The sequence below is a fragment of the Halomonas sp. AOP30-A1-24 genome (genome assembly GCF_052378165.1).
Taxonomy (GTDB): Bacteria; Pseudomonadota; Gammaproteobacteria; order Pseudomonadales; family Halomonadaceae; genus Vreelandella; species Vreelandella citrativorans.
Genome location: NZ_JBQSXL010000023.1, coordinates 1 through 56,165 on the forward strand (window position 1 = coordinate 1; position 56,165 = coordinate 56,165).

The following is a 56,165-nucleotide window of genomic DNA, read 5'->3' on the forward strand; positions in this document are numbered from 1 at the left end:
TAGGAAGCAGCTAAAAAAGAAGTAGCCAAATAGGAAGGAGCAGGAGCGCTTTAGCTATAGTTGACTTTTTGCAATATAAAACTGCGTAACGAAGATGACAAGTATCAGCTATAGAGAGGAGGTAATTGAGCCAGAGGGAGCGTTATCCATGCCTGAAAAGGCGTACAGAGGTCTATTGACAGATATCTAGATTGCTCCTATAAACACCTATACTCACCACCTCAGGTTCTCATGTTCCTTCTCATCACGATTGCCACGCTTTCCATCGCACTGTCTTTTTTGTGTTCTATTCTTGAAGCGGCTTTACTCTCTATTACGCCCAGCTATATTGCCAGGCTAAAAGAAGAGAAACCCAAGCTGCATGCCTCGCTTAATCAGCTTAAGACCAGCATTGACCGGCCCTTGGCGGCGATACTGACGCTTAATACAATTGCGCATACCGTTGGTGCAACGGCAGTGGGCGCGCAAGCGGCAGTGGTATTCGGCGAAGCCTCCATTGCCATTGTGTCTGCTGTCATGACAATGCTGATTCTGGTGCTGTCTGAAATTATTCCCAAGACGATTGGCGCCACTTATTGGCGCGGGCTGGCACCACTTTTGCCGCGTTTACTAAAGCCGATGATAGTGGGGTTACTGCCCTTTATCTGGATGTCGGAGCAGATTACGCGTCGGCTGGGCACGTCAGAGCATGATGTTGATCTACGTGATGAGATCAAAGTGCTGGCGCGCGTAGGGCTTGAGGAAAAGGTGTTGGATGCCGACGAGTCGCACCATCATCAATATGCTTAACTTGCATGATATTGCCGTAAGCCAGGCCATGACGCCAAGAACGGTATGCGTGACAGTGCCCCCTAACATGGACGTCAAAACATTTGATCAGCAGTACGGTAAGACATCCTTTACGCGCTTTCCCGTTATGGATAACGGTGAAATGGCCTTTGGCTATGTGCATAAATCCGATACATATCACGCCGATGACGCCAAAACCATGCGCGAGCTTATGCACCCCATTGGGAGTGTCGATATTGCGCACAATGTAGAGCAGGTTTTTGCTTCAATGCTCAAGGACCATCTGCATATGCGCGTTGTGTATGACGAGCATGGCACCTTTGTAGGCCTTATTACGCTTGAAGATATTATTGAAACCATCCTGGGTCAGGACATCATTGATGAGACTGACAGCGTGGCTAATTTAAGGCATCACGCCAAGCAGCGCTGGCTGACACGTGTAAAGCATAAAGACCCCAATGCTAGCGCTTAGGCTAGTCGTGCGAAGGGGGCTTCAAAAGTGACGGGAGCTGTCCTTTGAACGTCAGCCAATAGCACGGGCGAATATTCGCTTTCTTAGCACTAAATGTTCTATAGTGGATTGCTTAAAGGTGGTTTAAGGTATTAAAAGCAGTAATCACCCGCGAAGGAGGCACAATGTCATTACGTATTAATGCGGTCGTTCCCGATTTTGAAGCACAAACTAGCCAAGGGCCTATCCAGTTCCACGAGTGGATTGGTGATAGCTGGGCTATTTTATTTTCACACCCCAAGGACTTTACGCCGGTTTGCACCACGGAGTTTGGTGCTGTAGCCACGCTAAGCGCCGAGTGGAGAAAGCGCGGCACTAAGGTGATTGGTGTGTCGGTTGATGGCGTTGAGGATCACAAACGCTGGGCCGACGATATCACCCGGTATAGCGGCAGCGACGTTGATTTTCCGATCATCGCCGATGAAGGCCTTAAGGTTTCCAAACTGTTTGATATGTTGCCCGAAGATGCCTATCTGCCGGATGGCCGTACGCCAGCCGACAGCGCCACGGTACGCTCGGTGTTTATCATTGGGCCGGATAAGCAGCTAAAGCTATCCATGACCTATCCCATGACGGTAGGGCGTAATTTCGCTGAAATTCTACGTGCTCTGGATGCCCTGCAGGCAACCGTTAAGCACGGTGTGGCAACGCCCGCTGATTGGACAGTTGGCCAGGATGTTATTATTCCGCCAAGCGTTTCAGATGACGATGCCAAGCAAAAATTTGGTGAGTTTGACGCGGTGCTGCCTTACCTGCGTAAAACATCGCTAAAATAAGCGCGCAGTCATAGCGTTCTTACTAAAGCCCCAGGGTTATTAACGCCTTGGGGCTTTTTTGATGGCGCCTGATAACCCATTACGATGTTGCTAACACACGTTGTTTAAGCGTCGTTGATACGCTTGGTCTGTTAGTTTAAGACTTTGGTTAGCCGCTGAGCTTCCGCGATGGTTTGCTAGCAGTGAGCAAGCAGGGCTCGTAACCAAAAGCGCCCTTGATGAAAGGGCGCAGATAGCTATTAAAGAAACGTATTCAAGCTGAATAGTTAGGCGTGGATGTACTCAACCAGCGCTTGCGCAAAGGTATCGGTGTTGCCCGTGCCGCCCATATCGGGTGTGACCATGTCACGGCGGGTCTCTAACACCGAGTGAATGCCGTGACGGATAGTTTCGCCTTTGTCTGCCATGCCCAGGTGATCAAGCAGCTGTGCGGCAGCCAACAATAGAGCGCAGGGATTGGCGAGCTTTTTACCCGCAATGTCAGGGGCTGAGCCGTGTACCGCTTCAAAAATCGCCGCTCTTTCACCAATATTAGCGCCAGGTGCCAAGCCCAGCCCGCCCACCAGGCCTGCACACAGGTCTGAGAGAATATCGCCAAACAGGTTCGTGGTAACCACCACATCAAACTGATGCGGGTTCATCACTAACTGCATACAGGCGTTATCGACAATCATCTCTTGAAACTCAATGTCGGGATATTCGCTTGCGATCTCACGCGCTACATCCAAAAACAGCCCTGAGCTGGTCTTGATAATATTGGCTTTATGCACTGCAGTGACCTTTTTCCGGCCACTGCTTTTGGCCAGCTCAAACGCATAACGCACAATACGCTCGGAGCCTTTACGGGTTACCTTGATCACCGAAATGCCGGTGTTACCGTCGTCGATCATCTCCTGGCCGTCAGACAAATACGCACCTTCGGTATTTTCGCGTACGGTGATCATGTCGATGTCTTCAAAGCGCGAGCGAGTGCCAGGAAAACTGATTGCCGGGCGTACGTTGGCATAAAGGTCAAAGTGACGGCGTAGCTGTACGTTAATGGAGGAGAAGCCCTTGCCAATGGGCGTGGTCAGCGGGCCTTTCAATGCAATGCCGTGTTTCTCTATAGCATCAAGCGATGCCTGGGGGATCAACGTTCCATGATTTTCCAGCGCTGACAGGCCTGCATCCACAAACTCGTATTCAAAGCCGCACTCCAGCGCATCGAGCACGCGCAGGGTGGCATCCATAATTTCAGGCCCAATGCCATCGCCTTTAATCACCGCAATTGAATGGCTCATGTGCTACTCCTCTGGAAGATGGGAACGCGTTGGTCGAAATGTTGACCAGGTTCAATGATGGCGCCTTATGCGCTTGATGCCCATGGTAGCGATGGTGACGCCGAAGCGCATCCTGCGCTGACTATTTAAGTATACAGCCAGACCTCAAGTGCGCCGGGGTGCAGAAGAGGTAGGTTGCTGGTAAACTCTGCGCCGGTTCTGCCGCTTAACCTTCAGTGGCAGGGTAACTTCGTAAAATATCTCGGCAAGGCATCTGCGCAGTGAAACGTTCATTGGCAACATCTGTAGTACTTACCACTGGGTTGATGACTCCACCCTAGGTATTCCCTCTTTCGAAAACGCCATGGCGCGAAAGCGCTTCCACGGCGTTACGGCATTCTATTGCCGTTATTTGGCTACTGACGCTCCTGGCGTCTTCATCCTGCAGCCTGACTCATACAATCTGGTTTTGAATGACGTGACATCTGGCCCTGTGGGGCGGAGTTAGCGCGTCTTGTTTAATCAATAACGATGGACTCCCTGAATGGCACTTTTCAGCAAGCATGAGTGGTTTTCCAATATTAAAGGCGACACTCTTTCGGGCCTGGTCGTCGCGCTGGCGCTGATTCCCGAAGCGATCGCGTTCTCGATTATCGCAGGCGTCGACCCGAAAGTAGGTCTTTATGCCTCGTTCTGTATTGCGGTGATTATCGCCTTTACCGGTGGGCGGCCGGGGATGATCTCTGCGGCCACTGGCGCCATGGCGCTATTGATGGTCACGCTGGTGCGCGAGCATGGCCTTGAGTACTTGCTGGCGGCAACACTTCTAACCGGGGTGTTTCAGATTATTGCCGGGTATTTAAAACTCGCTGAGCTAATGCGCTTTGTGTCGCGCTCGGTCGTTACTGGCTTTGTGAATGCGTTGGCCATTTTGATCTTTATGGCCCAGTTACCTGAGCTAACCAATGTCACTTGGCATGTGTATGTCATGACCCTGGCCGGTTTAGGCATTATCTATTTATTCCCTTATCTGCCGGTGATCGGTAAAACGCTACCCTCGCCACTGGTGTGCATCGTGGTGTTAACCATTGTGTATATGGTGAGCGGTATGGATATTCGCACGGTGGGTGATATGGGCGAACTTCCCGATACGCTGCCGATTTTCCTGTGGCCGAATGTCCCGCTTAACCTTGAAACCTTGATGATTATTCTGCCTTACGCCTTGATGCTGTGTGTGGTGGGTCTGCTGGAATCGATGATGACAGCGACCATTGTGGACGATCTAACTGACACCTCGAGTGATAAAAACCGCGAGTGCAAAGGCCAGGGTGTTGCCAATATTGGTGCCGGGTTGCTGGGTGGTATGGCAGGTTGTGCCATGATTGGTCAGTCGGTGATCAATATTAAATCCGGTGGCCGTACGCGGCTATCCACATTGATTGCGGGCGTTGTACTGCTGCTGTTGGTCGTGTTTCTCGCCGACTGGGTCTCACAAATCCCCATGGCCGCGCTGGTAGCTGTCATGATCATGGTGTCGATAGGCACCTTTAGCTGGGCGTCGATTCGGGATATTAAAAAGCATCCTCTCAGTACCAATATTGTCATGTTGGCGACGGTCGCTGTGACCGTAAGTACCCATAACCTGGCGATCGGGGTCTTTGTTGGCGTGCTGCTGGCGGCGCTGTTTTTTGCCAATAAAGTTGGCAATATCATGTACATCGGCTCTACTGAGATAGAGGCGGGCCGGGAGCGTGAGTATCAGGTCGTTGGGCAGGTCTTCTTCGCCTCTTCCGAGCGCTTTATGGCGGCGTTTGATTTCAAGGAGAGCCTGGACAAGGTAACGATCAATGTATCCAACGCGCACTTCTGGGATGTTACCGCTGTACAGGCACTTGATCGGGTCGTTATCAAGTTCCGCCGTGAAGGCACTGACGTCGTGTTGGTTGGGATGAGCGAAGCCAGCGCCACGGTGGTTGACCGCTACGCGATGCACAACGATCAAAAGGCGGTCGAAAAACTGATGGATGGCCACTAAGCATCTAATAAAGGAGAGCAGCATGCCGGAACATGTAGTTGCCGCAATTGATGGTTCCCGGTTTTCGCAAGGCGTTTGCGATTACGCTTCTTGGGCAAGCCTTGCGCTGGGCGCGCCGCTAACCTTTGTGCATGTGGCCGATAACCATTCAGAAGTGCCAGGCGAGCCGGATCTTTCGGGCCAGCTGTTTTTTGGCGCCCGCGAGCGCTTGCTGGAGGAGTTGATGGGCCTTGATGAGAAGCGTGCCAAGGTCAACCGCGAACAGGGCAGGTTGATGCTGGAAGCAGCCCAAGCGCGCGCCGTTGAAGAGGGCGTTAGCAACGCCGTTACTCGCCAACTGAACGGTACTTTGGTGGAAACACTGGTCGGGCTTGAAAATGAAATGCGCCTGCTGGTGATGGGTAAGCGCGGCGAGACGGCTCATCAAGCCAGCGAGCATCTTGGCTCCAACCTTGAGCGGGTGGTGCGTGAAATGCATCGCCCTATTTTGATGGTGCCCGCCACGTTCAAGCAGCCTGAAAAAGTATTGATTGCGTATGATGGCAGCAAAACGGCTCGCAAAGGTGTGGAAATGCTAGCCCGTTCGCCACTGTTTTCAGGCAGCGAATGCCATGTACTACTGGTGGATACGGACAATGCAGAGAATCGCCTGGAGCTTGGTTGGGCGCTAGGCACCCTACGTGAAGCAGGCCACAAGGCAGAAGGCGCTATCCGCAACGGCAATGTAGATGATGTGCTGCAAACCTACGAACAAGAGCACGCCATTGACCTCTTGGTCATGGGCGCTTATGGGCACTCGCGCATCCGCCACTTGTTGGTTGGCAGCACGACGACAGCGATGCTGCGTAGCAGCCGTATCCCCGTTCTTATTTTGCGCTAAGTCTCTTTTGTGTTCCTACGGTAAGTCGCTTTGCTACGGGTTAGTAGAGCGACTTTTTAACAATGAAAAAGGGAAAAATTAAAATCTGCAAATGCTGAAATGAGCTTCTATGTTTATTTAAGAGTGTCTTGAACTATTCATCTCTTGAGTAGCGTAAGGAGCCTGACGTGAATCTACCCACGCTTGAACGAACATCACAGCCGTTTAATCCCACCTCTTCCTCTCATCGCTTTGCAGCCAGCCTAATGGCCCAGGCTGATATACAGTTCAACGGCGATCGCCCTTGGGATATGCAGCTTAAAGCGCCTGGTGTGATCGAAAATGCACTAGCGCGTGGCAATCTGGGCTTAGGTGAAAGCTATATGCAGGGGGACTGGGACTGCGATCGGTTGGACGTATTTTTTACCCGCTTGCTGCGCGCGCAATTGCATCAACGTATTAAGCCCACGCAATTGATTTATCACGCGTTGCGTACTCGGTTGTTAAACCGACAAAGCGTTAAGCGGGCTTGGGAAGTGGGCGAGAAGCACTACGATCTTGGCAATGAGTTTTATGCGGCCATGCTTGACCAGCGTATGACGTATACCTGCGGTTATTGGAAAGACGCGTGCACGCTAGATGAAGCACAAGAGGCGAAGCTGGACTTAATTTGCCGAAAGCTGCAGTTAGCACCGGGTATGCGCGTACTTGATATCGGCTGTGGGTGGGGGAGCTTTATGGCTTATGCGGCCGAGCATTATGGCGTTGAGTGTGTCGGCCTGACCATCTCCAAAGAGCAGGCGGATTTTGGTAAACGATTGATCAAAAAAGGCTTGCCGGTAGAGTTCCGTTTACAGGATTACCGCGATGAAACTGAAAGATTTGATCGTATTGTTAGTATTGGCATGTTCGAACATGTGGGCCGTAAAAACTATCGCGCCTATATGGAAGTGGTCAGTCGCTGCCTAAAGGATGAAGGCCTTTTCTTGCTTCATACGATTGGCAAAAACCTTGGTACGACGATGTCCGACCCCTGGATCGATAAATACATTTTTCCGAATGGCGAGTTGCCTACCTTAAGCCATATTACCGATGCGGCTGAAACGCTTTTTGTGGTGGAAGATATACATAACTTTGGAGCTGACTACGATAAAACGCTGATGGCCTGGTATCACAATAGCGAAGCCAATTGGCCCCAGTTTAAAGGTCAGTTTAATCCAACGTTTTATCGTATGTGGCGCTACTACCTGTTGAGTTGTGCGGGAGCCTTTAGAGCACGTGAGATTCAGCTGTGGCAACTGGTGTTCAGCAAACAGGGTGTAGCGGGAGGATACGCGCGGGTTAGCTAGCTGCCTCGCTCACGGTCAGGCAGCAATTTACCGGGTACCCAGCGTAGATAGAAGATCATTCCAAAAAGCTCTACCAGTGACTGAAAAATAATCACTACGACTGCGGGTTGCCATGCGCCAGGCAGAGCCAAGGCGATGGGCAGCATGACAAACGAGTTGCGTGTGCCAAAGCTAAAAGCCAGCGTGCGGGCACTGGCGGTTGGCAAACGGAACAGCCTGCCCAGCGCACGACCCAGCCAGCCCGCAAACACTAAAAAAACCATGAAGATCAACATGACCTGAGTCATCACATGATACAGCCCGCCCAGATGGTTGACCTGTGACGCTGCAATAATAAAGACCACAAAGGCAAGCAGTGGCACGGGCAGTATGCCCAGGTGATAGATGGCGCGCTTGGTGCGCCTATGCCGAGTAGCAGCAAATTCCGTTAGCCCGGCAAGCGCCAAGGGAAGCAGGATAAGGCCCGCAAAGGCAACAATTAGTGAGGTGGAGAGTGCCAGATGAAACCACTCTGATCCCAGAAAGAGCCAGAGATAGACAGGGAGAGCCACCATTTGCACCAATAACAGCAGCGGAGCGGCCGCGACAGCGCGGGGCGTATCTCCCTTGCCTAGGTGAGTAAAGCTGATAAACCAATCAGTGCAGGGCACCAGCAGTACCAGCAATACGCCGGCCAATACCGCAGGTGAGAGCGGCAGCCAAGCGACCACCAGCCCCAGAAAGGCCGGAATGGCGATAAAGTTGCCCACTAGCAGCGCCGTCATAAAGCGGCCGTCGGTAAGGCCGCGCGCCACGCTAAGCAAAGGAATCTGGCTAAAGGTGGCGTACATCAGAAGGCCTAACAGTGGCCACAGTAACTGCTCCAGCACATCAGCCAGCGCCGGTGACACAACGCCCAAGGCCAGCCCTAGGCCAATGCAGACCAGGTAAATCCAGCACTGGTGTTTTTCCATCTGCTCGCGCATTGGTTTTCCCTGAGTGATTTTTCTTGAGTATTTATTGGCGGCGAAGTGCCAAGCGCTCGCCTGCCATGGCGGCCAATAGCCATAGCGGCAGGCTCACCAGCACGTACGAAAGCCCCCACCAGCCTTGGCCATGGTTAAGGAAATGCAGCGTTTCCAGGCTAAACAGTGAAAAGGTCGTAAAGCCGCCGCAAAAACCTGCCACGAGCAGCGGGTGCCAGTAGGTCAGTTTGCTATGGGGTGCACGTAGCGCGGTGGCGGCTATCCAGCCGATCAAACCCGACCCCAGTACGTTGACGATCAGCGTGCCCCACGGGAAATAGCTACCCAAGGCCGCTTGGGAGACAAGCGATACGGCGTAGCGCAGTGCGCTGCCCAGGCCGCTACCAACCCCGACGGCAAGGTAGCATTTCCAAGTCCTCATACGCGGCACCCTGCCAGCACCCAGCCCAACGCTGCCATACCAATGCCCAGCACCAGTGTGCCGCCCATGTTGAGTGCCGCACGGCCCGATTGACCGCCTTGCCAAAGTTCAAGAGTTTGCAGGCTAAACGATGAGACCGTGGTATAGCCGCCGAGTAGGCCAGTTACGCTAAACAGCCAGAACGCCGTTGGTGTGTCAGGCAGGCCTTGGCGGCCCAATAGCCAGCCTGCGGCCAGCGCGCCGGTCGCGTTAACAACGAGCGTGCCCCAGGGAAACGCCTTGCCCAGCCAGCGCGCTAACAGGTTGGAAAGAGCAAACCTGGCCATTCCCCCGAGTGCGCCGCCCAGTGCGATAAGCAGTACGCTTGCGATGCCTGGACCCATGTTTTCTCCACTGACTAACAAAAGGGGTCTTCGATAAGCGGCCAATTCTAACATGCGTTTTCAAGGCGCAGAAAAATGCCTTGCGTGGGTAGCCGCGCAAGGCATTAGTGTATTACTTATAGATCGTTAGGCTGGCAGGACGCTGCCCTGATGGCTTGGCGCTGCCTCCGCGTTTGTAGTGGCGACGCGGTTGATGCCCGAGATCAGGGCTTTCAAAGAAGCGCTAACCGTGTCGCTATCTTCGGCAACGGCGCAAATGCGCTGGCCATCAATGCTCAACTGTACAAAGGCGATTGCGTTGGCTTCGCTACCACCGCCCAACGAGTGCTCACTGTAGTCGATAATCGTCACGTTAACACCGGAGTGCTTCTGCCAGGCATCGGTAAAGGCCGACATGGCACCGTTGCCGGAACCAGACAGGCGCAGGGTTTCGCTACCTTGCCACAAGGTCACTTCAAGCCCTTCGTGCTGGCCCTTGGAAAGCTGGTAGTCTGCCAGCGACAGTGGCGTTTCCTGGGTGAAGTTATCGAACATCACTTGGCGAATCATCTCGCTTGAGAGTTCGCTGGCGCGCTCTTCGCTCTCTTTTTGTACATAGGGGGCCAAGGCCAGCATCATCCAGCGTGGCAGGTTGATGCCGTAGTCGCGCTCAAGCAAAAAGGCCATGCCGCCCTTGCCGGACTGGCTGTTGACTCGAATCACGGCCTGGTAGTCGCGGCCAATGTCGTGGGGATCAATCGGCAGGTAAGCCACTTGCCACGGTTCGTCGGGCTTCTGGTGCTTGAGGGATTTACGAATCGCATCCTGATGGCTACCAGAGAAGGCGGTATACACCATTTCACCTACCCAAGGGTGGCGTGGGTGCATGGTAATGCCGGTGCACTCGTGAACGACCTGAATGATCTCATCCGGGTTGGAAAGATCAAGTTTAGGATCAATCCCTTGGCTGTAAAGGTTCATGGCCAGCGTGATGATGTCCATGTTGCCGGTACGCTCGCCATTACCCAGCAGCGTGCCTTCCACACGGTCGGCACCGGCAAGCAAGGCAAGTTCGGCTGAGGCTACTGCACCGCCTCGGTCGTTGTGGGTATGCACCGAGATAATCACGCTATCGCGACGACTGATGTGCTGGCAGAAGTATTCGATCTGGTCGGCATGGTGGTGAGGGCCAGCCACTTCGACGGTCGTCGGCAGGTTGAGGATACACTTGTTCTCAGGCGTTGGCTGCCAAACGTCCATCACCGCTTCACAAATCGCCAGCGAGAAGTCGATTTCGGTGCTGGAGAAGCTCTCCGGTGAATACTGAAAACGCCAGGCAACGTCTGGATAGCGCTCGGCATACTGTTTAACCCAGGTAGCGCCCTGAACGGCAATATCGGTAATACCGTCGCGGTCCATCTCAAACACGCGTTCGCGCTGAATGGTCGAGGTCGAGTTATACAGGTGGATAATAGCGCGCTTGGCACCCACTAAAGCTTCAAAGGTTTTTTCAATCAAATGCTCGCGACACTGCACCAGCACCGCGATAGTGACATCCTCAGGAATCTGATCTTCTTCAATTAACCAGCGCACAAAATCAAAGTCGGGTTGGCTGGCGGAAGGGAACCCCACCATGACTTCTTTAATGCCCACCTTAACGATCTGGTGCCAGAAGCGCTTTTTCTGCTCAACGGTCATCGGCTCTAGCAGCGCCTGGTTACCATCACGCAGGTCTTCACTTACCCAGATCGGCGCACGATCAAGGTCACGGTCAGGCCATTGGCGGTTAAACGCAGGAACGCGCGGTGCTGGGCGATATTTACGATGATCGAAAGCAGACATGATGAGATTCCTAAGGGGGTTAATGACTTGGAAAACTGGCCGCTTGTGGGTAGGCCTTTGTTCATCGGTGCAGACTCATGATGCAGAGTATGGCACACAACCGTTAACTGCTTTTGGCAGTGTGAATAGTGTAACGGGTTTATAGCGCTAGGTTGTTGCTAAAAATGAATAAAAATGGCATTAATTGGCAGTATGTTTTAATAATTTATAATTTCTTAGCAGAGGCTGCTGTTTATGTCGGTGACGCCATTGACGCTTGACCGTTTTGACCGCCAAATTTTGACGATTCTGCAACAAGAAGGGCGGATCAGTAACCAGGAATTGGCTGATCGAATTGGCCTTTCGGCATCGCCCTGTTTACGCCGGGTGCGTGCGCTGGAAGAGCACGGCTTGATTATGCAGTATCGCGCCGAGGTAGATGCTCGCCAGTTGGGCTACCAACTGATGGTACTGCTGCATATTGCCATGGACCAGCATACCTCCGAGCGGTTTGAGAACTTTGAACGCCACATCCGAAAAATTCCCAACGTGATCGAATGTCTGATCATTACCGGGCAGGCTGCCGACTTTCAGCTAAAGATTTTAGTCCAGGATATGGATGATTATCAGCATTTACTGCTGCACGTTATTAACCGTATTGAAGGTGTCACAGGGGCGCATACCAGCTTTGTGTTACGCCGGGTTTTTGAACATCGGCCGGTACCCACACAGCGCTGAACAGGAAAGCGTGGTCAGTCACTGAGTCGCCGTTTACACTGTTTTTTTCCCATTTTTTAGGAGAGTGCTCTATGACGATCGAACGTCACGATACCAAGGCCCGCATGAGTCGCGCCGTTATCCACCAAGGGGTTGCTTATTTGTGTGGTCAGGTCGCGGGGCCTGAGGCGCGTCATGGCGATATTAAGGCGCAGACAGAAAGCATGCTGGCGCGTGTCGATGCGCTGTTAAAAGAGATCGGTTCAAGCCGTGAGCAGCTATTAAGCGCCACGATTTATCTCAAGGATGGCAGCGATGTCGTCGCCATGAATGAGGTGTGGGATGCCTGGGTGCCCGAAGGCTACGCGCCAGCGCGTACCTGCGTATGTGCCCCGATGCCCGCCGACGAGTTAAAAGTAGAAATAACCGTGACCACCGCCGTATAGAACGAAAGCCTTTCTAGCTGGCTGGGCTATTCCAGCGGAAAGCGGGTATCGCGCAGGCTGTCCTTGATTTTTTTCAAGTGCGGTAAGAAGTCTTCGCCACGTCGTAGTGTGACGCCGGTGGCCAGGGCGTCAATCAAGGTAAGCTGAATCACCCTTGACGTCATGGGCATGTAGTGGTCGGTGTCTTCAGGGGTTGCCACGTTAAGCGTGGCGCTACACTCGTTGGCAAGCGGTGACGCGGGGGCTGTAATGCCCAGCACAACGGCGCCAGATTCGCGGGCTACACGGGCGATATCTACCAGCTCACGGGTTCGTCCGGTGTAGGAAATAATCACCACCACATCGCCCGTATGGCAGGACGCCGCTACCATGCGCTGCATCAATACATCGGCGTAGGCCATGACGGGTAGATTGAACCGAAAAAACTTATGTTGAGCATCCTGAGCGACGGCACCTGATGCGCCTAACCCAAAAAAGTGAATCTGCTTTGCCTGAGTCAGGTAGTCGACCATTCGTTCAATGGCCGTCATATCAATATCACGCTGGGCTTCATCCAGCGCGGCAATGGTGGCGCCAAAAATTTTCTGAGTGTATTGGGTCGCCGTATCGCCGGGCTCAACGGCTCGGGTCACGTAGGGTGTCCCACCCGCCAGGCTTTGGGCGAGTTTGATTTTAAAGTCGGGATATCCCTTGGCGCCAAAGTTGCGGCAGAACCGGTTAACGGTCGGCTCGCTGACACTGGCGGCTTGGGCCAGGCTTGCGATGCTTAAGCTGGTAGCGGCTGTCGGATCGTCTAGAATCACGTTAGCAACTTTACGCTCGGAGCGGTTTAATTCTTCTAAGCGTTCGCGTAAGCGGTCAAGCAAGTCATGCGCCATTAAGCAGGCTCCAAAGCAGTGTGGGGCGGAAGTTGTGATGTCCAATCTTTATACCAGGCAACAAACACATTGGCTGGCAGTGGTCGAGCATAATAGTCCCCTTGCGCTGCTTCGCAACCGATAGAGTGTAAATCGGCGGCGTGTTCGGCGATTCCAATCCCTTCTGCCACAATATCACAACCCACCGCGTAGGCTAATTGGGTCATCATAACGGCAAGTTGGCGATCAACGGCGTTTTTATTAGGGGCTGCATAGCACCACTGTTATAGTCTTTATCAGCCACTAGCGCCGCGCCAGAAGGTAACTCGGCAATCAGTGCCGGAACCTCTACTCTGCGGGTTTGCTCTTATCTTGCCAATATCTCTGCAATGAAACGCCAACAGCCCCTAATGGATAAGCTTTAACGTAAACGAAGCAGTTTCATAAGCCAGCGCCGGTAGGGCGGCTGCAAAATTCTGCTGGTAGCGTGTTTTGTTTGATAAAACACACCACGTAAATGGCTAAAGCGCTCAAAACCGTGGCGCCCATGATAAGCCCCCATGCCACTTTCACCGATGCCGCCAAACGGTAAGGTGGGGACCGCGTGATGGAGCAGTGTTTCATTAAAGACAAGCGCACCGGAACGAGTCTGTTGCAGTAACCGCGTTTGAAGCGTTTTATCATTAGTAAACGCATATACCACTAGAGCGTGCGGACGTGCATTCACAAACCCAATCGCCGCCTCCATATTTTTAACACCGATAACGGGGAGCGCGCGGCCAAAAATCTCTTCGTGCATCATAGAAAGTGTTTGGGTGGGGTCGATAACCAGCGCAGGGGCATGGTTGCCGTGATCAATGACTCGGCAGCCGTGGTCACGGGCTTCTGTCAGCAGGCCCTCTACGCGTGCGCGATGGGCATCATTGATCGGGCTGGTTGCTTCTCTGCTATCAGGGCGCTGCTGGACAATAGCACGGCTTAGTGCGCTAACCAGGGACTCAAGATGACGGCTTTCTACAAGAACGTAGTCGGGTGCCAAACACGTTTGCCCACCGTTAAGTCCCTTGCCGAATATAATGGCCGTGGCCGCTTTGTCTATATCGGCATCACCTGCCACCAGCGCGGGGGATTTACCGCCTAGCTCCAGGGTCACTGGCGTAAGGTTGGCTGCCGCAGCACTAGCCACGTGACGTCCAATGCTGGTCGAACCGGTAAACACCAGGTGATCAAAGGGAAGCTTGCTAAATGCCTGAGCGGTCGATGCATCTCCTTGAATGACGACGAGTTCATCTTGGGTAAAATATTGGCAAGCCAAGCGAGCGAGCAAGGTGCTGGTGTGAGGTGTTAGCTCACTGGGCTTTAGCATGACAACATTACCGGCGGCAAAGGCGTCAATAACGGGCAGTAGCGCAAGACTCCACGGGTAATTCCAGGGGGAAATAACCCCAACGATGCCCAATGGCTGCGGGGCTATGCGTGCTTGTGCCGGTAACAGGCGCCAAGGCACACCGACGCGCCAGGGGCGCATCCAGCGCCAGAGGTGACGGCGCGCATAGCTTATGGCCTGTAGCACGGCACTAATTTCCGCCAAGTGGATTTCTGTGTCGCTACGCTGGCCAAAGTCCGTTTGAATAGCCCGCACAATCTCATGCTGATGGCGCTTGGTCATTTGCGCTAAACGTGCCAATCGTGCGCGACGAACACTTAGCGTTGGAAAAGGCGTTTGATCAACAGCGTGTCGTTGGGCATTAAAGATACCTGTTAAATCGTGCTGCATAACCGCTCCTTATCTTCCGTACCTGGATGTCTTGGGGCGCAATAGTGGCTTGTAAGCGCTACGTTAATGCTCGTGTCGTAAGGCTAAGACGGTAGTTAAGGTGATAGTTAAGGTGATAGTTAAGACGATAGCTAAGTCGATAGTAAGGGTAACGCTGCGTTAATGATAAAGTAAGACAGGATAACAGGGCGCCAACGCTTTGCTCTTGGGAGATATCATGTCTGCGTGCTCGTTAGAACTCTCTACTCTATCTGCCATGGAAGATATTGAGGCAAGCCAGTGGGATGCCTTGGTCGGCCACGATCAGCCTTTTCTGCGCCATGCATTTTTGCATGCGCTGGAGGCGAGTGGCTCGGTGAGGCGTGAGACAGGATGGGAGCCCTGCCATGCCTGCGTTTGGCGAGCAGGCCAATTAGTAGGCGCACTGCCCATGTACCGTAAACATCACTCTTACGGTGAGTATGTGTTTGATTGGGGGTGGGCGGAAGCGTTCGAAAGAGCCGGTGGCACCTATTATCCTAAAGCGCTCAGCGCTATCCCGTTTACTCCCGTTCCGGGGGTACGCACGCTACTTGCTAGCCATCTAAATGCTGAGGCTATCCGTGCTCTGCTAGCGTCAGCCTGGCAGACGCTTTGTCACCAGGAGGCGCTCTCCAGCTGGCATTTATTGTTTGCCGATGAGCATGACGTGACGGCCTGGCAGGCGCAGTTTCCCCAATTAACCGTCCGCGAAGGGCTTCAATTCCAGTGGCAGGACGCAGGTTTTGGCGACTTTGATGGTTTCCTGGCAAGCCTGACATCCAAACGGCGAAAAATGATCAAGCGTGAACGGCGCTTGGTGGCTGAACAGGGGCTAAATGTGGTGCGCCTGGAGGGCCAGGAGATCACCCAGGAAACAATGACGCACTTCTATCGCTGTTATTCAATGACGTATCTGGAGCGCGGTCGTTCGCCCTATTTAAATCATGCCTTTTTTGAACGGTTACGCCAGACCATGCCCGAAACACTGATGCTGGTGCAAGCGCAGTTGAATGGCCAACCGGTTGCATCAGCGCTCTATTTTCGTGGTGAGCGCACGCTGTATGGCCGCTACTGGGGAAGTGAAGTGGAGGCCGATTGTCTGCATTTTGAAGCCTGCTATTACCAAGGCATTGAGTACTGTTTGCAGAATGGGCTGACGCGCTTTGACCCAGGCACCCAAGGGGAACATAAGTTAATACGCGGTTTCGCCCCTCAACGTGTTCGTTCGCTGCACTATATGAGCCATTCTGGCTTGGCGGCGGGTGTTGCCCAATTTTGCCAGGCGGAGGGCGCCCAAGTGAGCGCGTATCGTGAGGCGGCTTTTCAAGCGCTGCCTTTTAAAGTGCCTGCGGCTCGCTGATGGTTCTGCATAGTGGCATAATGCGCGCCGTTACTGCCTTGGGAGATCGGTGATGCACAAATGGGTTGTGGTAGCGTTACTTGTCGTACTGGGTTTGCTCCAGTACACGCTTTGGTTAGGTAATGGCGGCTGGCGAGACCTGCAAATAGTCGAGCAGCGCGTTGCTGCACAGGAAGAGGCCAACTTGCCCATGCGCGAGCGAAACGCACGCTTAGCGGCCGAGGTCACCGATCTTAAAACCGGGCTGGACGCTATTGAAGAGCGGGCCCGAAGTGATATGGGCATGGTGCGTAGCGATGAACAATTTTTCTGGGTACCGGGTGTCGCCATAACGACCGAATTGATAGGTATTAACGCAGGCTTGGTGGTCCAACCACGACTAGACCGTGAGCAATCGGCACAGTGAGTAAACGAACAGTGAATCTGTCAGGAAAGCGGCTGTGAAAAAAACGCTTTGGCTGATCGTGCCTGCCGCCGGGCAAGGGCGTCGCATGGGAGCCGATAAGCCCAAACAGTACCTGATGTTAGGTGAGCGCCCAATACTGGTGCACACTCTGGCGCGACTTTACGAGGCGTTTCCCAAGGCGTCGTTAGTGCTCTGCCTGGACAGCGATGATCAGTGGTTTCAGGCTGAATGGGTTCCTTTTGCGGCCTGGCAGCGCGTAACGGGCGGCATTGAACGCATGGATAGCGTACTCAATGCGCTACATGCCATACCCGCACAGGATGACGATATTGTAATGGTGCACGATGTGGCTCGCCCGTGTATTACCACGGACGACCTGCATGCCCTGTATCAGGCGGTGACTCATCACACCGGCGGGGCGCTATTAGCGATGCCGGTGGCAGATACCATGAAGCGGGCCAACGCCGAACAACAAAGTACCTGTACAGAACCCCGGGAAGGGCTTTGGCATGCGCTGACACCCCAGGGGTTTCATTACGGGCTATTGCGCCAGGCACTTGAGAGTGCCCGGCATCAAAAACGCATGGTGACCGATGAGGCGTCAGCGGTCGAGGCGCTGGGTAGGCAGCCACAACTGGTTAGCGGGCGGCGCGATAATTTAAAAGTGACGCATCCGAATGACCTTGCCCTCGCCGCCGCCATTTTGTCAGCACAATCAGATACGTTTACTCAGGAGGCTTAATGCGAATTGGTCATGGCTTTGATGTTCATCGGTTCGGCCCCGGCGACCACTTAATGATTGGTGGCGTTAAGTTGCCGTTTTCACAGGGCTTTGTCGCACACTCCGATGGCGATGTGCTGCTTCATGCGGTCAGCGATGCGCTGTTAGGCGCCTGCGCGCTGGGTGATATTGGTCATCACTTTCCCGATACCGACCCCGAATGGAAAGGCGCTGATAGCCGTATGCTGCTGCGCCATGTGATGAGCCTGGTTCGGGCGGAAGGTTATGAAGTTGTAAACCTGGACGCGACCCTGATGGCTCAAGCGCCCAAAATGGCGCCGCATATTGTGACAATGCGTCAAACCATTGCTGACACCTTGAGTGTTTCCTTGGGCCAGGTAAACGTTAAGGCCACCACGACGGAACGGCTAGGGTTTACCGGGCGCGGTGAAGGCATTGCTGCTGAAACGGTGGTTTTACTCGGCCGGCCTGAGGCGTTGAATGAGTAAGCTGCCTCAGTGGGCACGCTCTTTGGATGCTGCGTTTGGGCCGCCCAAGCCGGGGCATTATCGGGCCCAACCTGAGGATTTTTTGGTTGACGAGCAGCTGGACTTCACGCCCGAATCGCATGGTGAGCATCTTTGGCTGCGGATTGAAAAACGCAATCAGACCACGCTGGATGTGGTGAAGAGTGTCAGCCGATTATGCGGTGTGACCCCGCGAGATATTGGCTATTCAGGCATGAAGGACCGAATAGCCGTGACGCGCCAATGGTTAAGCATTCACTTGCCAGGGCGTGACGCGCCTGCTGACTTGATATCAGCACTGGGTGGATTGGGCATCACGGTGCTTGAAAGCGTGCGTCATCCACGCAAACTAAAACGTGGCGTTCATCGCACCAACGCGTTTACGTTACGATTGAGTGGCGACGCGATCACAGCGGATGATTTCGTTCATCGCTGGCAGGCGCTTTGCCAGCTCGGGGCACCCAACTATTTTGGCCCTCAGCGGTTCGGCCCTGAGGCGCGTAATTTACAGCGTGCCGAGGCACTACTCGCACGGGGGTGGCGCAAACGTGACGACCGCCAAGGAATGCTGCTCTCTACTGCGCGAAGCTTTCTATTTAATGAGCTGCTAAGCGCTCGCTTGGCGGACGGCAACTGGCATCAGCCTATCCCAGGCGATACCGTGATGCTTGACGGCACCCAAAGCGTATTCGGCGTCGACGCGGTGGACGAGTCGTTGATAACGCGTGCCGCTGAGCTGGACGTGCATCCAACCGCGGCGCTTTGGGGCATTGGTGAAAACTCCGTTGATGACGCAGGGCGCTACGAGGCGCAGCTAGCCCGTCAGCATCCTGAGTTGTGTAAAGGTTTGGAAGCCAGCGGTGTGAAACGCTCCCATAGAGCACTGCGTATGCGATTAACGGCGCCCCAGCTCACTTGGGAATCTGATGCCGTGCTACTCTCGTTTGCACTACCCCGAGGCAGTTTTGCTACCGCCGTTATCGGTGAGCTCATTCATCACCCGGATATGGCGTAAGCCGCCAGATTACGTTGATCAACAAGGAGGCATCAATGCGGCGACTGCTGCTCTCTAACGACGACGGTGTTTACGCCCCAGGGCTGAAAGCGTTACATGATGCGCTGGAAGCTCATGCCAAGCTGCGTGTCGTTGCCCCGGACCGTGACCGTAGCGGGGCAAGTAACTCGCTGACATTATCGCGCCCGCTCTCATTAACCGCGCTGGAAAATGGTTTCTATAGCGTGGATGGTACGCCCGCTGACTGCGTTTACTTAGGCGTCAATGGCGTGTGGGATGAGCGGCCTGATTTGGTTATTTCAGGGATTAACCACGGTGGCAATTTAGGCGATGACGTGCTCTATTCAGGCACGGTGGCCGCGGCCATGGAAGGGCGCAACCTGGGCATGATCGCGATTGCCATGTCGCTATGCGGTGATCGTTATTTTGACACCGCGGCGAAAGTGGCATCCAGCCTGATTGGTGCCGCTGATCAACTCTCCTTGCCGCCCAGAACGCTGCTCAACGTTAACGTTCCAGATGTGCCGTGGGAAGCCATCAAAGGCGTTAAGGTAACCCGGCTTGGATATCGTGGCCCGGCTGAAAAACCGCTTGCGATCGAAGACCCGCGTGGGCGGACGCGCTATTGGATTGCGCCGGTTGCTGCCAATGCGGATGACGGTGAAGATACCGATTTTGCAGCGATCGAGGCAGGGTATGTATCGATTACGCCGCTGCAAACCGACTTGACGCGCCACCCTGCGTGCTGTGACGTACAGGATTGGTTGGATGCCTTTGCCTGATATTTCGCCCATTGAGCGGCGCGGGCGGGGAATGACCTCTCAGCGTACCCGGGATCGCATGATTGATCGGTTGATCGAACAGGGGATTCGACACCCGGATGTGCTTGATGTGATGGCTGGCGAGCCCAGGCATCTGTTTGTTGACGAGGCTTTGGCGCATCGTGCCTATGAAGATACGGCGCTGCCTATCGGCTTTGGGCAGACGTTATCACAGCCGCTTACCGTGGCGCGGATGACAGAACTGGTTGTGAAAGCCGAGCCACGCCGTGTATTGGAAGTGGGGACCGGCTCTGGGTATCAAACGCTGATTTTGTCGCGCTTAGTGAAGGAGCTTTATTCCATTGAGCGTATTTACGCCTTGCATGAGCGAGCGAGTGATCGCCTTTGGCGCCTGGGCGCAGAGGTAACGCTAACCGTTGCCGATGGCGGCGAGGGTTGGTCAACGGCAGCACCGTTCGATGTTATTTTATTGACGGCTTGTGCGCAGACACTGCCTGAAATATTGCTTGAGCAACTAAGTCGCGATGGGGTGTTGATTGCGCCGTTGGAAGCGCCTGATGGCAGCCAATGGCTTACCCAGATAAAGCGCATTGGGAATGCTTTTGAGAAGCGGCGGCTTGAGCCCGTGCGTTTTGTACCTTTATTGCAAGGAGTAGTGGATTGAAGCGTAAATCCTTGGGGATTTTTTTTAAAGGTGCCGGGATGGGGGCCGCAGATGCCATACCCGGAGTTTCGGGGGGCACGATTGCCTTTGTTACCGGCATTTATGAAGAGCTGATCAATACCATTAAGCAGTTTGGTCCTGGCGCGTTGGTGGTTTGGCAGCGTGATGGGTGGCGTGCCCTCGTTAAGCACTTGAACCTGGCCTTTTTGATTCCTTTGCTGGCCGGTGTCGGCATCAGCCTGGTCAGCGTGGCGCACTTGGCGCTATGGCTGATGGAAGAGCACCCTCTGCTGCTTGATGGCTTCTTTTTCGGGCTGGTTGCCGCCTCTGGAATGGTGGTCGCTCAAGCGGGAGACCGCTGGAAATTTTGGTATTTATTTCCGTTGTTGGCCGGTTTACTGTTAGCCAGAATGTTACCGAGCTTAATGCCCTTGGTGCTATTGCTCGGTAATGAAGCCACGATTGTGATGGTGGCGGGGTGTATTGCGATTAGCGCCATGTTGTTGCCAGGCGTGTCGGGCAGTTTTTTGTTGCTCACGATGGGGCTCTACGGCACGATAATGGGGGCTATTCGCAGTTTCGACATCACTATTATTATGCTGTTTGGTATGGGATGTGTGATAGGCCTTGCGCTGTTTTCGCGGCTATTATCCTGGCTGTTAAGACGTCATCATGGCTTTACGATGCAATTGCTTTTAGGGTTTATTATTGGCTCGTTGCCGGTTCTGTGGCCATGGCGCGAGCTGTTGCGTTATCAGGTTGGCCCAAGCGGGCAAATGATACCCCTGGAGTATCGTTATTTGCTGCCCAGTGATTATGCGGCGTTGACCGGCGCTTCCGCGCAGATTATCGGCGTGGTGCTGCTGATGGTCGTTGGTATATTGCTGGTCATGCTATTGAACCGTCGGGCAGGGAAGTCGACCACGTTAGATTCAACTAATACGGCTCAGCGCTGAAAAGGAGTAGGGTTTGCATGCGTAAAGTCTTCATGATGTCAGCCTTGGTGTTGGCAATTAGCGGGTGTGCCAATCAGCAGCACAATACCCCGCAAGTACGTGACTTGAGTGAAGCGAGTCGCGTGGTGGAAAACTCGCCTCAATACACTGTCAAACCAGGCGACACCCTGTATGGCATCGCTTGGCAGCATAATCTGGATTACCGCCAGCTAGCCACTATCAACAATATTGACGCGCCCTACCAAATTCACCCCGGACAGATGATTGCATTACGTGAAGGGGCAGGGGCTGGCAATAATTCCCAGCCCGCAAATCAGGCGCAAAGCACGCCGAGAGAATCGCGCGGCGTTGTCGCAACCGGGCTCAACCCGCAGGCGACAGCAGTAGCAAGTAACGACCAGGAACTTGATTGGCTACTGCCTGATGAATCGGCGATTGAACGCGGGCAGCGTTTAAATGCTGAACGCCCTGAACAACAAGCGGTTGAAAGTGCTCAGCAGGTAGCGTCAACTAGCAGTGCGCCGCAAGAATCTCCCTCTCAACCCGAGGTGGCTGCTACCGAGCCAAGGCCTGAACCTGAGCCTGAGCCAGAAGCGGTCCCAGCACCGGAGCCTGAGGAACAGGTGGTTACTCAATCCGAAACACCTGCGGCTGCTCCAGTGGAACGTTCGGACCGCTCATCGCGTACGTTCACGCCCGCAGAGACGATCAACTGGCAATGGCCGACAGATGGGCAAGTCACGGGTAACTTCGGCGAAGGTGATTCGATTACCGCCGGGATTGATATCGCCGGACAAAAGGGGCAACCTGTCAAAGCCGCAGGCCCTGGTATTGTCGTTTATGCGGGTAGTGGTGTACGTGGGTACGGTAATCTTATTCTTCTTAAACACAACGATCAGTTCCTAAGTGCCTATGCGCATAACGACAGCTTAAACGTTAGTGAAAATGACGTGGTTGAAGCAGGCGAAGTGATCGCCACCATGGGAAACAGTGATGCAGAAAGCGTTAGGCTGCACTTTGAGGTGCGCCGTGATGGTCAGCCTCAGGATCCTATGGAGTTTTTACCTGCACGCTAATCAGTGGAGTACCCGATAAGCGAGTAGCGGCAAGGTTTTGTTGAGCCAGCCCCTTACGAGCTGGCCCACATAAAAATAATAACACCAGTAACGCACACGTAAGCGTGGTTACCTTTAAATATTAAAAGGCGGGCAGGCGATACTACGGGGGTAAGGCCATGAGTATGCTGGAGAAGGACCTACAGGAGGTTGACCTGGATGCTGCCGAAGAAGCGTTGGAAAACGCTGACGATGATGTCGCAGCGGAAGAGGAAGCTTTTGAGAAAGCACTAGGACGTGAGGACCGGCAATCGACTCAAAGCCTGGATGCGACGCAAATTTACCTCAATGAAATAGGATTTTCGCCGCTCTTAACGCCAGAAGAAGAGGTCTATTATGGCCGCCTGGCGCGAAAGGGGGATCCGCTTGGTCGTTCTCGAATGATCGAGTCTAACCTGCGGTTGGTGGTTAAAATTGCCCGGCGCTATCTAAACCGTGGGCTGACGCTGCTGGATCTCATTGAAGAGGGTAATTTAGGGCTTATTCGTGCCGTTGAAAAGTTTGACCCTGAGCGTGGGTTTCGCTTTTCAACCTATGCAACATGGTGGATTCGACAGACCATTGAACGCGCGCTAATGAACCAAACGCGCACCATTCGTCTGCCGATACATGTGGTGAAAGAGCTTAATATTTATCTGCGTGCCGCGCGTGAGCTGACACAAAAACTTGACCATGAAGCGACCGCTGAAGAGATTGCTGAGCATCTCGACAAACCGGTTGATACGGTCAAGAAAATGCTTGGCCTCAATGAGCGTGTCTCCTCGGTAGACTACCCCATGGGTGGAGAGAGTGATAAACCGCTGATTGATACCTTGGCCGATGATGATGTTCAAGGCCCAGAAGGTTGCCTGGTAGATGGTGATGTGCGTGAACACGTGGATCTTTGGCTTGATGAGCTAAGTGATAAACAGCGTGAAGTGGTCGTGCGTCGTTTTGGTTTGCGCGGTCATGAGGCGGCCACCCTGGAAGAGGTCGGCGCTGAAATTGGCCTGACACGCGAGCGTGTACGACAGATTCAAGTCGAGGCATTAAAGAAGCTACGCCGTACGCTTGAAAAGCAAGGCCTGTCGCTAGAGGCGATTTTCGAAAGCTAGCCAAGACAGCGTGGCTACGTAGGCACGGCCTCAACGCACCGAGTTTATACTCGGTGCGTTGTTGTTAGAGGGGCTATTTTTGATGACTTATTATGTATAAGCGAGATACGCAATGCGCCCGCTAGCGGCCCATATCGATTTGGATGCTCTGCGTCACAACTATCAGTTGGCGTGCCGCTGCGCGCCACAAAGCCGCTCGGTGGCGGTTATCAAAGCGGATGCCTATGGTCACGGCGCTGTAGCGTGTGCTCACGCGCTGGAAAGCCACGTCCCGGCGTTTGCGGTGGCGTGTATCGAAGAAGCGATTGCGCTACGTAACAGCGGCATCAGCAAACCTATTGTGTTGTTAGAAGGTATCTTTAGCGCCGATGAGTTACCGCTGGTGGAGCGCTACGCACTGTGGACCGCCATTCATAGCGCATGGCAGGTAGACGCGCTGCTGGCATTTTCGCCAAGCCAACCCATTCCCGTTTGGTTAAAAGTCGATTCGGGTATGCATCGGCTGGGGTTTGGCCTCGCGGAGGCGGAAGCGGTCTGGCAGCGCCTGGCCAATGCACCACAGGTCACGGCGCTGCATTTAATGAGCCATTTTGCGACCGCTGATGCCAGCGACGGCCACTATTTTAATCAGCAGCTGTTGAGTTTAAAGGCCTTGGCCAAGGCGCTTGATGCGCCTTTGTGTTTAGCTAATTCACCGGCGACGCTTGCCTGGCCTGACGCCCATGGTGACTGGAACCGACCAGGCATCATGCTCTATGGCAGTGACCCATTGGAAGTGGCCACCCCAACCACGCAGCAATTACGTCCGGTCATGAGTCTGCGTTCGGAAATTATCGGTTTGCGAGAGATTAACGAAGGTGAACCCGTCGGCTACGGAGGGCGCTGGCGCGCCCCGCGCCGGTCACGTATTGCGGTGGTGGCCGCAGGTTACGGCGATGGTTATGACCGCCATGCGATGGATGGTACGCCGGTACTGGTCAATGGGCAGCGGTGTGCTATTGCCGGCAAAGTGTCGATGGATATGTTGACCGTTGATGTGACCGATATACAAGATGCTGCCATTGGCAGCGAGGTGGTGCTCTGGGGAACGGCCAGCAATGGGGCAGTGTTAGCCGTCGATGAGGTTGCACGCTACTGCGATACGATCAGCTATACCCTGCTTACCGGGGTGTTGCCACGCGTACCCAGACGTTATCAAGAGTCTTCAGTTTAGGTGGTACGTATGTCGAAAAAAGAGTATCCAGCGTCGTTTGCTCACCCACGCTACTGGGGAACCTGGCTTGCCATCGGTGCGATGTATATCGCGGCTTGGTTACCTTGGAGTATTAAGCTTTGGGTAGGCAAGGTCATTGGGCTATTGGCATGGTGCTTTGCCAAACGGCGGCGGGTCATTACGGCCACCAACCTGGCGCTTTGCTTCCCGGAAAAGAGTGCCGATGAACAACGAAAGTTGGTGAGAGATACCTTTATTGCTAACGGTATTGGCTTAGTGGAAACCGCGACTGGCTGGTGTCGGGAGGCAGAAGGATTTCGTCATCGAGTGGCGTACCATGGTCAGGAGCACTTGGCGCATGCCAAAGCCCAAGGCAAGGGGGTGTTGGTCGTCGGGATCCACTTCTCAACGCTTGATTTGGGGGGCGCGCTGCATTCGCTGTTCTTTCCGGCGGATGTCGTATATCGCCCGCATAATAACCCGCTTTTCGAGCGCTTTATGACGCGTGCTCGTTCACGTATTTTCGGCCAGGCGATAGATCGACACGATCTGCGCGGCGTGGTGCGACGTATCAAGGCAGGGCATATTGTCTGGTATTCACCCGACCAGGACTTTGGGCCGGATGTCAGTGTATTTGCCCCCTTGTTTGGTCAGCAGGCGGCCACCATTCGGCTAACGTCTAAAATCGCCCGTATGACAGGCGCGCCGGTGGTGCCGCTGATGTTTCATCGCAACCCGGATAACCGCACCTATACGATTGAGTGCCTACCTGCGTTTGAAAACTTTCCCAGTAACGATGAAGTTAACGACGCAACGCGGGTTAATCAGTTTATTGAGCGTGCCATTCGCAAGCACCCCGAGCAGTACCTGTGGCTGCATCGGCGCTTTAAAACGCGCCCTGAAGGGGATGAAGGTTTCTATTAGATACGGTTTTTTAGATACAAAGAAGCCGGCGCGATGCCGGCTTCTTTGTGGCTGTTGTTAGCTACTCAGGCGTTACTCCAGGTTACGTGAGTAGAAGATTTCCAGCATCTCTTTGCGCAGGCGGCTTTCGATATCGCGGGCTTCTTCAAACGTAATGTCGCGACGCGACTTGCCGAACAGGTAATTGTCGAGCTCGAAGTCTTTCAGCAGCATCTTGGTATGGAACATGTTGTCCTGATACACGTTCACGTCCATCATCTGATACGCCTGCTTGGTATCTTCCGCTAGGTAATCCTGGATCGAGGCGATCTCGTGATCGATGAACAGCTTTTTACCGTCGACGTCCCGGGTGAAGCCGCGCACACGGTAATCCATGGTGACGATATCAGAATCAAAGCTGTGAATCAGATAGTTCAGCGCTTTCAGCGGGCTGATATGCCCACACGTTGATACGTCGATATCCAGACGGAAGGTGCTGATGCCGTTGTCAGGATGCGATTCCGGGTAGCTATGTACGGTGACATGGCTCTTATCCAGATGGGCAACCACGGTTTCAGGCAGCGGACCAGGGCCTGGTTCTGTGTTTTCAGGGTTGGCTTCATCAAGCTCATGTTCAGCAATGAGAATGGTGACGCTTGCCCCGTGAGGTTCATAATCTTGACGGGCAATATTCAACACATGCGCACCGATAATATTGGTGACATCCTTCAAAATTTGCGTCAGCCGTTCGGCGTTGTACAGCTCATCGATATAGTCGATATAAGCGGTACGTTGCTCTTCGGTCTTGGCATAGCAGATGTCGTAAATATTAAAGCTCAGCGAGCTGGTCAGGTTATTGAACCCGTGGAGTCGGAGACTATCTGTCATGTCCGAACCTCCCTATGGCTGATGAAGACACCCCGACGAGCCAGCGCCGGAACCGAGAAAAACCTAATGCCATACGTGGTGCGCATGTTCTAAAAGCACTTGCAGGGCAGTCAGGGGGAATACAAGGAGGCGTATTATGCCCGGCCGGGGCAGGGGATGCATCCGGGCAGGGCATTTTTTTTCGCTGTGCTGCATCGTAGGCCGAAGGAGCGAGCGTCGTCGCTCTGCCTCAAGCCTCTACAATTTCAAAGGAGTGCGTAATTTCAACACCGCCTTTGACAAGCATAATGGACGCACTGCAGTACTTTTCGGCGGAAAGCTCTACGGCACGTGCAACTTGCTTCTCTTTTAGCGCTCGGCCTGTGACCACGAAGTGAACATGAATTTTGGTGAATACGGCAGGCACTTCATCGGCGCGATCAGCATCCAGTTTGGCAACACAGTCGGTCACATCAGCACGGGCTTTATCGAGAATATTCAGGATATCAAACGCCGTGCAACTGCCCATGCCCATCAGCAGCATTTCCATGGGACGAGGCCCGGTATTGCGGCCGCCGTGGTCGGGTGGGCCATCAATCACAACGCTGTGCCCGCTGCCCGACTCGGCGATAAATTGACGGCCATCCGTCCATTTTACCCTTGCTTTCACGTGGCTCTCCTTATCTTGGCGACGACAGGTAAGTCGCGCAGCATAACATTTCTTTGCCTGGGCGCACTGTTTGAATCCCCACTCTGGGCTTTCTTATAACGAGGGGATTTACTGGCTTAAAAAGTGCTCCAGGGCGACAAGGCGTTCGGGTGTTCCTACATCAACCCAGTGTCCTGCGAAGTGTTCCCCTGACACCTGCTGTTCATGCATCGCATTTTTTAATAGTGGCGCGAGCGCAAACGCCTCGGTGGGCTGGCCAGCCAACAGCCTGGGATGAATAATGCTGACACCGGCATAGGTATAGCGCTGTGCGCCTTGATTAAGAACGCGCCCCTTATCCAGGGCAAAGTCGCCTTCAGGATGATGGTCAGGGTTATTCACCAGTATCAGGTGCGCCAGATCGCCCCTTTTTAGCTGAGTGTTGGCGGGCAGGTAGTCACACCACACATCACCATTGACCAGCAGAAAGGGTTCCTCGCCCAGCTGCGGTAGCGCCTTTTGAATGCCTCCGCCCGTTTCAAGCGGCGTGGCCTCATGGCTCCACTGAATATTGACACCGTAGGCCCGGCCATCGCCTATCGCTTGAATGATTTGCTCGGCGCGATAGCTCACATTAATAATGACGTCTTCAATACCTGCCCGCTGAAGCCGCTCCAGGTGATGAACGATCAGCGGCTTCCCTGCGACCGGGAGCAGGGGCTTGGGGCAGTGGTCGGTTAACGGGCGCATCCGCTTGCCTAAACCGGCCGCTAATATCATCGCTTTCATGGATGCTCTTCCGCCAGGCGTTGCAGAATGGCTGGGCGCAGCGTGAGCCTTACCCAGTTGGCAAAGGCGGCATGTTCGGGCAGGCCATTCAGGCTATCTTCAAGGTGATCCAGGAAGTGGGGTAAGCGTGCCAGGTAGCCTTGTTTGTGGTCACGTAGCGTTAACCGACAAAAAATCCCCAACACTTTTAACGAACGCTGAGCGGCCATGGCGTGGCACTGGGTAATAAAGTCGGCCTCTGTTAGTACACTGGACAGGCGCCCATCGCTGCGGGCCTGGCGATAGAACAGGGTGGCCAGTTCGGCGAATTGGGTCGCACTAAAGCGCCAATAGCGGCCTCGCAGCAAGGAAATAACGTCGTAGCTAATCGGCCCTGCCACGGCGTCCTGAAAGTCGATCATATATAAGCGGTCATGGTTGATCATGATGTTCATGGCATCAAAATCACGGTGAACGCTAACCGTCGGTTGTTGAAGCGCCCGGTGAATAAGGTCTGTGCGCAGTGCCTCCCAGCTTGATGGGCAAGTTAGCGTCAGCCACTTATCCATGCACCACTCAGGGAACAGATCGAGTTCACGAGCCAATAGCGCAGCATCATAGTCGGGAAGCGCGGTTGGGCTGGCCCTGTTTTGCAGCTCGGCAATCAAGCCCAGTGCTTTTTCATGATACTGAATCACCGCAGCACTATCGGTAAACCGGTCCTGCATGGGGGTACTGCCTAAATCGTCCAGCAGTAAAAAACCGTCGTCTAAATTCGCGGCATAAATTTGGGGAACGGGTAAGCCCGCCGCGTACCAGCGGTGGCCAATGGTAACAAAAGGGGCTGAATCCTCTTGAGCAGGCGGTGCATCCATGACTATTTGGGTGTCGCCATTAGGTAGTGTTAGACGAAAATAGCCCCGAAAGCTGGCGTCGCCGCCCGCTGGTGAGAGGGTAATCAACGCCGGATTTAGGCTGTTTTGTTCTGCGGCCCATCGGGTGAGGGCATCAATCCGTAAAGAGGACATGCAAGCTCCTTGCTGGTCGGGCATCATGCGGGCTGTATAATACCTATTCTGGATGCCAAGGATAACGAACATGGGCAAGCGATTTTCGCGCATCATACCGGTTGCGCATACGCTGATGGGCAGTTTGCTCGCTAGCGCCTCGTTCTCGGTGGTGGCGCAGAATCAAGCGCTGCCCGCACAAGCGCTTGACTGGCAGGCCTGGGAAGGAGATGAAGCGTCACAACAGTTGTGCCGTGGCCGATACGTGATGCCCAGCTACCGGTTGCCTGTAGAGCAGAACCCGGAAACGCTGTCAGTTGAAACCCAGGATGTAGATTACGCCGCCGATGGCGAGGCATTGCTGCGAGGCGATGTGGTATTGCGACGTGGTAATTCGGAATTAGAAGCCGAACGCATTTATTTACCCGCAAACCGTGAGCAGGTGGATGCTGAGGGTAATCTCGCTTTGCGTGATGGCCAAGCGTTGGTGCGTGGCGACAGCGCCACCTTAATGCTCAATGAAGATCGCGCGAGTGTGCGTAACAGCCACTATGTGCTGTATGAAGAGCGTTTGCGTGGCCAGGCAAGTCAGCTTGAGCAAACAGGCGAGTCTCAGTATCGCTTGCGAGATGCCACCTTTACGACCTGTGAGCCCGGCGCCAATACCTGGGAGCTGGTGAGCAGTGATATACGCCTAAATCAGGAGTCGGGGTTTGGTACCGCGACGAATGCCCGCTTAAAAGTAAAAGACGTGCCTGTTTTTTACTGGCCGTGGTTGCGCTTCCCTATCGACGATAAGCGTCACACGGGGCTGTTGTCCCCGGCTATCGGGTTTTCGTCAGATGGATTTAATTACGCACAGCCGTTTTACTGGAATATCGCCCCTAATCACGACGCCACCATTACGCCGCGTTGGATGAGTGACCGTGGGTTGCTGCTCAACGGTGAATACCGCTACCTGTTTTCGGAAAGCGAGGGAACCATTGAGGGGGGCTACTTAAGTAGGGACGACGGAGGTAACAGTGGTAGTGACCGCTTTGCTGGCGAAACCCGTTGGTATGTCGATGCGCGCCATGCGGGCCGAGTCAACAGCCGCAGCAATTATCGGTTGCGCTATGGCGCTTCCAGTGACGGCCGCTATTTCGACGACTTCGGTGATGAGTTTGGAGGGAGCGACCGCGTAAGCCTTGAGCGGCTTGCCCAGATAGATTATCAGGGTGACCAGTGGTATCTCGATGCCAGGGCGCAAGGCTTTCAGCGCCTTGAAGACCCGCTTAGCGACTCCGATAAGCCGTTCTACCGCTTGCCCAGTTTGACCGCGAATTCCAGTTGGCAGCTAGGCAGTGGCTTCTTCAGCGAATGGCGCTCCAACGCGACCTATTTTTGGCGTGACGTGGATGAACGGCTGGTGCCGGAGCGTGAGGCGGCAACCGGCACGCGTCTACATTTAACGCCGGCCGTCGGCTGGCGCGAAGAAAAGCCCTGGGGATATATCGAACCACGGGCTGAGCTTTGGTATACCGCTTACGAGCTGGACTACGGTGACCGTGAAACGGAGCGCAGTACCTCACCAAGCCGAACGGTGCCGGTGACGTCGGTGGATGGCGGCCTGGTATTTGAGCGTGAACTGGAGCTTGGAAATCGCGGCTACCGGCAAACGCTGGAGCCGCGGTTTAACTATGCCTATGTACCCCGCAAGAACCAGACCCAGCTACCCGATTTCGATAGTCGTGAGCGGGCTTTCTCGTGGGACCAACTGTGGTCGCCCCACCGCTTCTCCGGCGGGGATCGGGTCGGCGATCTTAACCGTGTGTCAGTGGGTGTGCAGACGCGCTTTATCGAAGATGACAGTGGCCGTGATCGTCTAACATTCGGTATCGGGCAAAGTCTCTATTTTTCGGACCGCCGTATTGATAGTGACGGAGACCCGGATACCCTGCCAGCGCGGCCAGAAGAAGACCCTTACGTTAACCCGCAGCGTTACTATCAGGCCACGCGTGATCGTTCGCCTCTGGTAACCCGGCTGGACTGGCAGATCAATGATCGCTGGAGTACCGGCTACGAATGGCTTTACGATGATCACCGTGAAAAGACGGAACGTACTCGCTTTGACCTGCGTTATCGGCACCCTGAAGGCCATGTAGTGAACCTGGGTTACCGTTGGGAGATCGAAGGCTTCGACCCTGATACGTTACCAGGCGATGATGGCTTTCGTGATTACAACCGCGAAGAGTGGGACGTGTCATTTGCCTGGAAAACCAGCCCAAGGGTGGATCTGATAGGCCGGTATCTTCACGACCAAACCAATGATCGTGCGCTTGAAAAACTGGCAGGGGTACAATGGAACGACTGCTGCTACGGCGTGCAGCTTGTTTGGCGCGAGTGGGTGGATGATAACGACACTGCGCGTGTTGCAGATGACTTCAACGATCGCGGGCTATTTTTACGCTTTGTATTCCGTGGCTTGGGCGGCGTTGGCCAAGAGGCTGACAGCTATTTTGAACGGACCATTCCTGGTTACCGTCCTACTCCCTTGTAACGACGTTCTTGAATGGCGACTGAAAGAGACTTTTTATGAAAACCAGAAATATGCTGCTAGCTCATGCAAAAACGATGTCGGCCGCGAGCGTTATCGCGCTGTGCATGGGCGCAGGCACGCTTGCCGCTCCACTGGTCACGCAAGCGCAGAATTTTGAGTCCACCCAGCGCCAGCCGATCGATAGCATCGTTGCTGTGGTTAACGATGGCGTTATTATGCGCAGTGAGCTCGACGATCGTGTTGCTCAGATAGAGCAGCAAGCGCAAGCTCAGGGAGGCTCGCTTCCGCCAGGCTCTGCGCTTCAGGCGCAAGTGCTTGAACGGATGATACTGGATGAAATCCAGTTACAGCTGGCAAATCGCAGCAATCTAAGCATCGATGATACCGAGCTGAACCGTCAGCTGCGTACGATTGCTGAATCCAACAATATGACGTTGGATCAGTTCGCAAACGCGGTAGAAGCCGATGGCATGACGCTTGCTGAGGTGCGTGAAGACATTCGTCGTGAAATGTTGATGCGTCAAGTGCAGCAGCGCCAGGTTGGCCAGCGCGTATCGGTCAGCGACCGTGATGTTCAGCGCGTGCTTGATCAACAGGGCAATCAAAATAGCGATCAGGCGTTTGTCGAAGAGATCCGCGCACGTCACGTACTGGTTGAGCTAACGCCAACGCGCAGTGAAGAGCAGGCGCGTGCCCGGGCCCAGGAGGTGCGTCAGCGTTTACAGCAAGGCGCTGACTTTGCCTCCGTAGCACGTGAGTTTAGTGACGACAGCGGTAGTGCGCTTAACGGTGGCGAGCTGGGTTGGGTGCGTCCTGGCCAAACCGTACCGGCGTTTGAGGAAGCATTGCAGACGCTGAACGTTAACCAAATCTCCGAGCCAGTGCGCTCACAGTTCGGCTACCACGTGATTGAAGTTGAAGAGCGTCGTCGTCAGAACGTGACCAATGAGAGCCGCCAGGAGCAAGTGCGTCAGGCCATTTTCCAGCGCCGCGCCAATGAAGAACTGCAAGTCTGGCAGCAGGAAATTCGCGCGGAAGCCTTTGTGGATGTTCGCCTTTAAATGAGCCAAATCGCTGACCTTCCGCTGCTGATCACCACGGGAGAGCCTGCGGGTATTGGGCCTGAACTAGTGCTTATGCTGGCCGCGCAGGGCCATCTGCCGGCGCAGGCCGTCGCCATTGGTGATGTTGATATGTTGCGCCAGCGGGCCGCTGCGCTAGGGCTTGATGTGGCACTGGTGGAAACAAGCCCAGGCCAGGAAGTAGCCGCTTGCGCGGGGCAGTTACCCGTTTGGCCCGTAGCGTTGAATGAGTCCGCAACGCCTGGCGTGCTTAACCCTGCCAATGCAGGGTATGTGCTTGCCACGCTTGAGCTGGCCGTGGCGGCCTGTCAGGCAGGCCAGGCAGCCGCTATTGTCACTGCACCGCTGCATAAAGGCGTCATCATTGAAGGTGGCTACCCAGGATTTACAGGGCATACAGAGTGGTTGCGTGATGCCTGCGGTGTTGATGAGGTCGTGATGATGCTGGCAACCGATGCCGCGTTACACGCCAACGCAGCGGACTGGCAAGGCAGTGGTGATCTTCGCGTTGCATTGGTCACCACACACTTGCCGCTGCGCCAGGTTGCCGATGCGATTACCGTCGCGCGGGTAACCCGGATTAGCCGCTTGCTGGCCGATGATCTGGTGCATCAGTTTGGTATTGCCTCGCCGCGTATTGCCGTGTGCGGGCTAAATCCTCACGCGGGCGAAGATGGCCATTTGGGCCATGAAGAGCAAGAGACGATTATCCCCGTACTTGAATCCCTGCGTGCGCAAGGGCTGGATATTCAAGGCCCTTTTCCTGCCGATACGCTGTTTACGCCTCGCCACTTGGCGGGTGTTGATGCCGTGCTGGCGATGTACCATGACCAGGGCTTGGCCGTACTTAAGTATGCTGGCTTTGGTCAAGCTGCTAATATCACGCTGGGCTTGCCGCTAGTGCGTACGTCGGTAGACCACGGCACCGCGCTTGACCTCGCGGGTAAAGGCGTGGCTGACCCTGGTAGCCTGCGCGTTGCACTATCGCTTGCTCGGCGTCTTGCCGAACAGCGCGCCCAAACGGCCCGCCAGGCGTAACGCCTCCACGATTGAAAAATACCTCCAAGGAATTCTGTTAGATGTCTCAAGTGCCCCAGCAGCACCGTGCTCGCAAACGCTTCGGTCAAAACTTTCTACGTGACCTGGGTATCATCTCGCGTATTGTGCGCTCTATTGGGCCGCGGGAAGGCGACCGTCTTGTTGAAATTGGGCCGGGCCAAGGCGCGCTGACCGCGCCACTGCTTGAGGCGGCAGGGAAGCTTGAGGTGATTGAGCTGGACCGCGATTTGATTCCTGGTCTACGCGTGCAGTTCTTCAACTACCCCGACTTTATTATCCATGAAGGTGATGCGCTGAAGTTTGACTTCGCGGCGCTGAAAGGCGATGGCCCCGCCCTGCGTGTCGTCGGCAATCTGCCCTATAACATCTCAACACCTCTGATCGTGCATCTACTTACGGCCGGTAATGCGGTTGCCGACATGCACTTCATGCTCCAAAAAGAGGTCGTTGAGCGGCTGGCTGCCCAGCCAGGCGGTACGGATTGGGGGCGGCTTTCTGTGATGGCGCAGTACTACTGCCACGTTGACCAGCTGTTTATCGTACCGCCCGAGGCCTTTGTGCCCCGGCCTAACGTCGACTCTGCCATTGTGCGCCTCACGCCGCACGCAAGTTTTCCGCACGTAGCCGACGACCCGGCACTCCTGTTTGAGCTGGTAAAGCTAGCCTTTGGCCAACGCCGTAAAACCTTACGTAATAACTTTAAAGGACGCGTCAGTCCTGAAACGTTAGAAGCGCTGGGTATTGACCCCACGCGCCGCCCGCAAACGCTAACGGTTGCTGAGTATGTAACCATTGCTAACCGTGTGGCTGCTGATGAAAGGCCAGGTAGTGATGGGAGTGAAAACGGGTGAGTGGTTTAGCCATCGACGTCAGTGTAACGCCTGAATATTGTGCCGAAGAGTCCAGCGACGTGGAATCACGCTACGTATTTAGCTATACCGTGACGGTGCATAATCAAAGCCCGCATAGCGTACAGCTGATGGCACGTTACTGGAAAATCACCTAGGGCAACGGCGATAGTCAGGAAGTGCGCGGTAAGGGCGTGGTCGGGCAGCAGCCATTGATCGGCCCCGGTCAGCGCTTTCGCTATACCAGTCGGGCGATTTTGCAAACACCGGTGGGCGTGATGGAAGGTGCCTATACGTTGTTGAACACCTATACCCAGCGTGCCTTTGAAGTGCCCGTAGCGCCTTTTCGCTTGGCTGTGCCGCGTCAGTTGCACTAACGTTAGTGATCACCATCGTGAATACTGCATTAAAGCATTGTTGCGTTCAGTCTGACGGCCAGACAGTGCTGGTTTGGTATGGGGCTCTTGCCAGGACAGGCGCTCAGAGCGCAATCGTACACCGCGCAGCATGTGTAATGTGCGCGTTTTAATATGCATGTTTAATGCCCTCGTTTATATAAGGCCCGCGCATGAGTACCTACGCGATTGGCGATTTGCATGGCTGCTACGCCGAGTTTATGACGCTACTTGAAGCCCTGAACTTTAATCCCTCGCACGACACTTTGTGGCTGGTGGGCGATGTGATCAACCGTGGGCCAGGCTCCCTTGAGTGTTTACGCGAAGCGCACGCACTGGGCGGCTCGGTACGCTGTGTGCTGGGCAACCACGACTTTCATCTGTTGGTGGTCGCGCGTGGCGGCGGCAGGCAAAAAAAGCACGACACCCTCAACGATATTCTTAATGCGCCAGATCGCGAGCAACTGCTGGATTGGCTGCAGTGCCAGCCGCTTGCAGTGCAGCAAGGGAATACCCTAATGACGCATGCCGGTTTGCTGCCTCAGTGGCGCATAGAGCAGGCTGTCGCTTATAGCCGTGAGGTCGAGCAAGCGCTTGCCAGCGAGCAGTCAGGGCATTTCTTGACCGAGCTTTTTGGTAATCAGCCTGATCGTTGGCGAGAGGACCTGGAGGGAATGGACCGGCTGCGCTTTATTGTTAACGCTATGGCACGTATGCGCTTTATTGACAGCCAAGGGCGGCTGGAGTTTGCTGCTAAAGAGGGCCTCGCTAGCACCCCGCCTGGCTTTGCGCCGTGGTTTCAGTATGCCCGTGACGACGACCCACATCTCCTGTTTGGGCACTGGGCCGCGCTAGAAGGAAAGACGCGGGGTGCCAGGGTTCGGGTAGACGCGTTGGATACGGGCTGCGTGTGGGGTGGGGCGTTAACCGCGCTTAATATAGATACCGGTGAGCGAATGAGCGTACCCAGCCAGCAACGAGGAGGGCGGTAGTGATGGCGCACTCAAATGATCCGCGCATTGCCGGGCTGGACGTATACCGCGTGGGCGGCGCTGTTCGCGATGCGCTGCTGGGCTGGCCAGTGTATGACAACGACTGGGTGGTGGTGGGCGCTACCCCAGAGGCTATGCGCCAGCGCGGCTTTAAGCCGGTGGGGCGAGATTTTCCGGTGTTTTTGCACCCTGATACAGCGGAGGAGTATGCGCTGGCGCGTACGGAGCGAAAAACCGGACACGGATATTCGGGGTTTGAAGTGCATGCCAGCCCCGAAGTAACGCTGGAAGAGGATTTGCTGCGCCGCGACCTGACCGTGAATGCCATTGCGCAACGGGTCGATGGGCCGCTGATTGACCCCTTTGATGGCCAGAAGGATATCGAACAACGCGTGCTGCGGCATATTTCCTCTGCGTTTGGTGAAGACCCGCTGCGGGTGCTGCGTACGGCACGTTTTTTAGCCCGCTATGCGTCGCTGGGGTTCTCTATCGCCTCTGAAACCTTGGCACTGATGACCGAGGTTAGCCGCAGTGGTGAGCTTGAGCATTTAGCCGCTGAACGGGTATGGGTCGAAACCGAAAAAGCCTTGGGTGAACCCAGCCCCGAAGCTTACTTCACGACGTTGGCGCAGTGTGAAGCGCTGGCAATATGGTGGCCGTTCTCAGCAGAAAAACTGCAGAGCGGCTTGGCCGCACTGCAATACGTGCCTGACGATAGCTCAACGCCGCTGGCACATTGGCGCTATGCATTACTGGTGAGTGTGCTGGACGATGCGGGTCGCGAGGCATTGGCGTCAACGCTACGTTTACCCAATGCCGTAGCGCAGTTGGCACGCTATGTCGCGTTGACCCTGTCGTTGCTAAAAGAGCCTTTAGAGGCGATAGCCGTGCTGCATTGGCTGGAACGCCTGGATGGTTTTCGTAAGCCTGACCAGGTCGCCACACAGCTCACGTTAGTCAGTGTGGTTGAAAGTGTCGGTGTGATTGAAAGTGCCGGTGTTATTGAAAAAAATTATGCCCAGCCGCTACAGGCTGCTTGGCTGGCGGCACGCAGCGTTAGCCCGCAGGGGCTCATCGCTCAAGGATTCAAGGGGGCTGAATTAGGCCAAGCGCTACGTAAACAGCGCCAGCAAGCAGTCAGTGATGCGTTAAGCGAATGATTAGCCAATCAAAAGAGGTTTAGCGAGCCAGGGACGTACAGAGCGCAGGCTCCGCGTGCGATATCCAGGCGCTACCCCAGGTAAAATCTACCGCCCAAAGCCGCTGATTTCCCAGCGAAAAATTATTCCAAAGTGTGGCGTAAGGCGTGTTGCAAGCCGGGTGCCGTTCGTTAGGTAGCAGCTCCGCCAAGGGCTGTAACACGAATGCGCTTTCGGTCATCTCGGCGCGGGGCAGTGCAACACCTTCAACGACGCCCTGCAGGTTGCCCACTGTTAGCAGGTCGATATCCAGCGCTTTAGGGCTGTATTTGTCCAAGCCCTGCTTACGGCCATGAATAATTTCCAAAGCCTTGGCCCATGCCTGTAATTCACTCGGCGACCAGTTACTTTCGAAGGCCACGACCAGGTTGTAAAAATTACGGGTATCGCTAAAACCAACCGGCTCGCTTTCAAAAACGCGCGAGACGTTTAAAGGCCCGAAGGTATCGAAAAGTGCATCGAGACACAGGCGGATATGACGCACAGGATCAATATTGCTGCCTAAACTGACGGTAACCAGGCTCATGAGATTATGTCCTTGTGGCCTCCGGTAGCTCGCCACGTGTAATTTCAAGGCCTACGCTCGCCGCTTGCGGCACCGCGCCGGGTTTACGCACCCGCAAGCGTAACCAGGTAATGGAAAACTCGCTGCGCAGGCAGTCAGCCAAGCGTTCCGCGAAGGTCTCCACCAGCGCGAATTGATGCGTGTCAGCGAATCGTTGGATACGCTGGCAGATAGCCGCATAGTCTAGCGTTAAGCTTAAATCGTCAGTAGCGGCAGCCGGGCGAATATCGGTCGCCAGGGTTAAGTCCAGGCTAAGCGACTGTTGGATGGTGCGTTCCCAATCGTAAACACCAATCACGGTGTCTACCTTGAGTGCTTCGATCAAAATGCGGTCCACAAGCTCTTCCTCGGCGACAACAAGCGGGCGATTGTACGTTAGGATGAAACGAAACGACAGTAGGATGGAAAAGGCGCCATGGCGTGGTTAGTGTTCGGCTATTTAAGCGGCAGTTGGCTGGCAGCGATTAGTGTTTGCCGGATAGCGGGAGTGGGCGATCCTCGTCGCTGTGGCTCCGGTAATCCCGGTTTTTCTAACGTGTTACGCCTTTATGGGCCGCGCCTGGCGGGCGCCACGCTTTTGCTGGATGCGTTAAAAGGCGTACCCATAGTGCTTGCCAGTAAATTAATGGCGTTACCGGTCAGTTGGCAGGGGCTGATTGGGCTGGCGGTATTACTGGGGCATAGCTACCCGGTATGGTATGGATTTCGTGGTGGAAAGGCCGTCGCCAGCGCGCTGGGCGTGTTGCTGGTGCTGACCCCGGGTGTTGCACTGGTGAGCGTGGGGGTGTGGACCTTGCTGGCGTGGCGCTTAAAAACCGCGGCAATGGCTTCCTTGTTAAGCGCGCTGGTGGCGCCGCTTGCCTGTATCTGGCTGGCGCCTGCTTATGTGGGCGTAGTGGGCGGTTTGAGCCTGCTGGTGCTGCTGCGTCATGGGCTTAATATTCGCAGATTAAGACGCGGCGATGAGCCGCGCCTGGGGCGTCGCTAATTATTCGGCGTTGGGAGGCGTCAACTGATCAAGCGGCCAGCGCGGCGTAGCCTGCATAACGCCATCCTTGTCCTGTTCGCCAGCGGCCAGGCGCTGCGCGCCCACGTACGCGATCATGGCGCCGTTATCTGTACAGAACCGGCCGCGAGGATAGTAGGCCTTTGCCTGACGTTTTTGACACTCAAGGGCCAGGCGCTCACGCAACCGGTGATTGGCGCTCACCCCGCCAGCCACCACCAGCCGTTTTAACCCCGTTTGGTCCAGCGCCCGGCGGCATTTGATGACCAGTGTATCGACCACGGCTTCTTCAAAGGCGCGGGCCACATCAGCGCGCGCCTGCTCGTCAAGCTCGCCAGCCGCTTCCAACTGGCGTATGGCCGTTAAGGTATGCGTTTTTAACCCTGAGAAACTGAAATTAAGCCCCGGCCGGTCAGTCATCGGGCGTGGAAAACGAAATCGTTTGGGGTCGCCCTGTTCGGCAAGCTTGGCCACCAGCGGGCCGCCGGGATAAGCAAGGCCGAGCATTTTAGCGGCTTTATCAAACGCTTCACCGGCCGCATCATCAACGGATTCACCCAATAGCTGATAGCTTCCAAGTCCTTGGACTTCCACCAACTGGGTATGGCCGCCAGATACCAGTAGGGCCACAAAAGGAAACGCTGGCGCATCGTCTTCCAGCATGGGAGCGAGTAGATGACCTTCCATGTGGTGTACGCCCAATACCGGAATGCCCAGTGCACGGGCCATGCCGTGGGCCGTGCTGGCACCCACCATGAGCGCGCCTACCAACCCCGGGCCTGCGGTATAGGCAATACCCTCTAAATCGTTTCTTGTTAGCCTGGCATCACTTAACACTTGCTCAATCAAAGGGAGCAGCTTGCGCGTGTGGTCCCGTGAGGCAAGCTCGGGCACCACGCCGCCATACTCGGCGTGCATGGCAATTTGGCTATACAGCGCATCGGCCAGCAGGCCATCGCCCCCTGAGCGGGAGGTGTCATAAAGAGCAACGCCGGTTTCGTCGCAGGAAGTTTCGATGCCAAGCACACGCATAGGAAGTCTCTACAGAGGGCTAACAGATTGCATAAGGCAAAATTTTAACATGTCTAACGCCCATAAAGGTGGCATTGATTACACAATGTCAGGGGTGCAGTTTGCAATCATTGCCAACCACGACTAAACTATCGTGCGCTGTAAAAACTGGGTCGTACGCTATGTTCTTCGCAATAATGCGATGATGGTGTACGTACTTTCGAACTCAAGACTCCTTAAGGTAGGTGAGTGCTTAATGCCTTCTGTAAAAGTACGTGATAACGAGCCGTTTGACGTCGCCCTGCGTCGCTTCAAGCGTTCTTGCGAAAAAGCTGGTGTTCTTTCTGAAGTACGCCGTCGCGAGCACTATGAGAAGCCGACTGCTGAGCGTAAACGCAAAGCGGCAGCTGCCGTAAAACGCCACGCCAAGAAAGTTCAGCGTGAGCAAAAGCGTTTCGAACGGCTCTATTGATCCGTACCCGAGAGAGCCAGAGCGGTTAGCTGGTTGTCTCAAGAGGGATGCCAAGCGGCCGCCACTAGGTGGCCGTTTGTTTTTTCAGTTTTCTACGCTGTTTAAGGTGATTGGGCAGTCCGCCAGATGACGTTAAGCAAGCGTTTAGCGCACATGCGCGAGGGTGCCGTTGTAAATGGCAGGCCAGATTCCCCAGCGTTTTATTGACGATTTGCTTAGCCGCGTTGACGTGGTGGAAGTGGTTGGTGAGCGTGTGCAGCTTAAAAAGGCTGGCCGGAACTACTCGGGTCTTTGCCCTTTTCATCAGGAAAAAACGCCTTCGTTTACGGTAAGTGCTGATAAACAGTTTTATCACTGCTTTGGCTGTGGCGTGCATGGGAATGCACTACGCTTCTTGATGGAATACGACAAATTGCCGTTTCCTGAAGCGGTGGAGCAGTTGGCCGGGCGGCTGGGTCTTGACGTGCCGCGCGAAGGCGCTGACGACCCGCGTGCACATCAGCGTGAAAAAAAGCGCAAAGAGGGCGTTAACCTGCTCGAGCTTGCGGCAAGCTTTTATCGCGAGCGCCTTAAAATGCGCGAAGGGCAAGGCGCCCAGCAATATCTGGAAAACCGAGGGCTTTCTGCTGAGGTGATCAATGCCTACGGCATAGGCTACGCGCCTGGCGGCTGGGAAGCGCTCAAGCAGCACCTTGGTGAGCGGGAGATATCAGAACCTGTCCAGATTGAGTATGGCCTGTTGATCCATCGTGAAGATACGGGGCGTACTTACGATCGTTTTCGGGATCGGGTGATGTTTCCGATCCGCGATTTACGAGGGCGAACGATTGCATTTGGTGGGCGAGTGATGGGCGACGAGCAGCCCAAATACCTCAACTCACCAGAAACCCCTGTGTTTCATAAAGGGCGCGAGCTTTATGGGCTTTATGAAGCGCGCCAGGCATCCAGCAAGCTTGAGCAGCTGGTGATGGTAGAAGGCTATATGGACGTTGTGGCGCTTGCGCAGTACGGCATCCATAACGCGGTGGCTACGCTGGGAACCGCGACGACCGAAGATCATCTAAGCCGTCTGTTTCGTTTGGTCAGCCGAGTGGTGTTCTGTTTTGATGGCGACCGCGCTGGCCGCCAGGCCGCCAGTCGAGCACTGGAAACCGCGCTGCCGTTGATGATTGACGGCCGTGAGGCGCGTTTTCTATTTCTGGCAGAAGGTGATGACCCGGATACGCTGGTGCGTCGTGAAGGTGCCGAAGCGTTTAAGGATCGTGTTACCTGTGCGATGCCGCTGTCGGAGTTTTTGTTTGAGCAGGCGGCTCAGGGCCGTGATTTAAACACGGTGGAGGGGCGCGAGCGATTTGCAAGCCAGGTACTTGAAGCGTTGAACAAAGTACCTGATGGCATGCTCAAATCGTTACTGCTTGAAGCGCTTGCCAAGCGCAGTGGCTTGGCGCAAAAGCAGTTGCAAGCGCTGTTGGATAAGCGCACAGCGGCACCCAAGGGGCAAGCGTATTGGGAGGCGGCTGAACCTGTTGTCGAAGATAGCGCGGAGCAGACGAGTACTGTAGAGGCGGGCTCTACTGGAGCTACGTCACGTGCACGTAACCGGGTGCTTACGCCCGTTGGGCGCATCGTGCAGCTTCTGCTGCACGAGCCGAGCGTAGTGTCAGCCTTGCCGGATAATCTGGAGTGGCTGCCTGATGATGCGGATACGCCGCTCTGTCGCGATTTGATCGTGCTCTTGCAGGCCGGACGCTATCGCAGTCCGCAGGTCGTGCTGGCGCATTTTCAGGGTACGCCACAGGGCGCGGTGCTGGCAGAGTTTGCCGCGCGGGAGTTATTGATCCCCAAGGCAGCACGAGAAGCAGAGTTAAGGGGGTTGGTTGAGCACTTGCAGCAGAAGCAACGTAAGCGCTCGCCCCAGGAAGAGTACGAGGCGTTGTTGGCTCAGGAACGCGCTGGGCAGAAATTGGATAAACAGCAGCGTCAGCGCTTGGCCGGCTTGGTAGTCGAGTTGGCCCAGCGGTTTTGACCGGTGTTCGGAGAGAGGGGGTTGAATTTTTCCCTCACCAACACCAGATATAGGGTCAGTCACCAAGTGCTGGCCTAACCGAACAACCTAACACACCTGAATGACCGCGCAAATACGTTTCGCTGGAAAAAATACAGCTATTTACGCTATACTGTTCGGCTTGTTGAGTTTAATCGATTCAGCGCTCCAGGTGTTTCATTCTTCTTCGTCGAGATAGGGTTTCTATGGCTGGAAATGCGCAGCAGCAGTCACGTCTGAAGGAGTTGATCGCGCGCGGCAAAGAGCAGGGTTACCTGACGTATGCCGAGGTCAACGACCATCTACCCGAGGATATCGCCGACCCGGATCAAGTGGAAGACATCATTGGCATGATCAACGACATGGGTATCCGTGTCGCTGAAGAAGCGCCTGATGAAGACACTTTGATGATGTCGGATCACTCCACGGACGAGTCCGCTGCGGAAGAGGCCGTTGCGGCACTCGCTGCCGTGGAAAGCGACGTGGGTCGCACCACAGACCCAGTCCGCATGTACATGCGTGAAATGGGCACAGTAGAACTCTTGACCCGTGAAGGCGAAATCGAAATTGCCAAGCGGATCGAAGAGGGTACACGTGAAGTCATGTCGGCACTGGCCTACTTGCCAGGGGCTGTCGCCTCCATTCTGGATGCTTACGACGCTACTCAGGATGAAGAAGCGCCTGGCCGTCTGTCGGATCTTTTCTCAGGGTTTATCGACCCCGATGAAGGTATCCCCGGCGTTGCCGAAGCGGATGTGCCTGAACCTGAGGTAGCCACCGACTTAAGCGATGACGAAGACGGCGACAGCGATGGCGAGGAGGATGACGAAGATTCCAACGCCAGCGAAGGCGGTCCGGACCCTGAAGAGGCGCGGGCGCGTTTTGAGCAAATTCGCGAGCAAAACGCGTTAGCCGGAGCGGCGCTTACCAAGCACGGTCGCGGCAGCGCCGAGCTGAAAGCCGAGCAGGCTCGTCTTGCCGAATTGTTCTCGCCGATCAAGCTGGTGCCGAAACACTTTGAACGCCTGGTAGGCCAGGTACGTATTAGTGTTGAGCAAGTGCGTGCCCAGGAAAAAGCGGTCATGCAGCTTTGTGTTAAAAAAGCCAAAGTGCCGCGCAAGACGTTTATCAAATCGTTCCCGGGTAGCGAATCTAACCCCAAGTGGTTGGATGCGTTCCAGGAAGCGCAGCCCAAATACGCTGACCGTCTTGAGCCGTTACGTTCTGATATCGCCCGTTCGCAGCGTAAAATTGCTTTCGAAGAAGACATGGTGCAGCTCACCGTGGCGGATTTGAAAGAGGTGAACCGCAAGCTGTCGATTGGTGAGGCAAAAGCACGCCGCGCCAAGAAAGAGATGGTTGAGGCCAACCTGCGTCTGGTTATCTCGATTGCCAAGAAGTACACCAACCGTGGTCTGCAATTCCTTGATTTGATTCAGGAAGGCAACATCGGTTTGATGAAGGCAGTGGATAAGTTCGAATACCGTCGGGGTTATAAGTTCTCTACTTATGCTACCTGGTGGATTCGTCAGGCGATTACCCGTTCAATTGCCGACCAGGCACGGACGATCCGTATTCCGGTTCACATGATCGAGACGATCAACAAGCTTAACCGCGTGTCGCGCCAGATGCTGCAGGAAATGGGCCGCGAACCGACCCCGGAAGAGCTCGGCGAACGTCTTGAAATGCCGGAAGACAAAGTACGTAAGGTGCTCAAAATTGCCAAAGAGCCGATCTCCATGGAGACGCCGATTGGTGATGATGATGACTCGCACTTGGGCGACTTTATCGAGGACGGCACCATGCTGCTGCCTATCGATATGGCCACCGGCGAAGGCTTGATTGAAGCGACGCGTAACGTACTGGGCGGCCTCACCGCACGTGAAGCCAAGGTACTGCGCATGCGGTTCGGTATTGATATGAATACCGACCACACGCTTGAAGAAGTGGGCAAGCAGTTTGACGTAACCCGTGAACGGATTCGTCAGATTGAGGCCAAGGCGCTGCGCAAGCTTCGCCACCCTAGCCGTTCTGAGCCGCTACGTTCGTTCCTGGACGAGTAAGCCAGTCCAGGTTAGTGCTCAGGCGCTAGTGTCTAGCGTAAAAAAAGCCCGCCGTTTTTTAAACGGCGGGCTTTTTGCTATCTAGTGTCAAGTACTCCACGAATCCTGATGCCGTTGAGCCTTTGTTACAGCGTGTAGTGAGTTGCGGAGCCAGGACCAACAGGCAGACCCAGCAAAAACACCCACACAAAGAACAGTAAACTCCAGCCGATCAACATGAATAGCGTATAGGGCAACATTAAGGCGACCAGTGTGCCTATGCCCATATCGTTGCGATAACGGGTAGCAACCGCCAGTATCAGCCCAAAATAGCTCATCATCGGAGTGATCAGGTTGGTGACAGAGTCACCGATCCGGTAGGCCGCCTGAATGACCTCTGGCGCGTAGCCCATCAGCATCAGCATGGGAACGAAAATCGGAGCGGTCACCGCCCATTGCGCCGATGCGCTGCCCAGCGACAGGTTGACGAACGCACACAGTAAAATAAACAGCGCAAACAGACCCGGGCCACGTAACCCAAGAGACTCCAGCAGATCAGCGCCCGCCACGGCCGTCACGGTACCAAAATTGCTCCAGTTAAACAGCGCCACAAACTGAGCGGCAAAGAAGACCAGCACAATATACAGCCCAAGGCTGCTCATGCTTTTGGCCATGGCATTTACCACATCACGATCATTGTGCATCGTGCCTTCCAGGCGCCCATAGATGAAGCCCAGTAGTGAGAAGGAGACCGCTACAATGACCACAATGCCGCTCAGGAAGGGCGAGCCACTGATTAGCCCTGTTTCTGGATTACGCAAGATGCCATTTTCAGGTATCACGGTCATGGCAATTAAGCCAATAAGCACCAGCGTGGCTAACCCCGTGCCTTTTAGCGCCCGCTTCTCCTCAGCGGAAAGCCCTTGCATGGACTGCTGGCCAATGTCGCTATCGGCATCAGCGGCATCGTATTTGCCAAGCTTCGGTTCCACGATACGTTCGGTAACCAGGCCGCCGATCAAGGTCACAAAGAAGGTGCTGACAAACATGAAGAACCAGTTTGCTTCAGCGCCTACCACATAAGCCGGGTCCAGTAGGCGAGCGGCCTCTTGGGTAATACCAGAAAGTAACGGGTCGACGGTTCCAATGAGCAGGTTGGCGCTGTAGCCGCCGGAAACACCACAGAAAGCCGCAGCGAGCCCCGCCAAAGGGTGGCGCCCAAGTGAATGGAAGATCATGGCGGCCAGAGGAATAAGTACAACGTAACCAAGCTCGGCCGCCATGTTGGACATTATGCCCGCAAACACAATGGCATAGGTAACGATGCGGGGTGAGCGGTTAAGCACCAACGCTCTCATGCTGGCAGAAAGTAGCCCTGAGTGTTCGGCTACGCCAACGCCCAGCATGGCAACCAGCACAGTGCCTAAAGGCGCAAAGCTTGTGAAGTTTGTCACCATCTCGGTGACCAGCCGGCGTAAGCCTTCGGCGTTAAGGAGGGAATTAACCGCAATCCATTCGCCCTCGTTAGCGGGGCGTGGGTCGGCAACTGACACGCCTAAGGCACCGGCAATACCGCTGGCTATCACCACAAGGACACATAAAATGGCAAATAGCGTGACCGGATGAGGGAGCAAGTTGCCAAGCCACTCAACGCTATCGAGAAAGCGGGTAAACGCGCCACGCTTTAGGTTTTTTTCATGGTTTTTAGGGGGGGTCATAAGTTTTATGTCGTTAGAGTGGAGGTTTGTAGCAAAAAAAGCCCATTGGGGCTAAAAGATGACACTACGTTGAAGTGTATAAGGGCGCAAACGGCTTTACGTATAGCGGGATTTAAAAAATGAAATGCCGTAAGCGCAGGAGGGGCTATGGCAAGCGAAAGGTCGGCCCTGGCGTTAAAGTGATGGCGTGTTCGGCAGTACTCGCGACATATTGGCCACCAGATAATCGACCAATTGACGAATCTTGGGGGACAAGTGGCGGTGGCGGGGGTAAACCGCCCAGACAGCCGTATCATGATGCTGAAAGGGTTCCAGTACGGCGATGAGTTCGCCACTTGCAAGGTGAGGTGCTACGTAATAGTCGGGCAGTTGGGCAAGGCCCAGGCCCTTAAGCGCGGCATCCAGCAGGGCGGGCCCGGAGTTACCCGTCCAGCAGCTTTCTACGCGTACTTCGCGGCGTTGGCCGTTGCTATCAAACAGCCAATTAGGCCGTGAACCTACCAAACAACGATGTTGGCCAAGTTCCGCCAACGTGTGAGGAGGCGGTGTCTGGCGAAAGTAATCCTGGGAGCCGACAACATATTCACGTCGGTCGCACAGGCGCCTGGCGATCAGGCTTGAATCCTTTAATACGCCCATGCGAATGGCGATATCAAAGCCTTCCTCAATGAGTTCAACGGGCCGGTTGGTAAAATGCATATACACTTCAAGATCAGGGTGTAGGCATTGAAATTCATTAACCAGTGGTGCGATATAACGCTCGCCAAAGGTCGTGGCTGAGGTCAGCTTAAGCAGGCCCCGAGGCTTGGCCTGCAGTTCGCTCAGCGCCTGTTCGGCATCTTTCAATCCATCAAACAGATGCTGACAATGCTCCATATACAGAGCGCCTGCATCCGTTAAGCGTATTTGACGCGTTGTACGGTAGAGAAGCTGAATGCCGAGCTGGTTTTCAAGTTGGCTCACCAAGCGGCTAATATGCGAGGTTGATACTTTTAGATGGTTTGCGGCCGCAGAAAATGTGCCCAGTCTGACTACTTCAATAAAGGCTTCGACACGATCCCAGCGCTGCATGGAGATTCATCCGTTGTAGGTGATTGTTGCTCAGTGGCAATAATATTATGAGTATATCCCGCTTTTTCTAGTACCTCTAGCTACCTTACACTGTCGCTATTGGAGCAAGACGTTATCTGTTCAGGCGACTTACTGCGCCACTGTCTTAAGGAGTGACACTATGAAATCACGTGCTGCCGTTGCGTTAGAGGCGGGTAAACCGCTTGAGCTGGTTGAAATTGATGTGGAAGGTCCAAAAGCGGGCGAAGTGTTGGTAAAAATGGCGGCTACTAGCGTTTGTCATACCGATGCTTATACGTTGTCGGGCGCTGACCCGGAAGGACTCTTCCCTTCAGTGCTGGGTCATGAAGGCGCCGGTGTCGTTCAGGAAGTAGGTGAAGGGGTGACCAGCCTCAAGCCAGGCGACCATGTTATTCCGCTATATACCGCTGAGTGCGGCAAGTGCAAATTCTGTCTGTCAGGTAAAACCAACCTGTGTGGCAGCGTGCGTGCCACCCAAGGGAAAGGCGTAATGCCCGACGGCACCTCGCGCTTCTCGCTGGATGGCAAGATGCTGCACCACTACATGGGAACGTCCACGTTCAGCGAATACACCGTACTTCCTGAAGTCTCGTTAGCAGCGGTTTCCAAAGAAGCCCCGATGGATAAAATCTGCTTGCTGGGCTGTGGCGTGACTACCGGTATTGGCGCGGTACTCAACACTGCAAAAGTAGAGCCAGGCGCTACCGTCGCAGTCTTTGGTTTGGGTGCGATTGGTCTGGCGGTGATCCAGGGCGCGGTCATGGCGAAAGCGGGTCGAATTATCGCCATTGATGTTAATGCGGATAAGTTTGAGCTGGCCAAGCAGTTTGGCGCGACTGACTTTGTAAACCCCAAGGATTACAGCGACTCCATTCAGCAGGTTATTGTTGATTTGACCGATGGCGGCGTGGACTATTCGTTTGAGTGTATCGGTAACGTCAATGTGATGCGCTCAGCGCTTGAGTGCTGCCACAAAGGCTGGGGCGAATCGATCGTGATTGGCGTCGCCGGTGCGGGGGAGGAGATTTCCACACGTCCGTTCCAACTGGTGACCGGGCGCGTTTGGAAAGGCTCCGCGTTTGGTGGTGTGAAAGGCCGCAGTGAACTGCCAGGCTACGTTGAGCGTTACATGAACGGTGAAATTAATATTGATGATTTCATTACTCACGATATGCCGTTTGAGAAAATCAACGAAGCGTTTGAACTGCTGCATGCGGGCAAGAGCATCCGCACCGTTCTGCATTACTAGGTCGTTATTAACAGGTCTGTATTGTTAATTTACTGATAAAGCGCGGCAGGCAGCACTGCCGCGCTTCTCTTTTCGCAAGGAGCCTGCCCCATGAGCATGAGTGAAACCCTGGAACTGGTGTCTGCCAATCGCAGTTTTGGTGGCTGGCACAAACGCTACCGCCATTACTCTCGGGCGCTGGATTGCGATATGGAATTTGCGGTGTACTTACCGCCTCAAGCCGAAAGCGAGCGTGTACCGCTTTTATGGTGGTTGTCCGGGCTTACCTGCAACGATGAAAACTTCATGCAGAAAGCGGGCGCCCAGCGGATAGCGGCAGAGCTTGGGATTGCCATCGTTTGTCCGGATACCAGCCCGCGTGGCACAGACTTACCGGGTGAGCACGATAGTTATGACCTTGGCTCGGGGGCAGGTTTTTATGTCAACGCTACCCAAGCGCCGTGGAAGCCACACTATCGAATGTACGACTATATCGTGGAAGAGTTGCCTTCCGTTGTACGCCAGCACTTCCCGGTAAACGGGCGTGAGTCGATTAGCGGCCACTCGATGGGCGGCCACGGGGCATTAATTTTAGCGTTGCGTCACCCAGGGCGTTTTAGCTCGGTGTCAGCATTCTCGCCGATTGTGAACCCGATGAACTGCCCTTGGGGTCAAAAGGCGTTTACCAGCTATTTGGGTGAGGATCCGTCCACTTGGCGTCAGTACGATGCTTGTGAATTGGTCGCTAATGGCGCTTCGCGTCAACGGCTGTTTATTGACCAGGGCGAGGCGGACCAGTTTTTAGAAGAGCAGCTCAAGCCCGAGCGGCTTGAAGCTGTATGTGACGCGCATGATCATCCGCTGACACTGCGTCGTCAGCCAGGTTACGACCATAGTTACTTCTTTATTGCCTCGTTCATTGAGGAGCATCTACGTTATCATGCGGAACATCTTATGAAATCTTAAGGATAACGATGCTTAAACGTACGCTGAGCCGCTTTCTTCGTCAGCTATGGCGTCTTGTGTGGCGCGGCGTGCTGGTTTTTGTGCTCCTTTCTGTGGCGCTGGTCATTCTGTTTCGTTTTGTGCCCTTGCCAGGCTCCATGATCATGGTGGAGCGCAAAATACAGAGCTGGGTAAACAGCGAACCTATTCGCATTCAGCATCAGTGGCGAAGCTGGGACAATTTATCCAGCAATGCCAAGTTGGCGGTGATTGCTGCTGAAGATCAGCGCTTCCCTCTGCATCGAGGCTTTGACTTTGTTGAGTTGCGACGCGCCTGGGAAGCCAGTCGTGATGGCGGCCGCTTGCGCGGCGCCAGCACGCTGAGTCAGCAAACAGCCAAAAATGTTTTTTTGTGGAGTGGGCGCAGTTGGACGCGCAAAGCGTTAGAGGCCTGGTTCACGCTGTTGATTGAAATTTTCTGGAGCAAACAGCGTATTCTTGAGGTGTATCTGAATATCGCTGAATGGGATAGCGGCGTGTTTGGCCTGGAAGCCGCAGCGCAACACTATTTTGGCGCCTCCGGTGGAGCGATGACGGAGCGCCAGGCAAGCCTGCTCGCGGCCATCCTCCCCAGCCCGCGTACCCGCAGCGCCTCTCGACCTGACGCCCAAGTGGAAAGGCGTAGCCAATGGGTACGCCAGCAGATGCATAACCTGGGCGGAGTAGGGTACCTGGAACGGCTATAGAAGGCTGGATTAAAGAGCTAAAGCCAGCTTCTTCCCTTGATGCGCTTCTATTTATAAAAAAGTGCGCGAATATTATTCAAAATGATAGCGGTATTTTTTTGTATAAGTGATTGAATATAAACTGTTTTGATATATTTTTATGTGTGTTGTTATTATCGTAACTTCATTTTGTTACGTTCTCTTACTTAAAAAATTGAACCTGTGCTGAATCCTTGCGTCACACTTACCACATTCATATCGCGTCAATGAGGTTTCTTACTATGCAACGTATAACTGCTCTATTCTCTGCTGCCCTGCTCGCCACTGGCTTAATGGCATCTACTGCCAACGCCCAGCAAGCGCAGGACCCGGCTCAGGATCCCATGGCTACTCAGCAAGCAGCACCCGCCCAGGATTTTTCTGACCAGCAGTTACAGCAGTTCGCCGATGCTTCTCAAGAAATCGCCGTGATCTCGCAAGAGTATACACAGCGTCTGCAGGAGGCAGGAGATGAGTCAGCCCAACAGGAAGTTCGCGCCGAAGCAAATGATCGGATGATCGAAGTGGTTGAAGACAGCGGCTTGGATGTCGATACCTTCAATGCTATCGGTCAGTCTATCCAGCAAGATCCGGAAATGATGCAGCGTGTTCAAGAGATGGCAAACCAGTCCTAAGCCATCGCTAGTTAATACACCATCAAAGCCCGACACCCTGGTGTCGGGCTTTTTTTGCGTCCAGGGTTTACGGTAGTGATGAACCGAGCCAAACTCGGCTTATCTATTAGACACGTCTTGGGAGATCACATGGACGTAGAGCTACTTGAAATACGCCAATTTATGGGCCAGTTTCCTCCTTTTGATGGTCTCTCGGATGAGCTGCTTGATGCGATTGCCGAGCGCGTTGAGGTCAGCTATTTCAAAACGGGCAGCGAGATCCTGGAGCTAAATGATATCGTTAGTGAGCTGTGCTTTATAAGAAGTGGCGCCGTTGAGGTGTATCGCCGCCAGGGTGAGCTTTATAACCGATTAGGCGAGGGGGATATTTTTGGCCACTTTAGCTTATTGCGGAATCACAAAGTGCGCTTTCCGGCCCAGGCGATTGAAGACACGCTGATCTATTTTATTCCCAACGATGTCTTTCAGCGCTTATGCGAAGAGGACGATAACTTCGCTGACTTTGTAGAGCTTGAGCGGCCACGGCTTGAAACGGTTGCCGAGCAACAAAAAAAGTCGAACGATATGATGGTCACGCGTATTCGCAAACTGGTGACCCGCTATCCCGTCATGGTGGCATCCACCACCAGCCTTCAGCAGGTTGCCCAGCAAATTAACGATGCCCAGGCATCAGCTGCCATTGTGCTCACCCAATGCACCGGCAGCCCGCGCTACAGTTTTCAAGACAGCGAGGGCGCCAAATGGAAAATGGTGGGTATTTTTACCGATAGTGACTTTAGAACCCGGGTCGTGGCAGAGGGGCTTTCACCACAAACCGCGATTGGCGATGTCGCGTCCTCTCATTTGATTACCATACAGTCGGATGCGTCGATATATGAGGCCATGCTGACCATGCTGCGCAACAATGTCCATCACTTGCCGGTGCTGTATCGGCAGCGGCCTGTTGGCGTGGTGCACCTTTCCGATATTATTCGCTATGAAACGCATAGCGGACTCTACCTGGTCAGCAATGTTTTCAATCAGTCCAGCGCACAAGGGCTTGCCAAGCTGGCGCCTGATGTTAGTGCGGCGTTTGTACGCATGGTTCAGGAGGGCGCTAACTCGCAAATGGTGGGCAGCGCGCTTTCAACGGTGGGGCGTAGCTTCTTCCGGCGCCTGCTGGAATTGGCCGAAGCTGAGCTTGGGCCACCGCCGGTGCCTTACTGTTTTATGGTTAATGGCTCAATGGCACGCAATGAACAAAGCATTGTGACTGATCAGGATAACGCGCTCATTTTGTCTGATGACTTTATCCCTGAAGAGCATGACGCTTATTTTTATGCGCTGGCCAAGTTTGTTAGCGATGGGCTGGATGCCTGCGGTTATACCTACTGCAAAGGCGATATCATGGCCACCAATCAAGAGTGGCGTCAGCCGCTGAGCGTTTGGAAAGACTATTTTGAAGACTGGATTTCCAATCCGACGCCTAAAAAGCTGCTGCAGAGTTCGATCTTCTTTGACCTTGATAGCATCTATGGCGAAGAACATTTTGTTGAAACGCTGCAGGACCTAATTGCGCGTAGAGCTGCTGAATCGCCGTTGTTTTTAGCGGCAATGGCGCGTAACGCGTTGAACCGTACGCCGCCGCTTGGCTTCTTCCGCACCTTTGTCATGGAAAAAGATGGCAAGCATAACAATTCAATTAACCTGAAACGCCGTGGCACAGCGCCGATGGTTGATCTAATCCGTATCCATGCGCTGGCATGTGGTTCCAAAGCGCAAAATACGTTTCAGCGACTAAAAGATATAAGCGATACCCAGCTATTAGCTCCAGGCGTTAGCGATAAGCTGAGCTATGCGTTTGAGTTTTTATGTATGACGCGGTTGCGCCACCAGATGATCGATATTCAGGAAGACCGAGAGCCAGATAACAATATTGAGCCTGAAAATGTAGAGGACAGCGAGCGGCATACGCTGAAGGATGCTTTTCATGTGCTTAGCAATGCTCAGAAATTTTTAAAGTTCCGTTACCCGGTGCCCGCTCAACGGCAGAGGCACTAACATGCTAGGCATTCGCCCGCGTCACCGCATCACCCAGCCCGACTGGATTGACTATATGGCGCAGCGTGAGCGCCAGGCGAAAGACCCTGCTATCCAGCGGTTTTTTGCCACATCACTGCCTTCTGGTGATACCCCCATTGCTGACGTGCCGATGGTTGCGCTGGATTTGGAAACCACCGGTTTGGATGAGCGGCGCCATGCCATTGTTAGTATGGGCGTCGTGCCGTTTACACTGGACCGTATCAAGCTCGCGGAGCGCCGTTATTGGGTCGTCAAGCCCACTAGAACGCTGTCTGAATCCTCGATAGCTTTCCACCATATTACCCATTCCGAGGTGGCAGATGCCCCGGATTTGGACGTGGTGCTGGATGAGTTGTTGGACGCGCTCGCGGGCCATTTGGTCGTGGTGCACTTTCGCAATATTGAGCGGCCCTTCCTGGATACGGCGATTAAAGCACGGCGGGGCGAGGGGGTGATGTTCCCAATGATCGATACGATGTCGCTTGAGGCGAGGATACATCGACAAACGTTATGGGCACGTTTTCGCCGCTGGTTGGGACGCCCCCCGGTTTCAATACGTTTAAACGCTAGCCGTGCCCGCTATGGTTTGCCTGTCTATCAGGGGCATCATGCGCTGGTCGATGCATTGGCCACGGCAGAACTTCTCCAGGCGCAAATCGCCACCCATTATCAGCCAGATACGCCTTTAAAAAATATCTGGTGCTAGCACGGCACCCATAAAAAAACGGGCAGCCCTTGGGCTGCCCGTTTTGGTCATGCGTACCGATTAATTACACTGCTTTGGGTTCGCTCATCAAGCCTTTGACGATTGCGTAGCACGCCACCAATAGAATAATGGTGAACGGGAAACCGGTGGAAACGGCCATGGTTTGTAGCGCCGTAAGGCCGCCGCCCAGCAGTAGCGCAATGGCAATGGCGCCTTCAATGATCGCCCAGAACACGCGTTGCGGTGTGGGGGCATCCACTTTGCCGCCCGCAGTGATGGAGTCAATCACAAGCGAGCCTGAGTCGGAGGAGGTGACAAAGAAGATGATGACCAGCAAAATCGCCACGAAAGAGGTGATTTGTGCCAGTGGCAATTGCTCCAGCATCAGGAATAGCTGAAGGTCGACGCCCGCATCGCGCACGGTGCTAATACCCTGGCTTACATATTGATCAATGGCGGTGCCGCCAAAGGTCGTCATCCAAAGTACCGATACTACTGAGGGGATAATAAGTACGGAAATCAAAAACTCTCGAACCGTACGGCCACGTGATACGCGGGCGATAAACATGCCGACGTAAGGAGACCAGGAGATCCACCATGCCCAGTAGAAGGCTGTCCAGCCTTGGCTGAAGTTAGCATCTTCACGGCCGAACGGGTTTGAAAGCGCGGTGAAGTGAGTCGCATAGCTCCACAGGTTTTCAAAGAAGCCCGTCGCGATGAACAGAGTCGGGCCTACCGCAATCACAAAGAACAGTAGCAACGCCGCCATGGCGATGTTGATCTTGGAGAGCAGTTGCACGCCCTTATCAACACCAGCAACAATGGATGCAATCGCCACCAGGGTAATGCCGACGATCAATAGAATCATCGTGACATCGCTTTCAGGCGCGCCAAACAAATACGAAAGCCCCGCTGCCGCCTGGCTGGCACCTAGGCCTAGTGACGTAGCCAAACCAAACAGCGATGCAAACACCGCCAGAATATCGATCACATGGCCTGGCCAGCCCCAAACGCGCTCACCCAAAATGGGGTAAAACACCGAGCGCATTGAAAGCGGCAAGCCTTTATTGAACGAGAACAGGGCCAGCGAAAGTGCCACGATGGCGTAAATCGCCCAAGGGTGCAGGCCCCAGTGGTAAATGGTGGCTGCCATGGCAAGCGATGTGGCTGCTGCAGCGTTGCCTTCGGCGCCGCCAAGCGGTGCCCAATTACTGCCATCAAAGGCGGTGCCGAAGTGGGTAAGTGGCTCATTTACGCCAAAGAACATCAAGCCAATGCCCATGCCAGCGGCAAACAGCATAGAGAACCAGCCCATATAGGTGTAATCCGGTTTGGCGTCGACGCCACCAAGGCGGATTTTACCCAACGGGGAGAAAATCAAACCAATACATAAAATAACGAATATGTTGGCAGCCGTGATAAAAAACCAGGACAGGTTGCCGGTTAGGAAGTTGAAAATGGAATCGTATACCGGCGCAATGGTGTCTTGCAGCGCCAGCGTCAAGACCACGAATAGCAGTACAATAATCGCTGAAATGCTAAACACCTTGCCGTGCAGGTCAAGGTCAAAGCCCATTTTATTGGTCGTAATGTTGTCCTGACCAACAACGTAGTCGGTATCGATCAGATTTGCCGCCCCATCGGGAGCGGGTATGCCTTCAGGGGATTTTGGCTCCTCAGGGGAGCTATTGGGCTCTTGTTTATCCACGAGTACCTCTCCGTTCTAATTAGAAAACACGCGTAGTGTCGTTTTGCTTAACTATATATTAACAAGCATTGTATTGCTGTTTTATTGGAACTGTTTTGTAAGTGCAAACAAAGGTGCCGACCCCAGTATCAACTGACGTCGGCACAGTGGCGGATAGCGATTAGCTATTTAGCCATTGCTCAACCACATCCTGGTTTTCTTCGACCCATTTCTTGGCGTTCTCGTAGGGGTCGCTTCCGTCTTCCTGATTCATCAGCATTACTTCACCCATTTGCTCTGGGGTCCATTCGAATGCATTGAGAATCGCGTAGGCTTCTGGCATTTCATCGGCAAAACCGTTACGTACAACGGTATGAATTTGCTCAGCGCCTCCAAACACGTTTTCTGGATCTTCCAGGTATTTAAGGTCCCAGCGTGCAAACATCCAGTGGGGCGTCCAGCTGGTGATCACGATATCTTCTTCATTATTAATGGCGTTACTAAGCGCTGCCACCATCGTGGCGTCGCTGCCACTGCGCAGGCGAAGATCAAGGTCATAGGTATCGACAACTTGCTCCGTCAAGCCCATCAGGCCTGCACCAGGGTCTATACCGATGATCTCACTGTTAAAGAGGTCTGCGTTGCTATTAAGGTCGGCAATCGAGTCAACGTCTGTGTAAGACGGTACGACGAGCCCCAGTTTGGTGCCGTCCAGGTTGGGGCCCAGGTCTTCGACGTGGTCACCAATGCGCTCCATATACTCAGCGTGCGTTGTCGGCAGCCATGCGGCAACAATCGCATCGGCGTCACCGGTTGAAAGCGCCTGGAACATGGCCGCTGCGGAAAGCGAAGTCATGTCTACTTCGTAGCCAGCCTGCTCCAACACCGCAGCAACGACGTTAGTGGAGGCTACTTCTGACGACCATTCAACATACGCAAGATTGATGGTGCCTTGATCCTGCGCCTGAGCGGCACTGCCTACGACTAACCCAGTACCTGCAATCAATGCGGCAGAGGCCAGACGGATACGACGATTTAGCATACGTGTTTTCATTCACTTGCT

Annotated in this window: 53 protein-coding genes and 2 pseudogenes; 36 read left to right on the top strand and 19 right to left on the bottom strand. The window is 54.3% G+C overall.

Going from position 1 to position 56,165, the window contains the following annotated elements; translation table 11 throughout:
* The first annotated feature begins 231 nt into the window (after window positions 1-231).
* A pseudogene (locus ACT3TJ_RS13165) lies at window positions 232-1,261 on the top strand (CNNM domain-containing protein).
* 164 nt (window positions 1,262-1,425) lie between these two features.
* The gene (locus ACT3TJ_RS13170) at window positions 1,426-2,076 is read left to right on the top strand and encodes a peroxiredoxin (RefSeq protein ID WP_193056999.1); all 651 of its coding nucleotides are present in this window, start codon (window positions 1,426-1,428) and stop codon (window positions 2,074-2,076) included.
* 266 nt (window positions 2,077-2,342) lie between these two features.
* On the opposite strand, the gene ACT3TJ_RS13175 is transcribed toward ACT3TJ_RS13170, so the two are convergent.
* Window positions 2,343-3,356: an isocitrate dehydrogenase gene (locus ACT3TJ_RS13175; protein WP_193057000.1), complete on the bottom strand. Its 1,014-nt coding sequence runs from the start codon at window positions 3,354-3,356 to the stop codon at window positions 2,343-2,345.
* Between the two features lie 523 nt (window positions 3,357-3,879).
* On the opposite strand from ACT3TJ_RS13175, the gene ACT3TJ_RS13180 reads away from it, so the two are divergent.
* The 3 genes from ACT3TJ_RS13180 to cfa all read left to right on the top strand — a co-directional run bounded on the left by ACT3TJ_RS13180 (window position 3,880) and on the right by cfa (window position 7,578).
* Complete coding sequence (locus ACT3TJ_RS13180; protein WP_193057001.1) at window positions 3,880-5,370, top strand: SulP family inorganic anion transporter; 1,491 nt, start codon at window positions 3,880-3,882, stop codon at window positions 5,368-5,370.
* Between the two features lie 22 nt (window positions 5,371-5,392).
* Entirely contained in the window at window positions 5,393-6,250 is an 858-nt protein-coding gene (locus ACT3TJ_RS13185; protein ID WP_172117482.1) for a universal stress protein, read from the top strand.
* Window positions 6,251-6,417: 167 nt separating this feature from the next.
* On the top strand, window positions 6,418-7,578 hold the full coding sequence (gene cfa, locus ACT3TJ_RS13190; protein WP_172117483.1) for a cyclopropane fatty acyl phospholipid synthase: 1,161 nt from the start codon (window positions 6,418-6,420) through the stop codon (window positions 7,576-7,578).
* On the opposite strand, the gene ACT3TJ_RS13195 is transcribed toward cfa, so the two are convergent.
* The 4 genes from ACT3TJ_RS13195 to ACT3TJ_RS13210 form a co-directional block, all read right to left on the bottom strand.
* Window positions 7,575-8,543: an arsenic resistance protein gene (locus tag ACT3TJ_RS13195; protein WP_444622280.1), complete on the bottom strand. Its 969-nt coding sequence runs from the start codon at window positions 8,541-8,543 to the stop codon at window positions 7,575-7,577. The genes cfa and ACT3TJ_RS13195 overlap by 4 nt on opposite strands.
* A gap of 31 nt (window positions 8,544-8,574) precedes the next feature.
* Entirely contained in the window at window positions 8,575-8,964 is a 390-nt protein-coding gene (crcB, locus tag ACT3TJ_RS13200) for a fluoride efflux transporter CrcB (protein ID WP_193054453.1), read from the bottom strand.
* Entirely contained in the window at window positions 8,961-9,347 is a 387-nt protein-coding gene (gene crcB, locus ACT3TJ_RS13205) for a fluoride efflux transporter CrcB (RefSeq protein WP_193054454.1), read from the bottom strand. The genes crcB (ACT3TJ_RS13200) and crcB (ACT3TJ_RS13205) overlap by 4 nt, the downstream gene beginning before the upstream one ends.
* Before the next feature lie 126 nt (window positions 9,348-9,473).
* Window positions 9,474-11,168 (bottom strand): 2-isopropylmalate synthase, encoded by a 1,695-nt coding sequence (locus tag ACT3TJ_RS13210; protein WP_444665837.1) that lies wholly within the window; start codon window positions 11,166-11,168, stop codon window positions 9,474-9,476.
* 234 nt (window positions 11,169-11,402) lie between these two features.
* On the opposite strand from ACT3TJ_RS13210, the gene ACT3TJ_RS13215 reads away from it, so the two are divergent.
* Entirely contained in the window at window positions 11,403-11,885 is a 483-nt protein-coding gene (locus tag ACT3TJ_RS13215; RefSeq protein ID WP_172117488.1) for an Lrp/AsnC family transcriptional regulator, read from the top strand.
* Between the two features lie 71 nt (window positions 11,886-11,956).
* Window positions 11,957-12,310: a RidA family protein gene (locus tag ACT3TJ_RS13220; RefSeq protein WP_193054457.1), complete on the top strand. Its 354-nt coding sequence runs from the start codon at window positions 11,957-11,959 to the stop codon at window positions 12,308-12,310.
* A gap of 26 nt (window positions 12,311-12,336) precedes the next feature.
* Here ACT3TJ_RS13220 and ACT3TJ_RS13225 read toward each other — a convergent pair whose 3' ends face one another.
* From ACT3TJ_RS13225 to ACT3TJ_RS13235, 3 genes are all read right to left on the bottom strand, one after another.
* Entirely contained in the window at window positions 12,337-13,188 is an 852-nt protein-coding gene (locus tag ACT3TJ_RS13225; protein ID WP_444665839.1) for a MurR/RpiR family transcriptional regulator, read from the bottom strand.
* Entirely contained in the window at window positions 13,188-13,397 is a 210-nt protein-coding gene (locus tag ACT3TJ_RS13230; RefSeq protein WP_444665841.1) for a hypothetical protein, read from the bottom strand. Before ACT3TJ_RS13230 ends, ACT3TJ_RS13225 begins: the two co-directional genes overlap by 1 nt.
* A 191-nt stretch (window positions 13,398-13,588) precedes the next feature.
* A complete protein-coding gene (locus ACT3TJ_RS13235; protein WP_444665843.1) occupies window positions 13,589-14,944 on the bottom strand; it encodes an aldehyde dehydrogenase family protein in 1,356 nt (451 codons plus the stop codon).
* A 217-nt stretch (window positions 14,945-15,161) separates the two neighbouring features.
* On the opposite strand from ACT3TJ_RS13235, the gene ACT3TJ_RS13240 reads away from it, so the two are divergent.
* The 12 genes from ACT3TJ_RS13240 to lpxL all read left to right on the top strand — a co-directional run bounded on the left by ACT3TJ_RS13240 (window position 15,162) and on the right by lpxL (window position 25,742).
* A complete protein-coding gene (locus tag ACT3TJ_RS13240; protein ID WP_444665845.1) occupies window positions 15,162-16,325 on the top strand; it encodes a GNAT family N-acetyltransferase in 1,164 nt (387 codons plus the stop codon).
* Between the two features lie 52 nt (window positions 16,326-16,377).
* A complete protein-coding gene (ftsB, locus tag ACT3TJ_RS13245) occupies window positions 16,378-16,731 on the top strand; it encodes a cell division protein FtsB (protein ID WP_444628463.1) in 354 nt (117 codons plus the stop codon).
* Window positions 16,732-16,765: 34 nt separating this feature from the next.
* Complete coding sequence (gene ispD, locus ACT3TJ_RS13250) at window positions 16,766-17,473, top strand: 2-C-methyl-D-erythritol 4-phosphate cytidylyltransferase (RefSeq protein ID WP_444665847.1); 708 nt, start codon at window positions 16,766-16,768, stop codon at window positions 17,471-17,473.
* Window positions 17,473-17,961 carry a 2-C-methyl-D-erythritol 2,4-cyclodiphosphate synthase gene (gene ispF / locus ACT3TJ_RS13255; RefSeq protein ID WP_444665849.1) on the top strand — a complete coding sequence of 163 codons (489 nt, stop codon included), beginning with the start codon at window positions 17,473-17,475 and terminating at the stop codon, window positions 17,959-17,961. Before ispD ends, ispF begins: the two co-directional genes overlap by 1 nt.
* On the top strand, window positions 17,954-18,994 hold the full coding sequence (gene truD / locus ACT3TJ_RS13260; protein WP_444665851.1) for a tRNA pseudouridine(13) synthase TruD: 1,041 nt from the start codon (window positions 17,954-17,956) through the stop codon (window positions 18,992-18,994). Before ispF ends, truD begins: the two co-directional genes overlap by 8 nt.
* 35 nt (window positions 18,995-19,029) lie before the next feature.
* Window positions 19,030-19,776, top strand: a complete 747-nt coding sequence (surE, locus tag ACT3TJ_RS13265; RefSeq protein ID WP_444665852.1) for a 5'/3'-nucleotidase SurE — start codon at window positions 19,030-19,032, stop codon at window positions 19,774-19,776.
* Window positions 19,763-20,440: a protein-L-isoaspartate(D-aspartate) O-methyltransferase gene (locus ACT3TJ_RS13270; protein ID WP_087112029.1), complete on the top strand. Its 678-nt coding sequence runs from the start codon at window positions 19,763-19,765 to the stop codon at window positions 20,438-20,440. Before surE ends, ACT3TJ_RS13270 begins: the two co-directional genes overlap by 14 nt.
* Window positions 20,437-21,396, top strand: a complete 960-nt coding sequence (locus tag ACT3TJ_RS13275) for a DUF368 domain-containing protein (protein WP_444665854.1) — start codon at window positions 20,437-20,439, stop codon at window positions 21,394-21,396. The genes ACT3TJ_RS13270 and ACT3TJ_RS13275 overlap by 4 nt, the downstream gene beginning before the upstream one ends.
* A 17-nt stretch (window positions 21,397-21,413) precedes the next feature.
* Window positions 21,414-22,472, top strand: coding sequence for a peptidoglycan DD-metalloendopeptidase family protein (locus tag ACT3TJ_RS13280; RefSeq protein WP_444665856.1), 1,059 nt, complete (start codon window positions 21,414-21,416; stop codon window positions 22,470-22,472).
* Window positions 22,473-22,630: 158 nt separating this feature from the next.
* Complete coding sequence (rpoS, locus tag ACT3TJ_RS13285) at window positions 22,631-23,605, top strand: RNA polymerase sigma factor RpoS (protein WP_087112035.1); 975 nt, start codon at window positions 22,631-22,633, stop codon at window positions 23,603-23,605.
* Window positions 23,606-23,717: 112 nt separating this feature from the next.
* Window positions 23,718-24,818, top strand: a complete 1,101-nt coding sequence (gene alr, locus ACT3TJ_RS13290; RefSeq protein ID WP_193054466.1) for an alanine racemase — start codon at window positions 23,718-23,720, stop codon at window positions 24,816-24,818.
* A gap of 9 nt (window positions 24,819-24,827) precedes the next feature.
* Window positions 24,828-25,742, top strand: a complete 915-nt coding sequence (gene lpxL, locus ACT3TJ_RS13295; protein ID WP_444665858.1) for an LpxL/LpxP family Kdo(2)-lipid IV(A) lauroyl/palmitoleoyl acyltransferase — start codon at window positions 24,828-24,830, stop codon at window positions 25,740-25,742.
* 72 nt (window positions 25,743-25,814) lie between these two features.
* On the opposite strand, the gene speD is transcribed toward lpxL, so the two are convergent.
* From speD to ACT3TJ_RS13315, 4 genes are all read right to left on the bottom strand, one after another.
* Window positions 25,815-26,609: an adenosylmethionine decarboxylase gene (gene speD / locus ACT3TJ_RS13300; protein ID WP_193054468.1), complete on the bottom strand. Its 795-nt coding sequence runs from the start codon at window positions 26,607-26,609 to the stop codon at window positions 25,815-25,817.
* 229 nt (window positions 26,610-26,838) lie between these two features.
* On the bottom strand, window positions 26,839-27,258 hold the full coding sequence (locus tag ACT3TJ_RS13305; protein WP_444665860.1) for an OsmC family protein: 420 nt from the start codon (window positions 27,256-27,258) through the stop codon (window positions 26,839-26,841).
* A 108-nt stretch (window positions 27,259-27,366) separates the two neighbouring features.
* Entirely contained in the window at window positions 27,367-28,026 is a 660-nt protein-coding gene (gene murU / locus ACT3TJ_RS13310; RefSeq protein WP_444665862.1) for an N-acetylmuramate alpha-1-phosphate uridylyltransferase MurU, read from the bottom strand.
* A complete protein-coding gene (locus ACT3TJ_RS13315) occupies window positions 28,023-29,033 on the bottom strand; it encodes an aminoglycoside phosphotransferase family protein (RefSeq protein WP_444665864.1) in 1,011 nt (336 codons plus the stop codon). The genes murU and ACT3TJ_RS13315 overlap by 4 nt, the downstream gene beginning before the upstream one ends.
* A gap of 70 nt (window positions 29,034-29,103) precedes the next feature.
* Here ACT3TJ_RS13315 and ACT3TJ_RS13320 point away from each other — a divergent pair, with 70 nt between their 5' ends.
* From ACT3TJ_RS13320 to ACT3TJ_RS13350, 7 genes and pseudogenes are all read left to right on the top strand, one after another.
* Window positions 29,104-31,551 carry an LPS-assembly protein LptD gene (locus tag ACT3TJ_RS13320; RefSeq protein ID WP_444665866.1) on the top strand — a complete coding sequence of 816 codons (2,448 nt, stop codon included), beginning with the start codon at window positions 29,104-29,106 and terminating at the stop codon, window positions 31,549-31,551.
* 35 nt (window positions 31,552-31,586) lie between these two features.
* The gene (locus ACT3TJ_RS13325; protein WP_172117507.1) at window positions 31,587-32,612 is read left to right on the top strand and encodes a peptidylprolyl isomerase; all 1,026 of its coding nucleotides are present in this window, start codon (window positions 31,587-31,589) and stop codon (window positions 32,610-32,612) included.
* Window positions 32,613-33,671 (top strand): 4-hydroxythreonine-4-phosphate dehydrogenase PdxA, encoded by a 1,059-nt coding sequence (pdxA, locus tag ACT3TJ_RS13330; RefSeq protein WP_444665868.1) that lies wholly within the window; start codon window positions 32,613-32,615, stop codon window positions 33,669-33,671.
* Window positions 33,672-33,712: 41 nt separating this feature from the next.
* Complete coding sequence (gene rsmA / locus ACT3TJ_RS13335; RefSeq protein WP_444665870.1) at window positions 33,713-34,543, top strand: 16S rRNA (adenine(1518)-N(6)/adenine(1519)-N(6))-dimethyltransferase RsmA; 831 nt, start codon at window positions 33,713-33,715, stop codon at window positions 34,541-34,543.
* Window positions 34,540-34,917 (top strand): annotated as a pseudogene (gene apaG, locus ACT3TJ_RS13340) (Co2+/Mg2+ efflux protein ApaG). Before rsmA ends, apaG begins: the two are co-directional and overlap by 4 nt.
* Before the next feature lie 191 nt (window positions 34,918-35,108).
* Window positions 35,109-35,927, top strand: coding sequence for a symmetrical bis(5'-nucleosyl)-tetraphosphatase (locus ACT3TJ_RS13345; RefSeq protein ID WP_193057006.1), 819 nt, complete (start codon window positions 35,109-35,111; stop codon window positions 35,925-35,927).
* Window positions 35,928-35,929: 2 nt separating this feature from the next.
* Entirely contained in the window at window positions 35,930-37,087 is a 1,158-nt protein-coding gene (locus ACT3TJ_RS13350; RefSeq protein WP_442353139.1) for a polynucleotide adenylyltransferase, read from the top strand.
* A 19-nt stretch (window positions 37,088-37,106) separates the two neighbouring features.
* Here ACT3TJ_RS13350 and folK read toward each other — a convergent pair whose 3' ends face one another.
* Both folK and folB read right to left on the bottom strand, forming a co-directional pair.
* Window positions 37,107-37,652: a 2-amino-4-hydroxy-6-hydroxymethyldihydropteridine diphosphokinase gene (folK, locus tag ACT3TJ_RS13355; protein ID WP_442353138.1), complete on the bottom strand. Its 546-nt coding sequence runs from the start codon at window positions 37,650-37,652 to the stop codon at window positions 37,107-37,109.
* A gap of 4 nt (window positions 37,653-37,656) precedes the next feature.
* Window positions 37,657-38,028: a dihydroneopterin aldolase gene (folB, locus tag ACT3TJ_RS13360; RefSeq protein ID WP_192527421.1), complete on the bottom strand. Its 372-nt coding sequence runs from the start codon at window positions 38,026-38,028 to the stop codon at window positions 37,657-37,659.
* Window positions 38,029-38,106: 78 nt separating this feature from the next.
* On the opposite strand from folB, the gene plsY reads away from it, so the two are divergent.
* On the top strand, window positions 38,107-38,679 hold the full coding sequence (plsY, locus tag ACT3TJ_RS13365; RefSeq protein ID WP_172117515.1) for a glycerol-3-phosphate 1-O-acyltransferase PlsY: 573 nt from the start codon (window positions 38,107-38,109) through the stop codon (window positions 38,677-38,679).
* On the opposite strand, the gene tsaD is transcribed toward plsY, so the two are convergent.
* A complete protein-coding gene (tsaD, locus tag ACT3TJ_RS13370) occupies window positions 38,680-39,729 on the bottom strand; it encodes a tRNA (adenosine(37)-N6)-threonylcarbamoyltransferase complex transferase subunit TsaD (protein ID WP_442353137.1) in 1,050 nt (349 codons plus the stop codon).
* A 235-nt stretch (window positions 39,730-39,964) separates the two neighbouring features.
* Here tsaD and rpsU point away from each other — a divergent pair, with 235 nt between their 5' ends.
* The 3 genes from rpsU (at window position 39,965) to rpoD (ending at window position 44,287) form a co-directional block, all read left to right on the top strand.
* A complete protein-coding gene (gene rpsU / locus ACT3TJ_RS13375) occupies window positions 39,965-40,180 on the top strand; it encodes a 30S ribosomal protein S21 (RefSeq protein WP_008956349.1) in 216 nt (71 codons plus the stop codon).
* A gap of 175 nt (window positions 40,181-40,355) precedes the next feature.
* Window positions 40,356-42,206 (top strand): DNA primase, encoded by a 1,851-nt coding sequence (dnaG, locus tag ACT3TJ_RS13380; protein ID WP_192527422.1) that lies wholly within the window; start codon window positions 40,356-40,358, stop codon window positions 42,204-42,206.
* A 224-nt stretch (window positions 42,207-42,430) separates the two neighbouring features.
* Entirely contained in the window at window positions 42,431-44,287 is a 1,857-nt protein-coding gene (gene rpoD, locus ACT3TJ_RS13385) for an RNA polymerase sigma factor RpoD (RefSeq protein WP_172117518.1), read from the top strand.
* A 125-nt stretch (window positions 44,288-44,412) separates the two neighbouring features.
* Here the strand turns inward: rpoD and ACT3TJ_RS13390 are convergent, their stop codons facing one another.
* Together ACT3TJ_RS13390 and ACT3TJ_RS13395 are read right to left on the bottom strand one after the other, a co-directional pair.
* Window positions 44,413-45,984 carry an AbgT family transporter gene (locus ACT3TJ_RS13390; protein ID WP_172117519.1) on the bottom strand — a complete coding sequence of 524 codons (1,572 nt, stop codon included), beginning with the start codon at window positions 45,982-45,984 and terminating at the stop codon, window positions 44,413-44,415.
* Between the two features lie 174 nt (window positions 45,985-46,158).
* On the bottom strand, window positions 46,159-47,055 hold the full coding sequence (locus tag ACT3TJ_RS13395) for a LysR family transcriptional regulator (RefSeq protein WP_172117520.1): 897 nt from the start codon (window positions 47,053-47,055) through the stop codon (window positions 46,159-46,161).
* A 160-nt stretch (window positions 47,056-47,215) separates the two neighbouring features.
* Here ACT3TJ_RS13395 and ACT3TJ_RS13400 point away from each other — a divergent pair, with 160 nt between their 5' ends.
* From ACT3TJ_RS13400 to ACT3TJ_RS13425, 6 genes are all read left to right on the top strand, one after another.
* Window positions 47,216-48,325: an S-(hydroxymethyl)glutathione dehydrogenase/class III alcohol dehydrogenase gene (locus ACT3TJ_RS13400; RefSeq protein WP_193054474.1), complete on the top strand. Its 1,110-nt coding sequence runs from the start codon at window positions 47,216-47,218 to the stop codon at window positions 48,323-48,325.
* A 90-nt stretch (window positions 48,326-48,415) separates the two neighbouring features.
* Window positions 48,416-49,270 (top strand): S-formylglutathione hydrolase, encoded by an 855-nt coding sequence (gene fghA, locus ACT3TJ_RS13405; RefSeq protein WP_442353459.1) that lies wholly within the window; start codon window positions 48,416-48,418, stop codon window positions 49,268-49,270.
* A gap of 8 nt (window positions 49,271-49,278) precedes the next feature.
* The gene (gene mtgA, locus ACT3TJ_RS13410; protein ID WP_172117523.1) at window positions 49,279-49,995 is read left to right on the top strand and encodes a monofunctional biosynthetic peptidoglycan transglycosylase; all 717 of its coding nucleotides are present in this window, start codon (window positions 49,279-49,281) and stop codon (window positions 49,993-49,995) included.
* 260 nt (window positions 49,996-50,255) lie between these two features.
* A complete protein-coding gene (locus tag ACT3TJ_RS13415; RefSeq protein WP_172117524.1) occupies window positions 50,256-50,648 on the top strand; it encodes a DUF4168 domain-containing protein in 393 nt (130 codons plus the stop codon).
* Window positions 50,649-50,777: 129 nt separating this feature from the next.
* Window positions 50,778-52,688 carry a DUF294 nucleotidyltransferase-like domain-containing protein gene (locus tag ACT3TJ_RS13420; RefSeq protein ID WP_444622282.1) on the top strand — a complete coding sequence of 637 codons (1,911 nt, stop codon included), beginning with the start codon at window positions 50,778-50,780 and terminating at the stop codon, window positions 52,686-52,688.
* A gap of 1 nt (window position 52,689) precedes the next feature.
* Window positions 52,690-53,415, top strand: coding sequence for a 3'-5' exonuclease (locus ACT3TJ_RS13425; RefSeq protein ID WP_442353457.1), 726 nt, complete (start codon window positions 52,690-52,692; stop codon window positions 53,413-53,415).
* A gap of 64 nt (window positions 53,416-53,479) precedes the next feature.
* On the opposite strand, the gene ACT3TJ_RS13430 is transcribed toward ACT3TJ_RS13425, so the two are convergent.
* Together ACT3TJ_RS13430 and ACT3TJ_RS13435 are read right to left on the bottom strand one after the other, a co-directional pair.
* Window positions 53,480-55,123 carry a BCCT family transporter gene (locus ACT3TJ_RS13430; RefSeq protein ID WP_172117527.1) on the bottom strand — a complete coding sequence of 548 codons (1,644 nt, stop codon included), beginning with the start codon at window positions 55,121-55,123 and terminating at the stop codon, window positions 53,480-53,482.
* Window positions 55,124-55,283: 160 nt separating this feature from the next.
* Window positions 55,284-56,156, bottom strand: a complete 873-nt coding sequence (locus ACT3TJ_RS13435; RefSeq protein ID WP_172117528.1) for a glycine betaine ABC transporter substrate-binding protein — start codon at window positions 56,154-56,156, stop codon at window positions 55,284-55,286.
* Window positions 56,157-56,165 lie beyond the last annotated feature (9 nt).

What these genes read in the sequence shown, in the direction of transcription:
- ACT3TJ_RS13270 (WP_087112029.1), top strand. Translation starts at nt 19,763, where the DNA reads ATGCCTTTGCCTGATATTTCGCCCATTGAGCGGCGCGGGCGGGGAATG.
- ACT3TJ_RS13320 (WP_444665866.1), top strand. Translation starts at nt 29,104, where the DNA reads ATGGGCAAGCGATTTTCGCGCATCATACCGGTTGCGCATACGCTGATG.
- murU (WP_444665862.1), bottom strand. Translation starts at nt 28,026, where the DNA reads ATGAAAGCGATGATATTAGCGGCCGGTTTAGGCAAGCGGATGCGCCCG.
- ACT3TJ_RS13225 (WP_444665839.1), bottom strand. Translation starts at nt 13,188, where the DNA reads ATGGCGCATGACTTGCTTGACCGCTTACGCGAACGCTTAGAAGAATTA.
- fghA (WP_442353459.1), top strand. Translation starts at nt 48,416, where the DNA reads ATGAGCATGAGTGAAACCCTGGAACTGGTGTCTGCCAATCGCAGTTTT.
- ispF (WP_444665849.1), top strand. Translation starts at nt 17,473, where the DNA reads ATGCGAATTGGTCATGGCTTTGATGTTCATCGGTTCGGCCCCGGCGAC.
- ACT3TJ_RS13235 (WP_444665843.1), bottom strand. Translation starts at nt 14,944, where the DNA reads ATGCAGCACGATTTAACAGGTATCTTTAATGCCCAACGACACGCTGTT.
- speD (WP_193054468.1), bottom strand. Translation starts at nt 26,609, where the DNA reads ATGACAGATAGTCTCCGACTCCACGGGTTCAATAACCTGACCAGCTCG.
- ACT3TJ_RS13220 (WP_193054457.1), top strand. Translation starts at nt 11,957, where the DNA reads ATGACGATCGAACGTCACGATACCAAGGCCCGCATGAGTCGCGCCGTT.
- crcB (WP_193054454.1), bottom strand. Translation starts at nt 9,347, where the DNA reads ATGGGTCCAGGCATCGCAAGCGTACTGCTTATCGCACTGGGCGGCGCA.
- ACT3TJ_RS13390 (WP_172117519.1), bottom strand. Translation starts at nt 45,984, where the DNA reads ATGACCCCCCCTAAAAACCATGAAAAAAACCTAAAGCGTGGCGCGTTT.
- rpsU (WP_008956349.1), top strand. Translation starts at nt 39,965, where the DNA reads ATGCCTTCTGTAAAAGTACGTGATAACGAGCCGTTTGACGTCGCCCTG.
- ACT3TJ_RS13350 (WP_442353139.1), top strand. Translation starts at nt 35,930, where the DNA reads ATGGCGCACTCAAATGATCCGCGCATTGCCGGGCTGGACGTATACCGC.
- ACT3TJ_RS13280 (WP_444665856.1), top strand. Translation starts at nt 21,414, where the DNA reads ATGCGTAAAGTCTTCATGATGTCAGCCTTGGTGTTGGCAATTAGCGGG.
- pdxA (WP_444665868.1), top strand. Translation starts at nt 32,613, where the DNA reads ATGAGCCAAATCGCTGACCTTCCGCTGCTGATCACCACGGGAGAGCCT.
- truD (WP_444665851.1), top strand. Translation starts at nt 17,954, where the DNA reads ATGAGTAAGCTGCCTCAGTGGGCACGCTCTTTGGATGCTGCGTTTGGG.
- ACT3TJ_RS13175 (WP_193057000.1), bottom strand. Translation starts at nt 3,356, where the DNA reads ATGAGCCATTCAATTGCGGTGATTAAAGGCGATGGCATTGGGCCTGAA.
- alr (WP_193054466.1), top strand. Translation starts at nt 23,718, where the DNA reads ATGCGCCCGCTAGCGGCCCATATCGATTTGGATGCTCTGCGTCACAAC.
- ACT3TJ_RS13395 (WP_172117520.1), bottom strand. Translation starts at nt 47,055, where the DNA reads ATGCAGCGCTGGGATCGTGTCGAAGCCTTTATTGAAGTAGTCAGACTG.
- rpoD (WP_172117518.1), top strand. Translation starts at nt 42,431, where the DNA reads ATGGCTGGAAATGCGCAGCAGCAGTCACGTCTGAAGGAGTTGATCGCG.
- tsaD (WP_442353137.1), bottom strand. Translation starts at nt 39,729, where the DNA reads ATGCGTGTGCTTGGCATCGAAACTTCCTGCGACGAAACCGGCGTTGCT.
- ACT3TJ_RS13180 (WP_193057001.1), top strand. Translation starts at nt 3,880, where the DNA reads ATGGCACTTTTCAGCAAGCATGAGTGGTTTTCCAATATTAAAGGCGAC.
- ACT3TJ_RS13240 (WP_444665845.1), top strand. Translation starts at nt 15,162, where the DNA reads ATGTCTGCGTGCTCGTTAGAACTCTCTACTCTATCTGCCATGGAAGAT.
- lpxL (WP_444665858.1), top strand. Translation starts at nt 24,828, where the DNA reads ATGTCGAAAAAAGAGTATCCAGCGTCGTTTGCTCACCCACGCTACTGG.
- mtgA (WP_172117523.1), top strand. Translation starts at nt 49,279, where the DNA reads ATGCTTAAACGTACGCTGAGCCGCTTTCTTCGTCAGCTATGGCGTCTT.
- ACT3TJ_RS13415 (WP_172117524.1), top strand. Translation starts at nt 50,256, where the DNA reads ATGCAACGTATAACTGCTCTATTCTCTGCTGCCCTGCTCGCCACTGGC.
- plsY (WP_172117515.1), top strand. Translation starts at nt 38,107, where the DNA reads ATGGCGTGGTTAGTGTTCGGCTATTTAAGCGGCAGTTGGCTGGCAGCG.
- rsmA (WP_444665870.1), top strand. Translation starts at nt 33,713, where the DNA reads ATGTCTCAAGTGCCCCAGCAGCACCGTGCTCGCAAACGCTTCGGTCAA.
- folK (WP_442353138.1), bottom strand. Translation starts at nt 37,652, where the DNA reads ATGAGCCTGGTTACCGTCAGTTTAGGCAGCAATATTGATCCTGTGCGT.
- ACT3TJ_RS13185 (WP_172117482.1), top strand. Translation starts at nt 5,393, where the DNA reads ATGCCGGAACATGTAGTTGCCGCAATTGATGGTTCCCGGTTTTCGCAA.
- ACT3TJ_RS13170 (WP_193056999.1), top strand. Translation starts at nt 1,426, where the DNA reads ATGTCATTACGTATTAATGCGGTCGTTCCCGATTTTGAAGCACAAACT.
- ACT3TJ_RS13210 (WP_444665837.1), bottom strand. Translation starts at nt 11,168, where the DNA reads ATGTCTGCTTTCGATCATCGTAAATATCGCCCAGCACCGCGCGTTCCT.
- ftsB (WP_444628463.1), top strand. Translation starts at nt 16,378, where the DNA reads ATGCACAAATGGGTTGTGGTAGCGTTACTTGTCGTACTGGGTTTGCTC.
- rpoS (WP_087112035.1), top strand. Translation starts at nt 22,631, where the DNA reads ATGAGTATGCTGGAGAAGGACCTACAGGAGGTTGACCTGGATGCTGCC.
- surE (WP_444665852.1), top strand. Translation starts at nt 19,030, where the DNA reads ATGCGGCGACTGCTGCTCTCTAACGACGACGGTGTTTACGCCCCAGGG.
- ACT3TJ_RS13400 (WP_193054474.1), top strand. Translation starts at nt 47,216, where the DNA reads ATGAAATCACGTGCTGCCGTTGCGTTAGAGGCGGGTAAACCGCTTGAG.
- ACT3TJ_RS13425 (WP_442353457.1), top strand. Translation starts at nt 52,690, where the DNA reads ATGCTAGGCATTCGCCCGCGTCACCGCATCACCCAGCCCGACTGGATT.
- ACT3TJ_RS13195 (WP_444622280.1), bottom strand. Translation starts at nt 8,543, where the DNA reads ATGCGCGAGCAGATGGAAAAACACCAGTGCTGGATTTACCTGGTCTGC.
- ACT3TJ_RS13230 (WP_444665841.1), bottom strand. Translation starts at nt 13,397, where the DNA reads ATGATGACCCAATTAGCCTACGCGGTGGGTTGTGATATTGTGGCAGAA.
- dnaG (WP_192527422.1), top strand. Translation starts at nt 40,356, where the DNA reads ATGGCAGGCCAGATTCCCCAGCGTTTTATTGACGATTTGCTTAGCCGC.
- ACT3TJ_RS13215 (WP_172117488.1), top strand. Translation starts at nt 11,403, where the DNA reads ATGTCGGTGACGCCATTGACGCTTGACCGTTTTGACCGCCAAATTTTG.
- ACT3TJ_RS13325 (WP_172117507.1), top strand. Translation starts at nt 31,587, where the DNA reads ATGAAAACCAGAAATATGCTGCTAGCTCATGCAAAAACGATGTCGGCC.
- ACT3TJ_RS13315 (WP_444665864.1), bottom strand. Translation starts at nt 29,033, where the DNA reads ATGTCCTCTTTACGGATTGATGCCCTCACCCGATGGGCCGCAGAACAA.
- ACT3TJ_RS13435 (WP_172117528.1), bottom strand. Translation starts at nt 56,156, where the DNA reads ATGAAAACACGTATGCTAAATCGTCGTATCCGTCTGGCCTCTGCCGCA.
- ACT3TJ_RS13420 (WP_444622282.1), top strand. Translation starts at nt 50,778, where the DNA reads ATGGACGTAGAGCTACTTGAAATACGCCAATTTATGGGCCAGTTTCCT.
- ACT3TJ_RS13345 (WP_193057006.1), top strand. Translation starts at nt 35,109, where the DNA reads ATGAGTACCTACGCGATTGGCGATTTGCATGGCTGCTACGCCGAGTTT.
- crcB (WP_193054453.1), bottom strand. Translation starts at nt 8,964, where the DNA reads ATGAGGACTTGGAAATGCTACCTTGCCGTCGGGGTTGGTAGCGGCCTG.